Origin of the sequence: Halalkalibacterium halodurans, from assembly GCF_005671335.1 — a bacterium.
Classification (GTDB): domain Bacteria; phylum Bacillota; class Bacilli; order Bacillales; family Bacillaceae_D; genus Halalkalibacterium; species Halalkalibacterium halodurans.
Genome location: NZ_CP040441.1, coordinates 3,573,662 through 3,631,332 on the forward strand (window position 1 = coordinate 3,573,662; position 57,671 = coordinate 3,631,332).

The following is a 57,671-nucleotide window of genomic DNA, read 5'->3' on the forward strand; positions in this document are numbered from 1 at the left end:
AAAAGTCTTTGATAAGCTGAAGCATATAGGCGCCTTTTTCACTAATGACCTCGCCCATCTCTTGAAGCTCTTCTTCTGACCATTGATACTGTCCACTTTCAAGCAACTGTCCGTATCCCTGTATAGAGGATAGCGGCGTCCGTAAATCATGCGACATTGCTGCAAGCCATTCTTCTCGAACTTTTTCTAGCCGTTTTTTTTCATTCTCTGAATGCTTTAGTTTTTGTGCAACAGAGTAAAACGCTGTAATAACTGCTTCGTAGAGACGATACCTCATACGCACCTTTCCGCGATGATTGAGAATCTTCTGCTTTTCTTGTTCCATGAGCAGGTCGTCATAGTTTCCTGCTTCTAACTTTTCTAGCCAACCGACAAACAAAAGTAATGGCTGCCCGTAACGAAAAGCGTGCCATGACGTAAAAGCAACTCCTAATAAGAGGACAAAGGCGCCAACAACGCTTAGCGTAATGATCACTACTTGAATATATGAACTTGACGCACTTGGGTTCGTATCCCGCGCAGTTGTTAAAACCCACGTATAATCGGTCACTTCATCACGGTCGATTGACAATGTCTCGCTACCAGGCTCGATCTTTCTCGCTAAAATTGACACGGGATCGACTCGCTCATGAATTGCTTGACCGAGCGTTTGCATAACATCTCCTACTTCATTGAATATAATCAAGGAACCGCGTAGCTTAGAAAGCTGGCTTTCAACCTCTTGAACATACGCCTCTCCAACAAGTCCTTGATCGTTATACAACGTCCTCCAATCATGGAGTAGCTCTTGGTGGTCATTTTTAAATCCTAACAGGAAGAGGTACGGTGTATCATAGGAAGAGTCTAGCTGACGTGTAATAAAATAATCCTTATATTGTTGCCTTTCTTCGATTTGTAATAATTCAGTGAAGGTATACTTAGATGGCAAATCATCTTCACCGTTCACTGTGTAGATGACCGTTCCCTTTTCATCAAGTATTTGTAGCCACATATGATGGTTCTCTAGCTCTTGCTCCCAAAGCGAATTAAAGCTGATTTCCCCATCCAAAATGACGGTCTCTGTCACAATCAGATCAAGAGCACCAACGGTAAAGTTTCGCTTTAACTCTTCTTTCGTTAATATATCTAAAATTAGAAAAATAACGATGCAAAAGGTAATCATGCCGATTAAACAAAAAACAATAAATTGAAATGAGAACTGCAAGGCGATGCGCCGCTTGATCGAACTCATGCCTCAGGCTCCTTCACTAGCTTGTAGCCTAGGCCTCGAACCGTTACAAGATAACGTGGGTGGCTCGGATCGATTTCGATTCTTTCTCGAATTCGTCTAATATGAACCATAACTGTGTTGTCATCGACAAAGCTGTCCATTCCCCAAACAGCTTCTAACAATTGCTCCTTCGATAAAATACGATTTGGATGCTTACAAAAGTAGCATAGCAATAAAAAAACTTGAGCCGGACAAGGGACCTTCCGTCCATCAACTAAAAGTTCACCGGCTAATTCGTTCACCGTAAATCGATCAAACGTAAAGATTCCCTTAGTCATCGAGGTTGTAGCCACCTGTTCTTTTGCAACACTATTGACCTCTCGCCTTAATCGTGCGTTAATCCGCGCCACAATTTCCAATGGGTTAAATGGCTTCGTTACATAGTCATCAGCGCCAATCGCAAAGCCAGTCAGCTTGTCTAAATCTGAAACTTTTGCGGTTAAAAATAAAATGTATGCTTGCGTTAACCCTCGAATTTGTGGACAAAGGTCAAATCCGCTCCGATCTGGCAACATAACATCAAGCAAAATCACGTCCAATGTATAGTTTTTTACGTAATGAAAAGCTTCTTCTGCGTTATATGCAGTATAGATCGTCGAAAACCCTTCCTTGCGCAAAACGGTTTCGAGCATTTTCACAATCGCCTTTTCATCATCTACAATGAGAATGCTTCGCTCTTCCATTCTTTCCCCACCTCTATTCCTCATGTTAGCATAGCTAGCTTAAGAGAACCTTACCAATCTTTCTACGGATGTTAACTCTTTGTAAGGAAGTGTTTCTCTACAATTAAATATCGGACCTTATTCTTAGAGTTGTAGAAAATTGAATGAGGAAAAGAGGCTATTCAAATGAACGAACGAATTCAAACGATTGATGTACTACGAGGATTATGCTTATTCGGAATCTTACAAGCAAATTTGCTCATTTTTCAATACGGGATCTGGGGGAAAGATGAAATTTCGCTCTTCTCCTTGTCACCTTTTGACACAATGAGCTATTATGCCGTGAAACTTTTTATAGAAGCGAGCTTCATGCCGATTTTTGCCTTTTTATTCGGTTACGGAATGGTGATTATGAGAGAACGGAGCATGGAGCGTGACGGAAAACCGAAGCGAAAGCTTGCTCGCCGCTTTCTTTTTATCCTTTTTCTAGGCTACCTTCATAGCACCTTCTTATGGGAAGGCGACATATTACTTACTTATGGGATGATCGGCTTTATTCTGTTACTGTTTGTCGCTCGAAAAAAGAAGACGATCCTAATCTGGGCGACGATACTCCTTGTTCTCTCCAGCTTGTTCGGCTTAGGAGCTGAGATCGCAGCGGATAGTGATGAAGAGGTGACTTCTTATATTAAGACGACAAATCACGTCTATCAGACCGGAACATACCTAGACATTAAGACACATCGAAACACTTCTGATCCAGGTGATCTCCTTGATATGCCTAAGGAAGCCTTCCTCTTCATTTCTGTCTTTGCTATCGTGTTAATTACACCTATGTTCTTGTATGGGATGTATGCGGCAAAACGAAAATGGTTTGTTCATCCGACACAAGAACAGGGTCGCTACAGGAAAGGCCTGCTGTTTATTCCAGTGGGAGTTACATTAAAGGCATTGCCCCTATTATTTTCAGGAATACCGGTGCTAGGTGTACTCTCCCTCCCTGGATCATATGTATTGGCATTCGGTTATATTTTTCTAATTGCTTATTGTTTTGCGAAATGGCGCAGCCATCCGTTGTTTAGAGCAGCTGCCAACGTCGGGAAACTATCGTTGACAAATTATTTGCTCCAAACCGTTGTTTGTACATTTATCTTTTACGGATACGGCCTTGGCTTGTTCAGTCGACTCGGAGTATTCTTTGGAATTTTGCTAGGGATCGTCCTATTCTCCCTTCAATTAATCGGAAGCACCTATTATTTGAAGACTAGAAAAAGCGGACCTTTTGAATGGTTGCTACGAGCCTTTACGCATTGGACGCTACCTTGGAAGCTGACAAAGAGAAAAGAATCCCAGAACTTGACGCCAAAGCAAAGCGCGTAAGATCGTTTGTGTGCTACCCAGAAGAAAAAAGCGAGGGAGTTTCTTCCTCGCTTTTTTCTTACTCTTCAATGGATCTCTGCCAGTCTGCCAAAGACTCGCACGTATAGGTCGGCTGCGCTTCTTTTTGTTTAAGCGCCTCTTTTGTTGTCACACCTGTATGGACCAGAAGTGTATCTATTCCTGCATGGATCCCAGCTAAAATATCTGTATCGTAGTTATCACCAATGAGAAGCGTCTCTTCTTTCGTTGTCCCAAGTCGCTTTAACGCTTCTTCTATTATAATCGGGGACGGTTTTCCTACAACAAACGGCTTCACTCCCGTTGTCGTAGCCACGACAGCAGCTAACGAACCGTTCCCTGGCATTAGCCCTTTTTCAGTCGGCAATGCCGCATCTCCATTCGTAATAAAAAATTTGGCGCCTTGGCGGACATATGTAGCTGCCTTTGCCAGTTTTTCATAGGAAATCGCTCGGTCTAGTCCCATAACAACATAATCAGGCTGCTCGTCTTCTGAGACCATCATTCCGCTTTCCTTTAAACTTTCTAACAAGCCTTCTTCACCAATAACAAACGCGCGAACGAACTCCTTTGTCCGCGTTAAATAGCTTGCCATTGCCATACTGGACGTAAAGACATGCTCTTTTGTCGCAGGGACATCCATCGACTTAAGCAAAGTCGCTACAGTTTTAGGAGACTTTGTTGAATTATTTGTAACAAACAAATAAGAAGCTGATTGCTTCTCCAACTGCTTTACGAAGGCCACTGCTTCTGTGATCACTTCTGACCCTCTGTACATCGTACCATCCAAATCAATCAGAAAGCCGCTGTAACGTTTCATCTCACATCATCCCTTTCTTTCTGCTCCCACATTCTTAATGCTTCCTGTTAGGTCGTTTTATCCTTTATCTTAGGAAGTTACAAGGCCTATCAAATCCGAATGACGGTAGAGGGATGAACCAAGGTTAAGTGTTTTGGTTCACCAATTAAATGCACATAAAAAAGAGGATAGATGAAGCTTTTTCCCCTTGTCCATCTATCCTTTCTTCACTTTTATAACCCCGAAAGTACCTTACTTCATTTATCCATCAACAGATGGTTTTTTTAACGTATAGCTACAATAGCCCGCTTCATCCTTAGCGGCACAACAGTTATCAACGACCGCTTCCGTTTGCAATAACTCCTTAAAAAGCTTTTTCTCGCAAGCACAAGCAACTGGATAAGCTTTAGCGACTTGTGAGATTGGACAGTTGTATTCAATAAATTGATATGTGTCATCATCAATTTTTTTCCATTCAACCATATAGCCGTTATCGTTTTGAATCTGTGCTAACACCTCTACACGCTCAGAAAATGAACATCCCTTCATTTGATTGGCATATTCAGCGAGCAGACGCTCTTTCCGTTTCTCAAATAGAACGTGAATCATATCGATTCCAGATAACTCCTCAATATCCTTTAAAAAACCAAGGGTGAGAGGTAAATAATTACGTGGAAATCGTTCCTCGCCCTTTTCCGTTAACAAATACTTTGTCGTTGGACGACCCATGGCTTGCCTGACGAGCTTTGTTTGCACAAATCCGTCTTTTTCAAGGGCTTGAATGTGCCGACGAACAGCCATTTCCGTTATTTCAAGCTCCTTGGCCATTTCGCCAACACTCCGCTCCCCGTGCCGTTTTAGCCCGAGCAAGATTAAATCACGAGTGGAGGTGGTTTCATTACAAAGCATTTCATCACCATCCTTCCCCTTCTATTGTAAGCCAACTTTGTCCTGTTGTAAATTTTCAAGCATGTCTATCAGTTTCTGGTAAAAAGGCAGAGACCGGTCCAAGCTCTTTCTCCAAATACGTTCGGACTCGCTCCGGAAATCGTTTCACCGCTTCTACATGTTGATCAAACGTTTGTTTAAGTTGCTGATGATCGATAGCAGTATAGGCTTGTACGACTAACTTGCGGCAAGCGATAAGTGCTTTTAGCGATTGGCCGTCTGCTTCATCCACGACGTTTTCGTCTATCAAAATGTCCACAATATCTTCATAACTCCCAGGGTCCCTCATAATAAACCCATCGATCATGCTGTTCCCTACATCAATGACCGATTCAATCACGAGATGGGCGATGCGCTCCAAAGCTAACCGCTCCGTTTCAGACGTCCACTCTGATTGAGAACAAAAGTGATCGACAAGTTTTTCCATATGCCTTAACGTTTTTTCAATGGTTTTTCGATCAACAAAGTACATGCATAACACCTTCTTCGTATGAATTAGTATAACACAATGATAAAAACAACAGGAAAAAGAAGAACATAACGAAAAAATATTTCATCTTAAACGTGATTTTTGTTATGATTAAACATGTATATTTTTGTAGTATCGTAACGCCTGCAACGGGATTGTATCTCGTGTTTGGCAAAAAAGCAAGCATACTGGAGGAGAATCATTTGGATCGGGAATTAGCATTAGAAATTGTTCGTGTAACCGAAGCAGCCGCCCTTTCGTCTGCTCAATGGTTAGGACGCGGGAAGAAGAATGAAGCAGATGATGCAGCCACCACAGCGATGCGAACGATGTTTGATTCAGTTAACTGTAAAGGAACGGTCGTCATTGGTGAAGGGGAGCTAGACGAAGCTCCCATGCTTTATATCGGTGAAGAAGTAGGGAGCGGCCACGGTCCTGAAGTCGATATTGCCGTTGATCCGTTGGAAGGAACGAATATCGTCGCGAAAGGACATCCAAATGCAATGGCCGTGATCGCCGTCGCCGATAAAGGTACATTGCTTCATGCCCCAGATATGTACATGGAAAAAATTGCTGTCGGTCCTAAAGCCGCCGGATTGATTCGCTTGGATGACCCGATTGAAAAAACGATCGACATTGTGGCAAAAATGACCAATAAACGTGTTCGCGATGTCACCGTCATTATCCAAGAGCGAGAGCGCCATGACGAATTGATCGAACGGATTCGAAACAAAGGCGCACGGGTTAAACTTTTTGGTGACGGAGATGTGGGCGCAGCTATTGCAACTGCCCTACCACAAACGGGGATCGATTTGTTTATCGGCACAGGTGGTGCTCCAGAAGGTGTCATTTCCGCGGCAGCCATTAAAGCACTTGGTGGCGACATGCAAGCACGACTCGTTCCAATGAACGACGAAGAATTTGAACGCTGTAAACGAATGGGGCTTGAAGATCCACGTCAAGTACTGAGCTTGGATGATTTAGTCCGCGGAGATGATGCGATTTTTGCTGCCACAGGGGTATCCTCTGGTGAGCTTTTAGAAGGGGTGCGCTTTCTCGGTGGGGATTTAGTGGAAACAGACTCCATTGTCATGCGAGCAAAAACTCGTACCGTTCGATACATCAAAGCCCACCATCGCCTTGATCACAAACCCCATTTAATAATTAACGACTGAGGCTTGGACAAAACTAGCCAAACGCAATAAAAAAGGTTCGAATCATTTTGTTTTGATGATCCGAACCTTTTTTCTGTTAGCATACCTAATCTTTCTTAGGAAACAGGCAATGACTTTCTATAAATATGATAAGCTAAAGGCAGAATGTTCTGAGGAGGAAACAACGAATGAGTGAACGCTTTTTTTTATACGATGATACGGAGAAAACAGACACTCGGTTTGTGAGCTTCATGGGGGAGAACCAACGCTTTGATTTAGCGATTACTTACACGGAGCGACATTACGGCAAAAAGCTCGTCCTTGATATGCAATCTAATCGATTTGCTATCATTGGCGAAGACGATCTAGCGGAGCCTGGCTATTTAGAGCATGTGTACAAGCTTGATGAAGAAACTGCCGCTGAGCTTCGCAGCTTTTTATATGAAGTCATCTGATTAAAAATTTTTCTTCATACTAATAACAGCCGAACGATTTGTTCGGCTGTTAAGTATATCAAGATTCCGTTTTTACTCGTTTGACGACAAAATAAGCACATCCGAAATTACAGTACTCGTACAAGTAATCTTGAAGAGTACTAATTTTTTTATCGTATGTTGATTTCTTATTTTGATCATCGAAGAAGCCACGAAGCCGCAATTGATTGTATCCCCAATCACCGACAATGTAATCATACTTATTGAGCACATCGCTGTATCGCTCAACAAATGCCTCTTCATTCCACCCGTCTTTTACGTTTTCAATCACTTCAAATTGCATGTTTGAAATGCGAACCATCCTGGCCCACCTCTCTTACGAAACAGAGACCTTTGCTCTTATTTCTCTTGATTCTAAACACCTATATTGTATCACATTGTTCGGAAACGTCCATCCTCTCTTCTTAGAAAATATCCATCTTTTTCAATCAGTAAATCGGTACATGTTGGGTCATTCTTTAAAAAGAGGAGGGAAAGATGATGAAAAAGCTTATGATTTACGTGATGATTTTTGGGCTGTGCTTCACCGTTGGCTGTCGAGCACCTGAGGTAGGTCAGCCTGAAGTAAACAGCCGCAATTCTTATTACAATCAGCAAGTCGATGGAGAAGGTTATAATGTTTTAAACCAAGGCGACCGAACCGATGCAGGACCTTTAGCGCTCGGTTATAGACGGTATGAACGGGTTCAAGTACATCAAGAAAATGGCCAGCAAACAGTCACTCCTGTCATTGACCGCGATCGTCTGGCCGATGGAATCACTCGTCTCGTATTAACAAACGAGACGGTTGACGAAGCCGCAACTCTAGTGACTGATGAGCACATCCTTGTGACTTATACGACCAATGCAGACAATCGTGACTATGTGGCCGATCAGGTGAAGCGTACGGCTTTATCTGTCGCGCCAAGATATTATGATGTCTACATTTCCGATGACCATGAGCACTTCCAAGACATTGAACGTTTCCAAGGATTACAAAGCAATTCTCCAAACATCGAAAACACGATTGAGCAAACGATCGAGAAGATGAAACAATCGCCTCAAGGCTGGTATGAAGGCGATAAGGATGACAATATGGACTATATGAAGAAAAAGCACCAGCGTCTCTTGAAACAAGGTAATTCTCGTAAGAATGATTAACGTAAGCAAAAGGCAGAAAAGAGACGGCCAGTAGAGCCGTCTCTTATTTTCGTGCACCAAATCTAGGCTGTGTATGCCTTCCTGTTATGATTTCGCCGCTGCCTTGCGCGCTTCCTCACGCACTTGTGCTTCATTCACTTGCTCATCGGCATGGTAAGAAGAGCGTACGAGCGGACCCGCTTCACAATGACTAAATCCTTTGCTTAACGCAATTTCCTTCAACTCAGCGAATTCGTCTGGATGGTAATATTTCTGTACCTTCAAATGCTTTTTCGTCGGCTGTAAATATTGACCGATTGTCATAATATCCACATTGTTCGCACGAAGGTCATCCATCGTCTCAATAATCTCGTCCTTCGTTTCCCCAAGGCCAATCATGAGACTTGACTTTGTCGGAATATCAGGTTGCATTTCCTTTGCGCGACGTAAAAATTCTAAGGAGCGCTCATAGGTTGCTCTTGCACGAACCCTTGGAGTCAAACGGCGAACCGTTTCAATGTTATGGTTTAAAATGTTCGGTCTTGCGTCCATTAATGTTTTTAAGTTATCGTCATTCCCCATCATATCTGATGGAAGCACTTCAATCGTACAAAATGGATTACGACGGCGAACCGCGCGAACGGTTTCCGCGAATACACCTGCTCCACCATCCTTCAAATCATCACGAGCCACAGCAGTAATGACGGCGTGCTTTAAGCCCATAATTTCAACCGATTCTGCTACGCGCTCTGGTTCCTGTAGATCAAGTTCGTTCGGAAGCCCTGTTTTAACAGCGCAGAATCGACATGCGCGCGTGCATACATCCCCAAGAATCATAAAAGTGGCCGTTTTCCGCACAGCCCAGCACTCATGAATGTTTGGACATTTCGCTTCTTCACAAACCGTATGTAAATTTTTCTCGCGCATCATTTTTTTCAGGCCTGTATACGTCTCATTCGTATTGAGCTTTATCTTTAGCCAATCCGGCTTGCGTACATACTCTTCTTTCTTCGCCATTATTTCTTCACTCCATCTCCAAGTTTTCGGGCGTGATTGGAAAAACACGGCTTTTACCCCAAGTCTTCATGGCGGAAGCTCTTGTTTTTCTTTATCCTTTCGTCCATTACAAAAGCTCAACTTTCTTAAAGTGAAAAAAGACCGCACTTCGGAAATCAGCCCATGGGATCTCTATATACTGTATCACGAATAGTACAAGAACACCAAATACCCGCACAAATTGCCAGCAATTTACGCCCATCATTCCAGCAAAATCGTTCCAAACTAGAAAGGACCATGAATTTGACCAATAGAACGGGAATGGTGGAATCTAGAAAGGAGCTTACCGTAGGATGAAAAGAATCGCAATTATTTTGCTCACGTTAACGTCAATCCTCTTCGTTCAGCACGTTCCCGAAGGATTGGCAAAGGCATCGAACGAATTGTCCCTCGAGCAAAAATATGAACAACGGCTTACGCTTTATGAAAAAATGGAGGCTATTACAAATGTGCCCTGGTATTATCTTGCCGCCGTTGACACATATGAACGGGGGTTACGCCGCGCCCAAAAAGACCGACCTGCTGAAGAAGGTCTTATCGCTATTTATTTCTCACCACAGCAATGGGTTGGCCCGCTAAATCCAGATTTAGAAGATACGAATCCACTCTCAATCAGCATGTTTAATGGGGTGGGCTTAGACGGAAATGGTGATGGAGTCGCAGATCGTAACAATGATGAAGACGTGCTATATACCTTTGCTCGCTATTTAGAATCATACGGCTTCAAAGAGGAAGACTTTCGCATCGCTCTATGGGAATATTATCAGCGAGAGCAATCGGTAAATATTATTTACGGTCACGCAAATGTGTACAAAACGTTTAAAACATTGGATTTAGATGACCATACATTCCCCCTTCCCCTTCATCATAATTACAGCTATCGAAGCACTTGGGGTGATCGGCGGGGCTGGGGTGGCCGACGTATCCATGAAGGTACCGATATTTTTGCCAACTACAACGTTCCCGTCATGGCAACCGCATATGGAATTGTCGAGATTAAGGGATGGAACAAATACGGTGGATGGCGAATTGGAGTTCGTGACTTGGATAACGTCTACCATTATTACGCCCACCTCAGTGGATTCGAAAAAGGGGTGGAAAAAGGAACAGTGGTTGCTCCTGGGGATGTTATAGGATATGTCGGAAGCTCTGGCTATGGAAAACCAGGTACTCAAGGCAAGTTCCCGCCACATTTGCACTACGGCATGTACCGAGACAACGGATATACTGAATGGTCCTTTGACCCTTATCCTTCCTTAAAGAGTTGGGAACGGAAGGCGTATCAGGAACGAAAAAAGAAGAAATAAGCGCCGGTTTAAAAACATAGGGAGATTGGACTGAAGCAACGAAGAGAAAGGAATACGATGAGCTCGCGAAAACCGACGTTGCTTTTCTTTATTATATTGACAAAGGACTGCCTCAAAAGATAGACTTTTGAAGCAGCTCCTTTGCTTATTTGTTCGAAATGGCGACTTGGCGGACGCTTTCACCACAGGCACAAGTGCAACATCGACTCACGCACACTTTGTTTGCATTCGTCGTGTTTTCTTTGCCGCGGGCAACGCTCCAGCTTCCTCGAGAACCCCACTCTCGGCGATCTTCCGCTGTTGCTTTTCCCGCAGGAGTCGCCGCCTGTCGCTCGTTCGACTCCCATTAACGCGCGAAAGAACATATAAAATAAGTCGCCCGATCGTTTAAAATGAAGGTACCTCTACCAAAATTCAAACGAAAGAAGGCGATTTTTTTGCGTAACCAAACGGCTACTTATCAGCAACATACCATGATCAACTCGTGCTTCCTGTGGATTTTTCCGATCACATTCAAGAGAACCATATGGCACGTGTGGTAAATGACATGGTCGAACCGTTGGATGATCAGCTATTGGACGAGGTGTACAAAGGGGGCGGTCGTCCTGCGTATCACCCGAAAATGATGACGAAAATCCAATTGTATGAGTACAGCAAAGTAGTTTTCGTGTCGTGCGATCGCCAAGGCTTTGACTGAACACCTTTCGATGATGTGGCTCGCCGCCAGACAGACACCCGACTTCCGGACGATTAATCATTTCGCTCGGAGCGATTGAAACCGTTGATTAACACATTGTTTTCGGGATTGACGCATCTTTTGATCACGGAAGGCTACGTCGATGGATCATCGTACTTTCTGGATGGGACGAAAATCGAAGCGAACGCCAATAAGGATACATTTGTTTGGAAAAAGAGTTCCAAAAGTATGAAGAGAAAAAAAAGCGTATCTCCAGTGAAACGTTTCAAGCCGGCGTCAGATCCGTGGAACAGGAACTCACCAAAAGAGACGAACAGATCGACAGACCAGAAGGAACCAACTAAAACACATCAACACAAAAATTAGGAGAACCGCATCAAACGGTTCTCCCGATTTTATGTTTTAAGGTGCTTTTGGAACAGCCCTTTGTTGCTAAAAACGTCTGTTATTTTGCCCGTGATGCTTTTCTTGCATGTAAAATGCTAAGGGCCAATCCTCCCCAAATGATGACCATACCGGTAATCATCATAATAATGGCGCTCACACTCATGAAAAATCAGCTCCTTTTTCTTGATCTTCAGATGGAACCTCCAGATCACCAGCTTTCCATTTCGTTAATGAAAGGATGAAGCCGACAATGATCGCGCCTACCGCTACACCCCAACCACTATAAAGGAGGAAGCTCGTCGGATAACCTTCATAATTTTCGCTAATGGAATTAATGATGTTTTGCACCGCCATATAGCCAAGCACGATCGGTGTGATGACCCCTAAGCAAACCTTCCACCATGTACCTGTGCGAAGATCAGACACTTCGTTTCCGTGCTTTTGTAGCGGATTAAGCTGCTTGAAGAACCACGAAACAGCAACAACCGATACAAGACCTGCTAACGCCACACCAAAGCTGTTAATGAAGTGATCTGCAGCATCAAGTAGGAAAAGTCCACCTTGTGTCGCAAAGAGAAGGGAGATTAGCGCGGACAACCCTCCACCAAAAAGAACCGCCTTTGTCCGTGAAATCTTAAATTTATCTTGCAGCGCCGATACAAACGTTTCAACAATCGAAATTAGCGATGATAACCCGGCAAAGACTAGTGATGCAAAGAACAAAAATCCGAAAAGTCCATTTAGTCCAGGCAAGGAGTTAATGATTTGCGGGAAGACCACAAAGGCTAGCCCGATCCCTCCTGCGGCTACTTCTCCAACAGTCGTTCCTGCTTGAGTGGCCATAAATCCTAACACGGCAAAAACCCCAATACCTGCTAACAATTCAAACCCAGAGTTACTAAAACCAGCAATGAACGCGTTGTTGTTGACGTCAGCCTTTCGTGGTAAATAGCTGGAGTACGTAATCATAATCGCAAAGGCGATCGACAAGCTAAAGAAAATTTGCCCGTATGCTGCGACCCACACCCCAGGTGAGAGAATTTCTGACCAATCTGGTTTGAAGAAAGCGTCTAATCCGATAGCGGCTCCTTCAAGGGTAACTGCACGAATGACGATAATTAAAAACATAATGACCAATGTTGGAATAAAAATCCGGTTAGCCAGCTCGATCCCTTTCTTAACCCCGGCAAATAATACACCTAATGCAACAATCCAGACTAATACTAACGGGATGAAGACGCCCGGTACTAACGATCCGATCTGTCCTGGATCAACGTCGAGCTTCAAATACTCACCAAACAAAAATCCACCTGTATCCTCGCCCCAGCTTAAGTTGATGGCAAAGACAGAATAGGACATTGCCCAAGCGATAATGACGGCATAATATGTGGCAATGACAAAGGAAATCGCGACTTGCCACCACCCGATCCATTCTGCTTTTTTGTTCATGCGCGCATATGATAATGGCGCTGAACCGCGGTATTTTTGTCCAATCGTAAACTCCATGATTAGTAATGGAATCCCTGCTGTTAACAATGCAAATAAATAAGGTATGAAAAATGCCCCACCGCCGTTTTCATAGGCAACATAAGGAAAGCGCCAAATGTTTCCTAATCCGACAGCGGATCCAACAGCAGCCAAGATAAACCCGGCTCTTGTTCCCCATTGTTCTCTCATTTTCTTTACTCCTTTCGTAACAGAAATATTATTCTTTCAAAAATAAGTATATTCAGAAAATTCAACCGTTAGTATATGCTAGGATAATTTTCTTCTGCCCTTACAAGTTAGATCCCTTTGTAGCAGAGCCTTTAAATTATCCAGAGCTTGTCCTTTCTCACCCCTTCTTTGTTCTTGATTGACGGGCTATCTTATTATAATGTCTAAAAAGATCAGTTGTAAAGGTATTTTTCGAAAATTTATATATATCCAAATAGTTTGTTTGTCCTAATCATCCGGTATTAATCATCCAATTTTGATGGCATTATGGGGTAAAAGTTGATAACAGAGGGCCTCGACACAGTCACTACTCTTCCTTGAAACAATAAAAGTTAAAGAAGCTCTTATCGCACATAACGACAAGAGCTTTGTTTACGTCATTTTGCTTTGTTTCGATTATAAATGTCAAAACCGACCGCAGCTAGCAGAACGAGTCCTTTAATGGCTTGTTGCCAGTCTATACTAACCCCAAGTAATGACATTCCGTTGTTCATAACCCCCATTACGAGCCCCCCAACAACAGCACCGACAATCGTCCCGACTCCTCCGGCCATTGAAGCTCCACCGATAAAAGCAGCAGCAATCGCATCAAGCTCAAACATCGTACCGGCTCTCGGGGTTGCTGAGTTTAGGCGGGCGGCGTAAATTAATCCTGCCATGGCCGATAAAAAACCCATGTTAACAAAAACCCAAAACGTCACTCGCTTCGTCTTGACACCGGATAACTCTGCGGCTTTTTGATTTCCTCCTGTTGCATAAATGTGGCGTCCGATCACCGTTTTATTCATGACAAACGAAAAGAGAACAATAAGCACAAAAAGAATCACAAGAATATTTGGAATCCCTCTATAAGAAGCTAAGACAAACGTAAAAATGTTAATAATCGCTACCATTCCGATCAATTTTGCGATAAAAAACCCTTTGGGAAGTACCATAAATTGATTGTTTATCTGGACTCGTCGTTCTTTAAGCTCGCTAAAGATAACAAACAGAGAAAGCACCACACCGATCAACATCGTTAATGTATGATAAGAGGCCAATCCTAAAAAAGGGATATCAGGTAGGAATCCTGAACTAATCAAGATAAATTCAGGTGGATAGGGGGACTTTGATTGACCGCCTAACACGACCATCGTCAGCCCTCTAAATAGAAGCATGCCGGCCAATGTGACGATAAAAGACGGCATTTTTAAGTAAGCAATAAAAAATCCGTGCCATGCACCGATAAGAGCACCCAGCAATAAGCAGATTAGTACAGCAAGAGCTGTAGGAAGCTGCATATCAATCATTAAAATGGCCGCAATTGCCCCAACAAAAGCACAGACGGAACCAACGGACAAATCGATATGCCCCGCAATAATCACCATCACCATACCGATCGCAAGAACTAAAATATAACTGTTTTGCAAAATTAAATTTGTTACATTTAGTGGGCGTAACAAAATTCCGTCGGACAACACGCTGAATAACAAAATGATAAACATAAGCGCGACGATCATCCCATAGGAACGCATATTATTTTTTAAAAGTTCAGCTAACTTCATGCCCATTTCCTCCTGTCCTCGTCATGTACTTCATTAAGATCTCTTGATTGGCCTCTTCTCGAGTAACCTCCCCAGTTATTCGACCTTCACATAGTGCGTAAATCCGATCGCTTAAACCGAGTAGCTCCGGAAGCTCTGAAGAAATAACCAGAACGGCTTTGCCTTGGGCAGCCAACTCATGAATGACACTATAAATCTCGTATTTCGCCCCTACATCGATTCCCCGAGTGGGCTCATCCAATATCAAAATGTCAGGCCCTGATAAGATCCATTTACTTAAAACGACCTTTTGTTGGTTGCCACCACTTAAATTTCCCGTTTTCTGGTCAATGCTAGGGGTACGGATGTTCATTTTTTTTCGGAAGTCCTCAGCTTCTTTTACTTCTCGTGTTTTATCAACGACACCGTTTTTTGATAGCTTCTCTAAGCTCGTTAAGGAAATATTGTGTTTAATATCATCGATTAAAATCAATCCATAGGTTTTACGATCCTCGGTTACATAGGCGAGACCGTGATCAATGGCATCCTTTACTGAATGGACCGTTATTTCTTTTCCATCCTTTATCAGCTGACCGCGAATGTTCTTTCCATAAGATTTACCAAAGATGCTCATCGCTAGCTCGGTCCTTCCAGCCCCCATTAAACCTGCAACCCCAACAATTTCCCCTCGTTTCAAGTAAAGGTTAACATCTTTGATTAGCGACCGATCTGGATGGAGCGGGTCGTCCACGTGCCAATGGTTCACTTCGAAAATCACGTCGCCAATCTTTGGCTCCCGCGGCGGAAACCGGTTCTCGAGGTCTCGTCCGACCATTCCTTTAATGATCCGATCCTCTGTTACTTCTCCGCTCTGTAGCGACAGTGTTTCAATCGATTGACCGTCTCTCAAAATCGTTAAATGATCTGCCACATACAATATTTCATTTAACTTATGAGAAATGATGATCGACGTCATTCCTTGCTTCTTAAACTCCAGCAGCAAATGTAATAAATTTTGACTATCTTCTTCATTCAAGGCGGCGGTCGGTTCATCAAGAATGAGTAGCTTCACTTTCTTAGACAATGCTTTAGCAATTTCCACAAGCTGTTGCTTACCGACCCCGATGTTCATTGCTAACGTTCTCGGCGAATCAGATAATCCGACTTTTTTTAGCAGTTTCGCTGCCTCAGTAATCGTTTGATTCCAGTCAATCACTCCATTCTTCGCTAGTTCATTCCCTAAAAAAATATTTTCTGCGATCGATAATTCGGGAACTAAGGCTAGCTCCTGGTGAATAATAACGATTCCGAGCTGTTCGCTTTCTTTAATATCCTTAAATTGACAAACTCTACCTTCAAATAAAATATCGCCCTCGTACGTCCCATGGGGATAAACACCGCTAAGTACTTTCATTAACGTAGACTTTCCCGCTCCGTTTTCACCTACTAATGCATGAATCTCCCCTTGTTCGACTTTCAGATTAACGTTATTTAGTGCCTTCACACCAGGAAAGGCTTTCGTTATGTTCCGCATTTCCAACAAACAATTAGGCATGTTCATCACCTACTTCCTTGGCTGTTTTCATATCACAGATCGTGAAACAACGATTTAGTGATAGACTTAACTACCACTAAATCGCTCCGATCTTCACTCTTCACTCTTCAAAATCACTCTCATCATAGTACCCGCTGCCGACTAACACTTCTTTGTAGTTGTTAATGTCAACTGAAATAGGTTCTAGCAGATACGATGGTACAACTTTTATCCCGTTTTCGTAGGTTTCCGTATCATTCACCTCAGGCTCTTCCCCTTTTAATACAGCATCCACCATCTCTACCGCTTTTCCTGCCAGCTCACGTGTATCTTTAAAAATCGTCTGTGTTTGCTCCCCTGCAATAATGGAAGCAATCGATGGACGTTCCGCATCCTGACCTGTAACGACTGGCATTGGCAAATCTCCTGAGCCATAACCGACTCCTTTTAACGAGGAAATAATGCCTATGCTAATACCGTCGTATGGAGATAAAACAGCATCTAATGTTTTGTCTGTATAGAAGCCGCTTAGTAAATTATCCATACGCTCTTGGGCGAGAGATCCGTCCCATCTTAAAGTGGCCACTTGTTGAAAATCGGTCTGCCCACTTTGGACAACGAGCTGTCCGTTGTCAATGTACGGCTGGAGTACAGACATGGCACCATCAAAGAAGAAATACGCGTTGTTATCATCAGGTGAACCGGCAAACAACTCAATGTTAAACGGACCTTCTCCTTCATCAAGACCTAGATACCCTTCAATGTACTCCCCTTTTAAAACGCCTACTTGGTAATTATCAAACGTAGCATAGTAACTTACATGCTCACTATTACGAATCAAGCGGTCGTACGAGATGACGGGAATTTCCATAGAATGAGCTAACTCAAGCACCTCGGTTAATGATTCTCCATCGATTGCAGCAATGACGAGAGCATCTACACCCCTTGTGATCATATTTTCAATTTGATCGATCTGATTTTCGATCACATCTTCCCCGTACTGCAAGTTGGTTTCGTACCCTAACGCTTCAAATTGCTCTACCATGTTGTTTCCATCAGCAATCCATCGTTCTGAAGACTGTGTAGGCATAGATATCCCAACGGTTCCACTACCGTCTCCACTAGCTCCTTCACCGCCACACGCCGTGAGTACTAATACAGTAAGGTAAAGAATGGAGCCCCATAGCCATTTCTTCTTCATGTACGTTTCCCCCTTAGAAATTGGAATCTTTCGTATATGGTCATTCTAATGAAAGCGCTGTCATAAATCTTTGCAATATTTTTTAAATTTTTATAACTTCTTTAACTTATCGTTCCTGTGAATGGGACAAAATACAGTTCATAATGGGGGTGATTGTTCAAAATACACTCGCTTGTCGCAGGCGTCTCGTTATGCGTATACAACAAAAAAAGGTTCGGATCCTTTTGTTTTGAAAGTCCGAACCTTTTTTTATAGTTGTCCCAGCCGCTCTTGAAACAGTTATATTACTGCTAAAGCCTACTTCTGCCGGGAGACAACCTTTCCTTTTCGATACCTGTTAGGGGAAACGCCCATCACCTTCTTGAACGCTGTACTGAAGTAATGCTGCGTTTCGTAGCCTACCTTTTCCGATATTTCATTGATTGTTAAATTGGTGGAATGCAATAATTGAATTGCACGCTTTATCCTTAGTTTCGTTAAAGCATGTGTAAAGGTAATCCCTAATTGTTCTTTAAACAACCGACTTAAATAGGCGGACGATACTTGCAAAGAGTCAGCCACTGTTTCAAGACTTAAACTGGATTGATAAAAATGGGCATTCATATATTGTTCGGCTCTTTTCACAATTTGTGAAACCTCAACTAAGTTGTATACTTTTTCTTTGCAGCGTTGAAATGATTGGGGAAGGTCACAAAGCTCTCCCGTTAAGCGCTCATAAGATTGGACGACCATCAGCTGTAAGGTTTCTTGAACCTTTTGTTCCAATTGTGTAAACAGCTCCTCCTCTACCTCTCCCCATAAAATAAAATAGATGAAACCCTCCACTTGATTTGACGCTTTCACATAAGAAGAACCGTTGAAAAAACGTACAACCTCTTGCTCGAAGGCACGGAATAGCTCTTGTCCCTCAAGGTCAGACATAAAGGATTGAGCCGGCTGTAACTCTGGACAGCGGATAACGCCAATAAAAGAAGGCAATGTATCGGGTAGCTGTAAAAACGACAACTGTTCAGCCACCTCTTCGTTCGTTAAGGCCCCCATCACCCAATTAGAACAAAATTGCTCCCTAAGCAGCGTGATGTTTTTCTCTAACTGTTTTGCTGTAAAGGTCTCTTCCCTTTTTCGATTTTGCCCCTCTGTTAACTCAATGCATACCTTTTTTAACACTTCATAAAGCTGATCCGCGTCTACAGGTTTAATGATATAGTCAACAACACTTAAGCGAATCGCCTCTTGGGCATACACAAACTCATCATGTCCTGTAATAATGATCACTTTGCAATGAGGCAAAGCGGTCCGAAGCTGTTTTATTAATGTAAGACCATTCATAATTGGCATATTCAAGTCTGCAAGTAAGATGTCGACTTGGTGTTCAAGTGCGAGCTCTAGTGCTTCTTCTCCGTCCTCCGCTTCAGCGACAACGGTTAACTGAAGCTCGCTCCAATTAATCGCATCTCTTATTCCTTCCCGTATAATGATTTCATCGTCCGCAATCAATACGTTCCATGAATCCATCATGCTCCCCCTTTTTATGCCCTCTTTGTCTCTACTCCACCCTCAAGGATCGGGTGGAAAATTGTAACAACTGTCCCTTCATTAAACACACTGTCAATTTTTACGCCGTACGGTTCACCGAACGTCAACCTTAAGCGCGCATGAACATTAATTAACCCATACCCCTTCGTTAACCGCTGTCCACCCTCCTTATCCCCTTTCTCCAAAAAGAGGTTTACATTTGTCCTTAATTGCTGCAACGTTTCTGGCTTGATTCCTTTTCCGTTATCTCGAATACGAATGATGAGCATATCGTTTTCCCGTTCAGCTTCAATCGTGATCAAGCCAGGGCCACGTCTTTCTTTAATCCCATGGTAAATAGCATTTTCTACGATCGGCTGTAAAACGATTTTTAAAATGGACAAATGCTCCATATTACTTGGCATAACTAACGAATAGTTCAGTTTATTTTTGTAGCGGACCGACTGAATTTGCAGGTAATTTTTAATATGCTCGATTTCATCAACTAACGGGATAATCGTCCCCCCCTTACTTAAGCCAATTCGAAATAATTTCGAGAGTGCTCCGACTAGATCGGCTACATCTGAAGCATTTTTTTTGCGTGCCATCCATTGAATCGTATCCAGTGTGTTGTACAGAAAATGCGGTATAATGTTCGCTTGGAGACTGTGCAGCTCCGCCTCACGCTTTTTCCGTTCTTGGCGTTCTGTTAAGGAAATTAGCTTACCAATTTGCTCAATCATCGTGTTAAAACTACGGCCCAGACGGCCAACCTCATCTTGCTCCTCCCCTTCATATCGACTCGTTAAGTCCCCCGATTCTGCCTTTTGCATCGCAAGCATCAATTGATTAATCGGGCGAGAGATCGTATAAGATAAAAAGTAGGAAGCAGTAATTCCGACAAAGCAGACAAAAAAAACGAACGTAACGACATAGAATAAAATTTGCTGTACTTCTTCTACCGATTGATCTGTTGAAAAAACACCAATCAACGTCCATCCCGTAAACGCTGATTGCTGATACATTAATTGATAACGTTCTCCTTCTACTTCCTCAGTGAAAATTCCATAGTTTTGTGAAAAACGGTGATCAAAAGATTGTTCATACATGATTGATGGCGCAGGAGAATAAATAGGATCACCCTTTTGATCCACCACCATTAAATAGCCTGATTTCCCTAACCGCACATCACGAACAGCTTCCTCGATCACTCGAAGCTTCAAATCAATTAAAATGACGCCTTTTTCTTCACCAGTAGTTGAATCGATAATGGCACGTACGACTGTCACTACTTCATCTTCACGATAATGAACATGTGATGTAATTCGTCTCCCTTGTGGCTTGCCAATTAATTTAGCAATCCCTTTATTTTCAACGGCTTGGCGATACCAGCTTTCTTGATTCAAATTAAAGGATGACCTTGTATATAGCTCATTGCTTAAATAGTCTCCTTGTTGATTGACTACTAAAATACCTGCGATTTCAGGATATAAGGTCGTAAAGTTTTGCAAAAATTTAGATATCTCATATTCTTCGTCTGGTCCTAAGTGTTCTAGCGTTCCATCGAGAAACTGTTGAATATTGGAGTGAAGCGAAATAAAATACGTCATATTTTGGACGTTTTCAATGTGTGCTTCAATCGTGCTGTTTACTTTATCAATAAGCTGTAATGTATTTTCGTTTACCTGCTGTTCAATAATCCGATCAACTGCCCAGCCAACGAGCACCGCTAATAATAGAGAAGGTAATATACTAATAAGTAAAAAGTGAATCACAAGCTTAAAACGTATCGGTAAGCTATTTAGTTTTGCTAGTTTATGCATCATACTGCTTCACCTAATCCGCATAATAGTAATCAACATTTTCATCTGTCACGATCGTAATACCAGTATCCACATATAACGGTAATGGGGCTTCCTCTCGTGTCTGGAGAATTTGCGGTTCTGTAAGCCCATGATGGAGGTGAAATAAATAGGTTAACGACCAATATCCCATGTTCCACGTGCCTTGTGCCAGAGTGGCAGAGATAATGCCTTCGTCAACTAAATCAAGCGTTCCCTTATCCGTATCAAAACTAATAATTTGAATTTCTCCGGCTCTACTTTCTAGACGAACCGCATCACCAACTCCAACGCCCCCGTTAGCCTCAGTGGCAAAGATACCTACCAGATTCGGATAATCCTCTAGCAATTGATGGGCCACCCTTCGAGAGTGAAGACTATCTCCCCTACCATCTTCAACTGCAACCACTTCTATTGCAGGGAATTCCGCTTCCAACGTCTCCTTAAACCCAGTCGTACGTTCTTGATGATTCAATTGATTCGGAAGAGTAATGACCGCTACTTCACCTTCTCCATCTAACAGTTCAGCCATTTTATAGGCCGCATTCATTCCTGCATTATAATTATTCGTCCCTAAAAAGGAATGAGCGTGACTGTCAGGGGCACCTGAATCAAACAACACGATCGGAATACCTGCATCGACAGCTTTATTGATCGTATCCGTAAGCTCCACTGGGTCAATTGCTGAAATGGCAATACCCGCAGGATTTTTGGCAATCGCTTGCTCTAATACAGTAATTTGCTCTTGAATATCATATTGGGCAGCTCCCCGATACTCAACCGTCACATTTAATGCTTGGGCCGCATCTTCAAAGCCCTTTAAACACCTTTTCCAATAATCCATCCCGGATTGAAAGGTGATCATCATATACGTTTCATTCAGATCCCCTTGTAACCCGCGAGTATCCCAAGGGTTGGCAACTGGTTCCTTAAAGTGAGCATGATATACATACAGCATAAACAGCCCAATAAGTGCTACATAGACAAGCAACAGCTTTTTCATCCCATGAAACCCCTTTCAAAAAATCAGTTACCGATCATTTGCCATTAGACGATCTACTAAGATTATATCATTCAACTAGATCATCATTCGTATCTATCTAGATCAAATGTCCTTCTTTATTTTTGGTCAATTGCTATGGGATTGATTGTTTCAAAATACACTCGATAGCATCAGGAGAAAGCGCCCCGATGGATCTTCAGCTCTTGCTTTTCCCGCAGGCGTCTCATGATTTAGACCATCAACCTAGAAACGTCCGTCTCGTTATACGTATACACAAAAAGGTTCGGATCATTTTATTTTGATGATCCGAACCTTTTTGATTACGTTTGGCTAGTTCGTTTTTTTCTTTAAGATGAAACTGGTTGCTTATCCGCTGCAATTCTTTTCAAAATGATCACGGAGAGAACGAGCAATCCAATCGCTACAGCGAGACCTATTAGCACACTGTTTGTCATGCCGAGGGCGAGGAACGCGATAAAGCTAATAACTGCACTAAGGATCGCGTATGGCAACTGGGTAATCACGTGATCAATATGGTGACTTCCCGCCCCTGTGGACGACAAGATTGTCGTATCAGAGATCGGTGAGCAATGGTCACCAAAGATGGCCCCAGCCAACACAGCCGCTAACATTGGCAAAATCATCGTCACATCGATTACGGCCGCCATTTCACCAGCAATCGGCAATAAAATACCGAATGTCCCCCACGATGTACCTGTGGAAAAGGCAGTCACACCAGCAATCAAAAATAGGATCGCAGGAAGCAGCATCGGTGGAATTCTCCCATCAACGAGGGACGCTAAATAGCCTCCAGTCCCGAGACCATCGATAATCCCAATTAATGTCCAAGCAAAAATCAAAATATAAATTGCCGGAAGCATCGATTTTATTCCAGCCCAGAGAGAGCCGCCTAACCCATTTGCACCTTTAACTAAATTGAGCACCAACGCCACGATAAACCCGATGAGCCCACCATACACGAGAGCTCTCGCCACATCCGTGTTTTCAAAAATCGAAAGAATAGTGACCGTTCCCTCTGTTCCTTGAATTCCGGTCGTAATCATAAATGTAACGGTCCCGATCACAAGGGCAACAATCGGCAAAATCAAGTCGGACACCCGTCCTTGCTTAACCACTTTCACTTGATCCTGTTCACCAGGAGCTGGGCCTTTCGCTGCATCTAAAAGCTCTCCCGTCTCCACAGCTTTGGTTTCATGAATCTTCATCGCGCCAACATCTAAGTTGTACCATGCAACTGCAAATACAAGACCGATGGCAACGATAGCGTAAAGGTTCATTGGCACCATCATGACAAACGCCTGCAATCCACCGTATTGCGTCACTCCATGTGTCGCCAATATCCCAGCGATGATCGTAATAATGTACGCTCCCCAGCTAGAAATCGGCGAGATGACACAGATTGGCGCTGACGTTGAGTCAACAATGTAAGCCAGCTTCGCACGTGAAACCCGATGACGGTCCGTAAGCGGGCGACTCACATTACCTACGGTTAAACTATTGAAATAATCGTCAATGAATACAATAATCCCTAACCAAAACGCTAGCAGTTGTGCGCCCACGCGAGTTTTCACCTTACGAACAGCCCATTCACCAAACGCCCGCGTTCCACCTGAGCGTGTCATAAGGGCAGCCATCATACCTAACAAAAGCAAGAAAAAGATAATGAACAATTCCCAGTCATTGATGGCTCCTTCAGTTACAAAAATGGCGCCGACGAGTTCTGCTACATGCTTAATGCTCTCAAGTATCGCAAAATCATTAAGCATGATCGCACCGACAATGATCCCAATCCCGAGCGACAGCAGCACACGCCTTGTCAAAATCACCATCACCAACGCAAGGAGCGGTGGGATCAATGACCAAATGCTCCCTTCCATATTCGTTCCTCCATTCTTCGTCGTAATGGAATCACGCTTTTCAGCGAATCCCTTCTTCTATATCTATTACCAAGGGCACAAAAAAAGAGCAATGATGAGATTGATCTCTCCCATTGCCCTTTTATCCGCACAAGGAAACCCCATCACAACGTTAGTAGTTCTCCACAGCAAAACAAGCTGTGACAGTGTTACATTTATTCAATGCAACCCCAGCAAGAAGGCGCTTGACTCACCTTCCGCTTCGGCGAGTTTTCCTTTCGGCGCTTATCCTCGTTGTCATCCTCCAAGCGCTTACTCTTAAAACCCGCTCCTCTACCCCATCTTGTGGATGAGGCACACCATCTATTCAATTAATCGTGAGTTATTCTACCATAATATATTTCATGTCGCAATGTAAATATTCGCTAGTTTTTCGCTTGACGCTCATATACTCTGAACTCATGAGGATAGACATTCTTTTCATCGACAGTGCCCGCCTCAATGGACACAAGCTCCCACTCCTGTCCATCAATCTCTGGAAAATACGTATCACCGTCAAAAACCTCATCAATGTAGGTCACATACATCCGATCCGCGTGGGGCCAAAAAGCTTTAAACAGTTCACTACCGCCAATGACAAACGTTTCGTTTTCATGTTCTGTGAGCCTTATAGCTTCATCGATAGAATGGACGATGTCAACCCCTTCGGCTGTGTATGCTTGCGATCTTGTGACGACGACGTTTCGGCGATTTGGTAACGGTTTGCCGATCGACTCATACGTTTTCCGTCCCATGATCACCGTATGTCCCGAAGTTACCCGTTTAAAATGGGCTAAATCGGCAGGGAGTCGCCACGGAAGGTCATTCTCTTTTCCAATGAGCCGATGCTTGTCCATCGCAACAATAAACGAAATCATACAGACACTTCTCCTTTTATATGAGGGTGCGGGTCATAACCGACAAGCTCAAAATCATCGAACGTGAAGTCGAACAATGAACGAACCTCTGGGTTCAAACGCATCTCCGGTAATGGTCTTGGCTCTCGCGTTAACTGTAATTTTACTTGTTCGATATGATTTAAGTAAATGTGAGCGTCACCGAACGTGTGAACAAACTCTCCTTCTTCTAAATCGCATACTTGGGCGATCATTTTTGTTAACAAGGCGTATGAAGCGATGTTGAAAGGAACGCCTAGGAAAATATCTGCACTTCGCTGATAGAGCTGACACGATAGCTTTCCGTCTTGCACATAAAATTGGAATAGGCAATGACATGGAGCTAAAGCCATATCTTCAATCTCCGCTGCATTCCAAGCACTTACGATCAATCGTCTTGAATCCGGTTGATGTTTAATCGCTTCTACGACTTGAAAAATTTGGTCGATCGTTTTCCCATTCGCGCCTTCCCATGAGCGCCACTGTTTACCATATACAGGACCGAGTTCCCCATTTTCATCAGCCCACTCGTTCCAAATTCGCACACCATTCTCTTGCAAGTAGGCGATGTTAGTCTCTCCTTTTAAAAACCAAAGCAGTTCATGGATGATCGACCGCAGGTGCAGTTTTTTCGTCGTAACAACGGGAAATCCTTCTTGGAGATCAAATCTCATTTGATAGCCAAAAACGCTGATCGTCCCTGTTCCTGTCCGATCTGATCGCTCGGTTCCATGCTCGAGAACGTGGCGGCAAAGCTCTAAATATTGTTCCATACACGATCACTCCTATGTATTCGTCTAACCTAACACGTATTATACATGATTTACTGTTAGGAGGTACGTATAAAAAGCAAAAGCGGCCCACTTGCTTCAGCGTGACCGCTTTTCCTAGTTTTATACCATTTTCAAGAGAGCGTCTCGCCCTTTCATTCCTTCCGTAATCCCACAAGCTTCTGCCTCCAATGTGACCGATTCAAGGGGAGCGTCGAGCAATTGATCGATGGTGCGAACACCGACTGCACGCCCAGCGATAATTTTTCGTTCTGCTAACTTTTCATTTAATAATGCTACATCGAGCGCCCCACACATAATGTACCCTTTCTCTGACGTGACCGCCATAAAGTTCGTTTTTGGAAGCTTCAAGGTGACAGCAAGAAACGTGTGACCTTCAATGTCAATCGGATTCATTTCTAACACCTTCGTCACTCCTTCTTCATCTCATTCCTTTATAGAATATGGGAGTTCGATGAAAGAAGTGCACATACTACCGGTGTTCGATTTTTTTCAGCTGCCACGCCAACACATCACGAAGCATTTCCGGCATGAAATACCGCTTCTCCTGAGATTCTGCAATTTTCGGAAACAAATAACCGAACGTATACATGTCTAGGGTGGCAAGCTCGTAAAGCTGCTCTTTGACAACAGGTTCGCCTGCAATTTTCACTTCCGTCACTTCCAACGTTCCGTCTCGTTCTTCACTGAGGCTGATGTCGATGCCTGTAAAAAGCATCGTTCCGAGTACTTTGCCACGAAAGCCAAATCCTTTTAGTTCAAGCTCAATGATTTCCCTAGTGTGGGCACGCCTGATCGTCTCTAAAAGGGCATCACCTGTCATTTTGACGAGGCACGGATTAATTGGGTGTGGACAAATGCGGTGAATGTCACCTACGGTTACGATGTTAGGGCCAATCGATTCAAGCAGTACACCTGCATTCATCATCCCAATATCCGCCCCGCACCATTCTGTAATCCCATCACATAATAGCTGGGCCCCTTCTGTAGGGATAAACCAGTCGACGGTCAGTTGCTGCGAAAGGTAGGCAACCTCTTGTGATAAATGCTGCTTTGCCTCCCTATTTAAATGTTCTAGCTGAAGATGAGTCGTTTGATCTGGGGCTTCTTTTTCCATATCGATCAGTTGCGCGTTGCTTTCCGCAATACAGCGGGCTTCCGTATCATACGTAAGCTCTACCTTACCAAGCCATTTGCCACCCCTGCCTGCCTGGGTAATAAGCGTGCCATACAATCGCTTTCCTTCTGGGAGAACGTGATGGGTATGAGCCCCACAAATAAGGTCAATTCCTTCATACTGCTCGGCTATTTCTTCATCTCGAAACAGCCCAAGATGGGACAGCAAAACCACAACATCGGCTTGCCCCTTAACCTCTTCAAGTAGCTGCGGCAACACCTCTTCATGACGGCGAACATCCCAGCCTAACTCGCGGTAGAATGGGGTAAAGGGAGCCGTTACACCAATCATTCCAATCGTGAGCTGCTCCGATACCGTATGAAGGACATAAGGAGTCGCCCATGCTGGCCGCATTCCATCCTCGTCAAATAAGTTGGCGACGACCACAGGGAAGGAGGCATGAGCATATAATTCATTTAAAGCTTCTTTCGAGAAAGTGATTCCTTCGTTATTTCCAATCGTCGCATAATCAATCCCTAACTCATTTAAAAGAGCAACATTTGCTTTCCCCATCGTCGCTTCTGTTATAACATGACTTCGGTCCGCATGGTCTCCTAAATCGAGCAACAGGTAAGATTCTGTTTTTTCCCGTTCTTTTTTCATGTAGGAGACAATCTGTGGCCAATACGTAAAATGGCTATGAAGATCATTCATATGATAAATCGTTAATGGTATCGTTGCCAAGAAGATGCCCTCCCATATGTAACAATTTAACCGAGCCAGCCTTCATAAATAAGACGGAGGCCAACAAACAATAAAAACAAGCGAAACACAAACACAATCGTATCACTTTTCAGGCGCGTGTTTAAAACTGCACCTAGCTTCGCACCAATCCAAGCCCCTGGGACGAGCGCTGCAGCAAACAGCCAATTCACATTCCCTAGTGCAAAATGGGAAAGGGAACTTAGCAACGCCGTAAAAATGATCATAAACATCGATGTGGCAACTGCCACATGGGGCGGGAACGCAAAAAGTAAAATCATCGCCGGCACGAGCAAGGTGCCCCCACCAATTCCGAATAACCCTGAGAGAAGGCCGACAAAAAAAGCAATGAGTATGCCAAGCCATGCTTGAAATCCATAATCATAGCGCTGTCCCTCAGGATCAACGTACACCCGACGAATCCCCTTTTTCTTTATTTCCATCGGCTTTAAGCGATGACGAATCATCAACAAAAACGACATAAGAATGACAAATAGCCCGAAATAAATTTGAAACTGTTGGACTTGTAACCCTTGATTAAGCCACACCCCGACTAGCGCTCCTGGACCGCTACCGATGAAAAAAATCAAGCCACTCTTATAGTCCACCGTCCCTTTTTTCATATAGGCAAACGTGGATGACAGTCCCGTAAAAATCATAATCAAGAGCGACGTCCCAACCGCTACTTGCGGGGTCACCGCCTCCGATAAAAGTGCAGTACCCCCTAACCAAAGAAGGGCCGGGACAACGATAATGCCGCCACCAAGCCCCATTAAACTACCGATTGTCCCGGCTAAGAGACCGACACAAACTAAAATGAACCACTCCAACGAAAATTCCTCCTACAGAACTGCTATTCAAACAAATTCAACTGCTTCGGTGTGAGCCCATGGTATTCGATTTCTAAGAGCTCTAGCATTTGCTTCGCATTCGCTGCTGCGTCGCCCCCAGAGTTGTTGTTAAACAGGACATAGACATCCTTTACTTGGGCTGCAAGCTGCTTCAAATGCTCTGCCCACTCAGCTAATTCTTCTTTCGAATAACGGTACAAGTAACGAACCTCACGCCAGTTCCCTTCCTGAGGCCTGCGCCACCCTTCCACATTGCGCCCATGAAAGCGAACGAGGACGTTTTCTTCGTTCGATGGCACTAAAACGGTTGGAACAGAGCCCTCCCCCCCTTGCGGCTCGTCACAAATGCTATGAATCCACCCTTCCTCGCGCATAAACGAGAGGGTTCGCTCTCGGACACTGGGCCGGAACCACGATTGATGGCGAAATTCCAACGCCACCGGGAGCTTGCCCATCTGCTGCTTACAATAGCGTAAATAACGAACATGCTCTTTCGTACAATCAAACCATGGCGGGAATTGAAATAAGACCATGGCCAGTTTGTTCGACTCAAGAAGCGGCTGAAGGGACTCTACGAAGGCGGCAAACATGTCCTCCTTGGAAGAGAACGGTATCTCCCCCCGTTGATGGCCTGTTAATCCTTGATAGGCTTTCACGACAAAACGAAAGCAATCAGGGGTGTCACTTGCCCATTTTTCCATATTCCTTTTTGGCTGTATCGCATAAAACGACGAGTCGACTTCCACCGTCGGAAAGTGGCTCCCATATGTATAAAGTTTTTCACTCGGTTTGGTTCCCATCGTATACAACTCATCATGGTCCCCCCACCCGGTTAATCCGATGTAAATCATTCCATTCACCTTTTATCTATCATCCTTCACTTCCATCATATCATGTGTTCATATCATAACGCACGCTTCCTCTCTCTTGGACGTGGTAAACTTTGGATGATAACCTACGAACGATATCAGAATCATGAAGAAAAAATTTTTGATTACATACTTGCCTTCGTATCTTTCCCTATTTATTCAATTGAAGCTCTCGATCGAATCAATCGAGGAGGATTTCAATTTCCCTTTTTTCATATGAGGATTTGCAGCACAACACCCTCAACCGATCCATTCCAAAAAATAAAAGAGATCTCGTGGACATTCCTCGTTATTCGCCTTTTTCACAACGGAGTCCAGACCTCCAGTAACAATTTGAATAATATGTAAGCATCATCCTCACTGAAAGAAAGGAGAGATTTTAGCATGTTTCCTTGTCATCGTAGACCACCTGTCCACCAATTACCTACAAAAACGTTGCCAGCACAATTTGCACCAACTCGGAAGTTTTCTCAATTTTTCAATCAAAATGTAGTAGTTCCAGTCGTTCATCCAAGCCATACAACCCGATTCCTAAATACGAACTTCCAATTTGTTCATTCATTCCCTCATACAACATCCGACGTCCGCACTGCCACCAGACAAGATTTTGTTGCTCCAGCACCTAGACCAAGAAGACCATTTAGCTGGTGGTAAGCTAACCATTGCATGGAGCAAAACGCCCCTCACGCTTCTTGAGCATGAGGGGCTTTGCTGTGAGAACCGTTCTTCATCTTTTTATTTATTATCATATCATGTGGAGTATAACGATTTGGGCGTGATTACTCATAAAACGATCAATATCATTCCCATCTATGCACTTAAATGATATAACTAGAGAAGGAAGAGAGGGATTGATATGAAGTCTATCCATAAGTACTTCTTCTACACCTTTTTATTCGTCTCAATTTTTCTAACTCAAGTGCTTTGGGGCATTAAAGATGGGGAATTGATGTGGCATCAATACTATTTGATCTCATTTAGCATAACTGGACTTTATTTTATGACAGATAAGAAATTCGGAAACAAAACATGACTAGGATTGTTCTATTTTATGAAAAAACTAGAGGAGAAACACATCATGAAGCATTTAGGGTTTATGTTCTATTTCTTGGTTGCATCTACGGTGTATTACTACACAAGGAAATTTTTAAACGAGGACATTGGCCTATTTGGATAGATCATTGGTATAACTGTACGTGGTCTTATTATTCTATTGATGATGTACTTAGCCTTTAGCAAAGTTCAAAAAATGTTCAATCATATTAATTAATAGGTTAGAAAAAGAGCCAAGAAGGCCCTTGTTTTTTGTTCTTTTGGATCAACAAACAGTATTAACGAAAAAGTTAAAACGATTATAAGATTACGGATATGGAGGTAAGAAGTTCAATAAAAAGAAGTTAAAGTTTGTCATCGATGCTTTAAGATTGGACCGTTTTTACTTTTTCAATGTCAGACTCATCATATTCACGATAGCCATTTTTCAAACGAGTAGGATGAAGCAACCGTTTCTGTTCGTAATAACGTAAGGAACGAATGCTGACACCTGTTTTTTTCGATAGTTCACTAATTTTCAACCTCAGCCCCTCCTCAAAAACTGTAATTTTATAGTAAAGTATGACATCATGTCAGGGTCAATACATCTGTTTTGCTTTTTATCAATTTGATAACTTGTTGTGTAAAAAGTAACATTCCATTCGAGTAGGAGGAGGCGGTTAGCCTCCGACCTCTCACACCACCGTACGTACGGGTCCGTATACGGCGAGTGTGTTTAGAATGTATTGAGGAATTTAATTTAAAAAAATACCATTTACTGAGTTTTTTTTATCAACGGTTTTTTTTGGTATAATTTTAATTGACTAGATAAGAATGGAGTGTTGTACAAGTGATGGAAACATTTGATTTTTTAAGACCTGTCTATTATTTAATAACATTATTTTTGGTGTGTAATTATTTGTATTTGACTTTATTAAGAGAAAAAGTTAAATCAAGTATTTACGTTTTTATAAATTCAATATTCTTTACTGTTATCGGATTGGTTTTGTTATTTCAGTCAGGTGTAATCGTAGATGAGCTAAATATGTCTGGAGATTCGATAATATTCTATTTATCTATATTGTTTGTAGTTATTACTATATTTAGTGGCCTAATTTTCTTTAAAAATAAAGCTAATTCATAAAATTCTTTATCTATCAATAGACAGTACCTACCTTAAAGCAAGATGTATACAATTCCGCTATTGTATATTGCGAAATAAAAGTCAAGAGTTACCGCAAACAAAGTCATAGACGTATACAATTCTCATAGGATTGCTTCTGCTGTCTATTACGATCAGAAAGATCAAAAATGACTAGAAAGTTGTTTTTTAGAGAATGAGTTAATTGTCATGGATACATTAGAAAGTGACTTATCGGATGTTCATACCATTGAGTTTGTCGATCAAGATGGAGAGGTTGTAGCTATTGCAGAAAAGCCGTTTTGAAGAATATAGTGAAGGCAAGTACTAAAACTAAAGCTTACTAATTGAATCATTCATCAAACGTGTGCCCAAAATTTTAATCCTAGCCCAGCATTTGGGGTACTTTTCTATTTATAGATTTCATCGAGGCTTAGAAGCACTTTACTTCACAATTCTTTACCAAGGACGAAGAAACTTAGCATAAGGCCTTTAAAGAAATATGTAAACGTGCTAACCTCCCCGTATTATTCCTCAAGCTCTTCGTCATTCTCATGCACTTCATTTACTCTAAGCTGAAGCAAATATAAAATACGTGTCTGATACAGATTAAGAACCAAGCGATTCCTTAAATATTCTGTATATACGAAATATTGGTAAGGGGAGCACCACATCTATCTACCTACCAATAATATTGTTAAGAGTTGTTAGATAGACATTCCGCTATATCCATTTTTTCCTTTATTATTATTACCGTTTATGGTATTTTAGTCATGTAACTAAAAGAAGGGGGTATTTATTGCCATGAAAAAACTTAAACTATTAGGGATCTCTATTTTATTAGTCGGGGTCCTTACTGCCTGTGGGGAAGCAGCTACCACAGAAGAGGAGTCTGCTGAGGGACAAGCTGAAGAAACAACCGACGAGGCTGCCGAAGAGGAAGCAGAAGAGTCTGACGCTGAGGAAGGCGTTATCGAGCTTAACCAAGAGATTGCGGATAACGATAGTTTCAAAGCCACTCTCGTAAGCATTGAACGCATCTACGACGAGACATGGGATGAAGAAAAAATCGAGGTCGTGTTTGACGTAGAAAACAAACGTGATGATACAATCGAATTTCAGGCACGCGAAGTTTCCATTGACGGGCGTATGGTTGATGAAATGTTGCTTACAATGAGCACCGAAGTAGCAAGCGGCAAATCTGCGAAAGCTGTCCTAACGATCCAAGATTACGAAGGGGGAGACTTGCCAGAACTTGAAGAAGACTTTGAAATGCTTTTACACGTGTTCTCATGGGATGATTACGACTTTCAAGAACAAGCAGAAGTTAACGTGACTTTTGAATAAACAACTCCTATCACTCTTACTTTTTTTGTGAGAGTGATTTTTTTATCATAAAAAGTGCTAATTTTGTCCCCTCCACAAAATGGGACAAATAGGGATTATGACAAAAAATAGTGAAATACTGCCGAGATTCTTGTATAATAAACAGGAAAAACTTTTCATTAATTACAGGAGGGACACATTATATGAAAACTTGGGTAGCTGTTCTATCTATATTAGGAGGAATAGCCGGTGTAGTTAGTGGTTTTCTTGTAACATTAGGGGGCAGCATCTTCGGGGAAGAAAGTATGGCAAATGACGGAGCGACAGTATTTTGGTTATCTTTTTTAGCAATCATATTGGGGTTTTTATCTTGGAAATTTAAAAAAATTGGGGGGATTAGTTTAATTGCAATAAGTATATATGGCTTATTTGTTAACGGGTTATTCTTTATTTTTGCTTTTGTGTTTTTAATGATAGCAGGAATATTATCATTTAAAATTAAGCCTACATCACCTAAAGACGTAAAGATCGCAAATTAGTCATGTCACTAAAAGAAAAGGGAAAATAAAAAAGCAGGAATACCGCCCCTACTCATCATAAGGGCGGTATTTTTTGCGCAGCTGCTCAAGCTCTTTTTTCTTTTCTAAAACAACCTCTTTCAAAAACATTTTAGGCTGTTCTTTAACGGTATCAAGTTTTCCATCCCTGACCATATGACCAACCCTATTCGTAGACACCTCAAGGATCTCCGCTGTTTCTGAAGCTGATAACAGTTGGTCTTTTAAGAAATCCGATAGCTCTTGTGTAGAGTGGAATTGATACTTCAACTTTTCCCCATTCCTTTCACGATCATAAATAGCCTTAATACATGGATCATGAGCGTCAATCCAAACCGCTAAGCAATTCTTTCACATCCACTTCATCACCTCCTTGACTTCATTATAGTATACCTATTTGTAAAACGGAATAGATTAAATAAAAAATATCCTTATTTCCCCAAGTTTTTAAAAGCACCGCTGATTTAGGTACTTGCTAATTCTTGGGACATTAACCGGCAATAATTTGTCTAGTATTGTCGAAATGGTTGATATTTCTTTTTATTTAATTAATATGCGAATTAGCATCCTAACGGATAGCGTGTAGACGTCAAGTTGAATTTTACACTTTTTGCTCGTTTCCTTTTTACACTTCTGCTGAAAAAATGCTTTTCCGGTTTTTCATGCGATGACTTTCCTCATTCTCTCCACCATGGATGACTTCCACACGGTGAAATCGAGCAAAAGACAAAACTGAGATTCAAGATGATGTAAAATATTATTCCTTAGAGGAACTAAACCAACTACTCGACTTTATGAAAAATTATAAACTTCAACGTTTTGAAGGATACCAACTTTATTACATGCTTATGTATTTTTTGAGCCAAACAGGATTACGAATTAGCGAAGCTTTAGCATAAAGATGGACGGATATTGAAGGGAATAAAGTGACGGTTGAACGACAAACAAGCAGGGATAATAACAACAGATTGAAACTAACCACTTTAAAAAACACTTCATCTTACAGAATCATAAGACTAAACGATGATCTGTTACGCGAATTGAAGAAGTTTAAATTAAAGCAAAACGAGCTAATTTTAAGTGACAAGCGGTTTCAAAAAAATGAAGAAGGAATCATGTTTCAAAACTACTTAGGTAATCTACTGTACGTGAATCGATAATCAAATACTGCAAAAAAGCAGGTGTAGAATATAAAGGTACTCACGGCTTCCGACATACACATGCCGTTTTGCTTCTTGAGTCAGGAGCAAGCATTAAATTCGTATCTAAGCGGTTGGGACACAAAACAATTAAAACTACTGCTGACACTTACCTAGATATTACGGAGAAAATAGAAGAAGACGAACTCAAAAAGTTCGCCTCCTACACTAGCAGAAAATCTGAATCGGCACAAAATCGGCACGTGCCAGATTCTTTATAATTCAAACCCCGGCATAACCCCCATTATACCAAGGTTTTTTGTTTATTATCCAATCGATCCTTCCATTTCGAACTTGATTAGACGGTTCATTTCAACCGCGTATTCCATTGGAAGTTCTTTTGTGAATGGCTCAATGAAGCCCATGACGATCATTTCCGTTGCTTCTTCTTCAGAGATTCCGCGACTCATCAAGTAGAAGAGCTGATCTTCCGATACTTTAGAAACAGTCGCTTCATGCTCCAACGTAATGTCGTTGTTTAAAATTTCGTTGTACGGGATCGTATCTGAAGTGGATTCGTTATCCATGATCAGCGTATCGCACTCAATTTTTGATTTCGATCCTTGTGATTTACGGCCGAAGTGGGCAATTCCGCGGTAAGATACTTTTCCGCCCTGCTTGGAAATGGACTTCGACACGATCGTTGAGGAACAGTTTGGTGCCAAGTGAAGCACTTTCGCTCCTGCGTCTTGGTGCTGCCCTTTTCCTGCGATCGCGATGGAAAGAATCGTCCCTTTCGCCCCTTCCCCTTTCATGATGACCGCTGGGTACTTCATCGTTAGCTTGGAGCCGATGTTTCCATCGATCCATTCCATTGTCGCGTTTTCGTATGCGACCGCACGCTTGGTTACGAGGTTATACACGTTCGGCGCCCAGTTTTGGATCGTCGTATAACGGCAGTACGCGTCCTTTTTGACAATGATTTCAACAACCGCACTATGCAAGGAGTTTGTTGTGTACACAGGAGCTGTACAGCCTTCTACATAGTGAACAGAGCTGTCTTCATCGGCAATGATAAGCGTACGCTCGAATTGTCCCATGTTTTCTGAGTTAATACGGAAGTACGCTTGCAATGGCGTCTCCGTTTTTACGCCTTTTGGTACGTAAATGAACGATCCCCCAGACCATACAGCCGAGTTTAACGCGGCAAATTTGTTGTCGGTTGGTGGAATGATCGTACCGAAGTATTCTTTAAAAATATCTTCGTTTTCTTTCAGAGCAGAGTCTGTATCTTTGAAGATAATTCCTAGCTCTTCAAGATCCTCTTTCATGTTGTGGTAAACCACTTCAGATTCGTACTGAGCGGAAACCCCTGCAAGATATTTTTGCTCTGCTTCTGGAATTCCAAGCTTATCGAATGTGTTTTTGATTTCTTCAGGTACTTCATCCCAAGAACGCTCAGATTTTTCAGATGGCTTAACGTAATACGTGATGTCGTCAAAATCAAGCTCTGTTAAGTCTCCGCCCCATTGTGGCATTGGCATTTTGTAAAATTGCTCAAGCGACTTTAAGCGGAAATCGAGCATCCATTGTGGCTCCTGTTTCATGCGGGAGATTTCCTCTACGATTTCCCGAGTTAATCCGCGCTTCGAACGGAAAATCGACACGTCCCGATCAGAAAACCCATATTTGTATTCGCCGATTTCAGGCATTTTCTTTGCCATGGGAAAAACCCTCCTTTTATTCATTACACAAGGACCACTATTCCTGTCCTTCGTTTAGACCTTTCTCGAGCGCCTTCCAAGCAAGCGTGGCGCATTTAATCCGCGCTGGAAACTTAGTTACGCCTTGAAGGGCCTCAATGTCTCCTAAATCAAACCGTTTATCATCATAATCGTTCCCTAACATCATATCCGAAAAAATATCCGATAATGCTAAAGCTTCGTCAACCTTTAAACCTTTGACCGCCTGCGTCATCATCGACGCGGAGGCTAAGCTAATGGAGCACCCTTCACCAATGAACTTAGCTTCGACCACTTTGCCATCTTGAAGCTTCATCTGCAACTGAATGCGGTCACCACATGTGGGATTATTCATGTTTACACTTAACGTGTCATCTTCAATCGTTCCACGGTTCCGCGGGTTTTTATAATGATCCATGATCACTTGTCGATAAAGTGTATCAAGGTTACTAAAAGACATGACCGAAGTACTCCTTTGTTTTTTCTAGCCCTTTTGCTAATGCATCGATGTCTTCCTTCGTATTGTATAAATAGAAGCTAGCCCGCGCCGTTGCTGTTACATCCAACCATTTCATTAACGGTTGGGCGCAATGGTGACCTGCGCGTACCGCGATTCCATCTGCATCTAACACCGTAGCCACATCATGCGGATGGACGTCTTCAATGTTGAACGTGACGAGTCCTGCTCGTTTTTGTGGGCCATATACCGTCATACCTTCAAGCTCTGAAAGACGGTCAAGCGCATATTGAGCGAGCTCGTGCTCATGCTTTTCGATTTCATCCAAGCCGATGTCTTCAAGGAAGTCAATCGCCGCTCCAAGACCGATGGCACCAGCAATAATCGGAGTTCCTCCTTCAAACTTCCACGGAAGCTCCTTCCATGTGGAATCATAAAGGCCAACGAAATCAATCATTTCACCACCAAATTCCACCGGCTCCATCTTCTCCAATAGAGCTTTCTTTCCGTAGAGAACACCGATCCCTGTCGGACCTGCCATCTTATGGCCTGAGAATGCGAAGAAATCACACCCCAACTCCTGGACATCTATTTTCATGTGAGGGGCACTTTGCGCACCATCGACGAGCATGATTGCACCGTGACGATGGGCGATTTCCGCAATTTCCTTCACCGGATTGATGGTTCCTAATACGTTGGAAACATGCATAATCGCGACTATTTTTGTTTTTTCAGAGATCGTTTTTTCAACGTCCTCTATCTTAATGGTACCATCTTTTTGGAGTGGAAGATAGGTTAAAGTCGCCCCCGTTGCCTTTGCTACTTGCTGCCAAGGGATAATGTTGCTATGGTGTTCCATCGGGGTAATGACGATTTCGTCGCCCTCTCCTAAGTTCGCACGGCCATAGCTTGCAGCTACAAGGTTAATCGCCGTCGTCGTTCCCCGCGTAAAAATGATCTCCTCTGTAGACGAGGCGTGAATGAAACGACGGATCTTTTCTCTTGCACCTTCATACCCGTCCGTCGCCAGCGTCCCTAACGTATGGACGCCGCGATGAACATTGGAGTTGTAACGCCGATAATAATCATCTAATGCTTCGATGACAGCGATCGGCTTTTGAGACGTAGCTGCACTGTCCAAATAAACAAGGGGACTTCCATTCACTTCTTGATCGAGAACGGGAAACAGCTTTTTAATCTCATGAGCATTCATTATTTAACTTTCCTTTCGATCGCTTCCACTAGTCGTTCTTTTACCGATTCAATCGGAAGCTGACCAACGACCGGTGCTAGGAAGCCATGAATGACAAGGCGTTCGGCTTCAGCACGTGAAATGCCTCGACTCATTAAATAGAACATTTGAATAGGATCGATTTTTCCGACTGAAGCTGCGTGACCGGCCGTAACGTCATCTTCATCGATGAGCAAAATCGGGTTGGCATCGCCACGAGCTTTTTCGCTGAGCATGAGCACACGCTCTGTTTGCTCTCCGTGAGACTTTGTTGCCCCATGCTCGATTTTAGAAATCCCGTTAAAAATGGACGTCGCTGCTTCACGCATAACACCATGCTTTAAGATATAGCCTTCTGAATGCTTACCATGGTGGAAAATTTGCGTAGTGAAGTTTTGCTTTTGTTCGCCGCGGCCGACAGAGACCGTTTTCGTATCAGCCCAAGAGTTGTCGCCAAGCAAGTGAGTTGTGTTTTCAGACACGGTGTTTCCATCGTTCATTTGCCCTAACGCCCATTCCACACGGCTATCGCGACCGACATGAGCACGACGTACCACGTACGTTGTTACTCCCGCTGCTAAATTGTCAACAGCGCCAAATGAGACTTTGGCGTTCGCACCGGCGAATACTTCAACCACAATGTTAGCTACTGCTTCTTCCGATCCGAATGATGCGTAGTTTTCCACATAAGTGATGGAGCTATTGTCTTCCGCCACGATGATCACATGGTTGAACAGTCCTGCTTTCTCCGTATCAAACCAGAATACAGATTGCAACGGCACTTCAATTTCCACATTGCGAGGAACATAGATGAACGTTCCACCGTTGACAAGGGCTGCATGAAGAGCGGTTAGGCGATTTTCATCAACTTTTACCGCATCTTTCATGTAATATTTCTCCACCAGGTCTCCGTGCTCTTTAACTGCTGTAAGAAGATCAGTAAAGATGACACCCTTTGCCTTCAATGCTTCATCTAGTTTGCTATAAACAACGGTCGCATCGCGTTGAACGAGAAGATTTTGCGTATCGGACGCTTCTCCGATTAGTCCCTTAACTTCATCGCGAAGCTCATCAATGGAAGCAACTGGGCTCACTTCTGGAAGTTTGTGATCAAAATTCGTGAAGTTCCACGAAGTAATTTTCGTTTTATCTGGTTTTGGCAGCTCGAGTGTTTCTACAAGCTCAAACCCTTTTAGGCGAATGTCCTTGAACCATTGTGGTTCATTACGTGCATCTGAAAACGATTGGACATACTCTTTATCGATCGTTAATTTCGTCTCGACTGACATACTAACCCACCCTTTTTCGTTGATTCTGTTTACTAAAAACGGATTGCTTACGCTTCTTGACCTTCACTTACACGCTCATCTTCAATTCCAAGCTCTTCCTTAATCCAGTCATAACCTTCTGCTTCAAGACGTTGCGCAAGTTCAGGGCCACCTGATTTTACGATTCGTCCTTGCATCATGACGTGAACTTTGTCTGGAGTGATGTAGTTCAAGAGACGCTGATAGTGGGTAATGATGAGACAGCCAAATTCAGATCCACGCATGGCGTTAACACCTTGAGAAACGACTTTCAATGCATCGATATCAAGACCAGAGTCGATTTCGTCAAGAATCGCAATTTTCGGCTCAAGCATCATGAGTTGAAGAATTTCATTACGTTTCTTTTCACCGCCAGAGAATCCTTCGTTTAAGTAACGATGAGCAAATGATTCGTCCATATCAAGTAGATCCATCTTTTCATCAAGCTGACGAATAAACTTCATTAATGAAATTTCATCGCCTTCTTCACGCTGTGCATTAATGGCAGAACGTAAAAAGTCTGAGTTTGTCACCCCGCTAATTTCACTTGGGTACTGCATGGCTAAGAACATACCTGCTTTCGCACGCTCGTCCACTTCCATTTCAAGCACGTCTTCGCCGTTTAGCGTGACGCTTCCGCTTGTGATTTCATATTTAGGGTGTCCCATAATCGCCGAAGCGAGGGTTGATTTACCTGTTCCGTTTGGCCCCATGATGGCATGAATTTCGCCACCATTTACTTCAAGGCTAAAATCCTTTAAAATTTCTTTTCCTTCAATCGTAACATGAAGATTTTCGATTTTTAAACTAGGTGCTGACATGAACATAACCTCCAATAAATATTTGTTAACGGCGAAGCTGAGCACACAGATAGGGGCTCTCGCCTAAAAAATCATTCTCAATTTATTCTCATTACAATCTTATAATATATCCAATTAAACTTCAAGACAACTCGTTTAATCTTTCACAAAGAAAAGAGGCTGTCTAGAAAGCGAGCTCCAACAAATTTCTTCACTTCATGACCCCCATCCCCTATATGTAATTTTCATCTAGTCTGACTAAAGTGACAATGAATCGATCGTAAACTTCCCTGAAAATAAACCTCCCCTCGTTTGCTATATCCTATTCTAACTTAGTTGAATTACGATTCCAAGGTGAATGAACGATGAAACGATAAATATTAAATAAAATTGTTGGAAAACTTTTCGACTTTCGGGAAAATGACCCGTATTAATTATCTATAGAAGAAAAAAACAGAGAAGCTAAAATACTGCCTCTCTGCTCGTTATGATTTTTATGCTGACCGTCTCACAACCCCAGTCAACCGAAATGCTTGTTTATATTCCCTCTCTCTTTCTTTTTCCACATCGATCCGCTTCTCTAAATCCTGACTGTATTCAGCATAGCTCATGCCATGAGATTGGTGCATCGCCTTCTCCATCTCAGTTGTTACATTGAGCTTAGATAAATGGATAGAAATCATCCTTCCTTCGTTTTCGTTTCACGAATAGCGTAACATACAAAACGAAGGGAACCAATGCTAGTCACCGAGAGTCTCACGCGATTCCTTCTAATCATAAGGGGCTACGCAATGTCAGATGATTTACGCTTACAATTACGCGATCCGACCCATTAATGCTTCATATTTTGGTTTTGACCTTGCTTTTGGTTTTGACCGTTTTGACTGTCTTGTTGATCTTGTTGACCTTGTTCTCCATTATTTTGTCCGAACTCATTCATGGCTTCTTGAACGAGCGTGACGGCCTGGCTCATGGCGGCCCCTCCACCAAAAGCAGCAGTCACTCCAATCGCTTCCAGAATCTCTTCTTCTGAGCAATCTTGGTCCATGCATCCTTTTGTATGATAAATGATGCAATATTCATCTTGGGCAAAAACGCTAACACCTAGGGCGATCAACTGTTTCTGTTTTTGCGAAAGCTCCCCTTTTGCGAAGCAAGCTTCAGTAAACGCATTGTACTTTTCTGCAATCTCCGGCATCTTCTGTTGAAAGGTGCCAAGCCCTTCTTTATAATCCATTAGTGCCATTTCCATCGGGTTCATTTGTTGTTGATCCATCGTACAACCTCCTTTGCTTTTCAACGTCTTTAGTATGAGATCGAACTACATAATTCATTCGAATAATGATTCAAAAGCATCCTTGCAAAACAAGAAAAAAACCTTTATCGTGAAAAAAGGTGAAAGAAATGATGGGAACAGCATAGGAAAAGACGACCGAAATGGGCGTTCGATCGTCTTTTCTTTACATTATTTTTGTTTCTTTAAGCTATTAGGAATCTTTGGCGCATATATGAGCGGGCTAGACGCATTGACAAACGCTTTTGAGATTCCAAGAGTCGCTTTTGAAATGACTTTAGCTGTTCTCTTCATTCGTTTCACCTCCTTTCAAGATGAACCGATTGAGCTGCCTCGTGACCTTTAGGCCAATAGGCGTAAGGAGCACCCCTTGTAATAGAACCCCGAGAACGAGGCCTTGAGCCGACATAAACATTGCAAGAATGATAAAAAGAACGATGAGGATGTAAGCTATCCGTTTCTTCTGCCGCTCCCAATGCTCTGTATGTACTACTTGATGAGCCTCATAGTATGGAGCGTATTTCCAAATCAACAGTCCCCCGCTAATTCCATAAAGAATCCAAGCATGATTTGCAAACGGAACCCAGGAAATTGCCGTGATGAACAGAACGGACAGCAAAGTACAGCCAATAGAATGATCAAGGTGAGCACCTCCCGTCAACACCCTCATGAACGTGAAGGACAGTGCGATTTGGAGAAACAGCCAAATCTCTCCGTGGAGAAGGCCAACCGCTAAGACGAGCAATAAAGTAAAGAGATAGTGGAGAATGATCGTGAATCCGAACGTTAGAACTTCAACCGATTCTGTTTCTTCTACATTCAATGCCTTCACTTGATGTGCCAACGTTAAAGCAAGACGTTCAAGCATCAAACCCCCCCTATTTTCTTATAAAGCGGATGCTACATTCTAGCGGGCGAATTTGTGAATCAACTTTCGCGTTATTTTGCTGAAAGTACATAAGATCATCGACAATCTTAAGTGTTGTCACATCTTGCTCTGAAAGCTCTAGGTTGCTCGATATGCGATACTCTAACGTACTATCTGTCATGTTAATCTGCAGCCTAACAAACAACTCGGACATACCTGTTCGGTACAATGCAACGAACACCTCGTCCAATATCCGACTTAAATAACGAATTTGCCACAAAGACGTTGGGCGAACGTGCTCAAGAGTCGCTGACACTTTAAACTCGACACCTAATAACCGTGATAGCTTTTTCTTATTGATGAGAAAGGCATACATCACTTCATCTTCAGATTTGAACAAATGATAGCTCTCATCTTTCACACTAAAACTAGGTAGTTTTTTTATCGCGACTTTCTTTTCTACATACTCACGAATTAGTGGCGCCGACTCTTTTTCACAAAGCTTTAAAATCGCATTGGAATGGATGCTGTATTCATTTTGAATCGTTTCGACAATACTTGATAGTTGCTGCTCTTGATCTAGATAAAATTTCTTTGCCTCCATCATCCGCTTTGCTTGAAAGGTGGAGTGAAGAACGTAGTACGTAGATAATACAAGGAAAAGCAATACGATAATGAAGAGAACAAATAAATGTTTGTTTAACACTGCACTTGTCGTCATCACATAAGATGCGAAGCAAATGAACAGAAACATCATAAACGCACTTACAAATATAACGCGTTTTTCCTTCGTCGAAAGCAAATCTCCTTCAATATGTCCGCGAAATTCGTTTAGCTGATAGCTCCCTCGGTAAATGCCGTAAGAGGCTGTTGTTACAAGGAGGAACGTACCGCTTTGAATCAGCAACGTTACATCGGTATAAGACAGCAAGACGTCCCAATAACTGTAAGAGGACATGGCGGTAATCGCTTCGACAATGATTAATTGGGTAAAGATATAAAACCCATATCCACTGCTCGTCACGACTAACGACTCTAATGAATTAAATCGAAATAACCATCTGACAAGGATATACAAAACGGTCATTTGAATGAAAATCACAATCGGCAAGTGCAAATGGGGGACCATTCGTAACACAAAAATCGATAAAAGACTTAATAACGTACCAATCGCTACAATTGATAAACGATAGCGGCGGAACGTATAACCAAATAATAGAACGGGAAACGATAAGAGGGCGCTCCATTCCAAAATGGATATTAGGAAGGTTAAAATGTGATACATACGTGATTCTCCCCTATCATTCTGAAAGATTTAAATCATCATGTTTTTCCCTTTTGGAATGGTTAATGTGACAACCACACCTCTTTTTGGATGGTTCTTGATCTCAAGCGTTCCCTCCATGGCTTCTATAATGGTTTTGCATATGGGCAATCCTAAGCCTGTTCCCTCATCCTTCGTCGTAAAAAAAGGATAAAAAATGTTCTCTAATTGATCCTCAGCAATTCCTGGTCCATCGTCATGAATGACAAGAATCACTGCGTCCTGATCATTGGAAAGCTTGATGGAAATGGTTCCTTCTTCCTCTATTGCTTCAACAGCGTTTTTAATAAGATTAATAAGTACTTGCTCAAAGCGGGTTACATTACCTGAAATATATAAGCCTTCTGCCAAATCTGTGCGAAACCGGATCTCTTTCTTGTCTTGCTTCATTTTCTGAATGAGAATAACCTTTTCAATGCTACGCTTAACATCAATCAATGACAAGTTTTCCTCGTCAAGATGGGCTTTGGCGAACGTTAATAACTCTTGAATGAGCGCCTCCATACGAATAGCTTCATCTTTAATGATAGACGTATATTGGGCAATCGTGGGATCAGAGCGAATCGTTTCATTTTGCTCAAGGTATTGAGTAAAACCGATAATCGAGGTTAGAGGATTTCTTATTTCATGAGCAAAAAATGCCGCCATTTTTCCGATAGCTGCATGATAATTCTCATTTCCATCCTTATAATCATTTCCGATCTCACTCAGACGCTCTTGATATGATTTCTTTTTTTCTTTTGGCTTTGTCTTTCTTTGCAGCCAGCTTTTAAAAAATGGACGGTTCATGATGATAACACTCCCACTAATCGCACGAAAAAATTCTGCCCTTTCGATATTGTTACAATTTCGACGCTTTATTGTAAGTTCCTTCAAATATTTTCATTCTTTTCTGACATAATTTTTCCCAGTTTTCGAATATTCCTGAATCGAACTGAGCGCCTCCCATAACGTAAGAAAAACCCCTGCTTGAGAAGTAACAGAGATAAATAAATCACGGTGTACTACAAAAAAAGGTGATGACTTATTACTGCCTTTCGGAAAGTTGCCTCGCTTTTGAGGCCATGCACCAGACAGCTACGCCTCCCTTTCTTCATTTACAAAGAAAAGACCAGCGATTATCATCACTGGTCCTTATCGATTACCCCATCGGAATGACCGCGCCATTGTACTGCTCTTCGATAAACTGACGAACTTCTTCAGATTGAAGAACTTCAACAAGTACTTGGAACTCAGGGCGATCTTGATCCTCTGCACGAACAACAATTAAGTTTGGCTGTAAGACATCTTCTGACTCAAAAGCAATTCCATATTGCTCGATGTCGACGCCACCCTCTAATGCATAGTTCGTATTGATCGCCACAGCATCTCCTTCACCATTTTCAAAAGATGGCGCAAGGAAACGTGCCTCTACTTGCTGTGAGCCAAATACGAGATTTTTCGGGTTGGAAGAGATATCATCAATTGTCGCAAGCTCCCCTTCTTCTACGTCAAGCTCAATCAGTCCAGCTCGTTCAAAGATCGGAAGGATTCTTCCATGGTCGCTAATCGAGTCACTGAAAATAATCTCTGCTCCTTCTGGAAGCTCTTCAAGGCTGCTATACTCTTTTGAATAAATTCCAATCGGTTCGGCATGAACTTCACCTAGGCTTACGAAATCATAGTCATATTCTTCAATTTGCTGAGCCAAATACCCTGGCGTTTGGAAATAGTTCACATCAATATCTCCATCTCTTAACGCTGTATTAGGTAAAATGTAATCAGTAAATGTTTCAATTTCGAGCGTAATCCCCCGTTCTTCAAGTAGAGGTGCCGCAAATTCAAGCACTTCAGTATGCGGAACAGCAGAAGCCCCGATTTTAATCGTTACAGGCTCATCCACTGATGCTTCTCCTTCTGCTTCTTCAGTCCCTTGCGTGTCCTCTTCACTAGTTCCACCGCAAGCAACAAGTGATAACGAAAGCGTCGCCGCGCCAATAATGCTTAAAAACTTTTTCATTTGAAAAAATCCCCCTTATCGTTTGTCTGTTATATTTGTGAAAAAATCGCCGATCCATTGGATGATAAAAACGAGAAAAAGGATCGTGATTGTTGCCACCAATGTAATCTCAGGGTTGTTTCGTTGAAACCCTTCAAGAAAGGCAAAGTGTCCTAATCCACCGGCACCAATGACACCGGCCATCGCTGTATAGCTCACAAGAGCGATCGCCGTTACGGTTATTCCTGAAATAAGCGCTGGGAATGATTCAGGAATAAGGACACGGCAAATAATTCGAAAATGGCCGGCCCCCATCGCCTGTGCCGCTTCAATCACCCCTTTATCGATCTCACGCAAGGCAATTTCGACCATCCGGGCGTAAAAGGGAGCAGCACCGATAATTAACGCAGGTAACGCCGCATTGGCTCCTAACATGGAACCGAACAGCGCTCGGGTAAATGGAATTAAAAGAACAATTAAAATAATGAACGGGATGGAGCGAAAAATGTTAACTATCGCACTGAACACCGTATGAATGGCAACATTTTGCCACATGTTTCCTTTGCTCGTTAAAAACAGAATTAAACCGAGAATGATTCCGATGACAAAGGTCGCCACAACAGATACGGACGTCATGTAAATCGTTTCCTTCGTCGCTTCCCATAAAGCGTCCCACTTAAAATTCTCAAGCACCGGCAATCACCTCCAATTCTAGTTGCTGCTCATGCATATAGGTAATCGCCTTTTCAATTTCGTCCTTCGGTCCATCGAGGTGGATAAACAACGTTCCATACGAACCTTCTTGTGTTTTTGAAATTTTCCCTTGCAAAATGTTGACGTCGACTGCAAAGGTGCGAATGAGATTTGTAATGAGGGGCTTTTCAGCCGACTCCCCGACAAAGGTTAGTTGGACGATGCGTCCTGATTTCACCTCATTGAGCAAATGCTGAACCGTCTCTTCCGGCTCTGTTACTTGTTTTACAAACTCTTTTGTTATATGCTCCTTCGGTTTACGGAAAACATCGAGGACTGGACCTTCCTCAACCACTTTTCCCGCTTCCATGACGGCGACCCGATGGCAAATCTTTCGAATGACATGCATTTCATGTGTAATTAACACAATCGTAAGACCGAGCTTTTCGTTAATGTCCACCAGGAGATCGAGGATCGAATCCGTCGTTTTTGGATCAAGGGCAGAAGTTGCTTCGTCACACAACAGCACCTTCGGGTTATTGGCAAGCGCTCGCGCAATTCCGACACGTTGCTTTTGTCCGCCACTTAATTGTGACGGATACGCCTCTTCTCGACCTTCCAAACCGACAAGATTGATCAGCTCATCGACTCGCTTTTCTCGCTCCTTTTTCGGAACCCCTGCAATCTCAAGTGGAAATGCAATGTTTTTTCTGACCGTTCGTGACCATAGCAGGTTAAAATGCTGAAAAATCATCCCGATTTTTTGCCGTTCGATCCGAAGGTCCCGATCGGAAAGCTTCGAAAGATCCTTCCCCGCCACAATGACGCTTCCTTCTGTTGGACGCTCTAACATGTTGAGCATTCGAATCAAGGTACTCTTACCGGCACCACTATAGCCAATGACACCGAAGATTTCCCCTTCATTTATTTTTAAATTTACGCCATCGACAGCGGTAACCGATCCCGTTTTCGCTTTAAAGACTTTTCTTATGCCGTCTAGCGATATCATGTTAAGCCCTCTTTTCTAAAAATATATCAGTTCGTCTACGCGTTACCAATTTAACGAAAGTCAGTACGAGAGCAAAAACTCTCACTCTCGCAAATTTCGTCTCAAGGAGCACGCAAATCATTATCGTAAGAAAGTACAATTCCGTGAATCAAACTGCATAATAGAACAAAAAAACCTTTCCGCCATGAGCAGAAAGGAATGTTTTACGTCTTCCCTTCTCTCATCTCTCAAAGCATCGCTTTGCAGGAATTAGCACCTTTTCCAAGCGATTTGCTGCTTGGCGGTTGCTGGGCTTCATCGGGCCAGTCCCTCCACCTCTCATGATAAGAGTTTTCTTACTATTCGTAAGAGATTTTCTTACACTATTCGCATGTTCATTGTCAGAATAATATCACGGTAAAAAGTCCTTGTCAACAATAGTAAAATAGTTTAAATTTTCGTTTAATTCACTCTTTGAAACACAAGAAAGAAGTAGGCAGATCCGATCAAATATAAGATAGCCGTCATTGAAAAGGCGATCGCATACCCTGTATAGGGCCCATAAACGACAACGATTCCAGCAGAAACAGGACCCATGACAGCCCACCCGAGCTGGAACACCATTTGTCCAACTGAATTCGCCAATCCTTTCATCGCCGGATGCACGCTTCTCATCATCAGCGCCATTTGAATCGGATTACCAGCATTCATTAATGCTTGCCTGAAAAGAAAGGCTAGGACGGCCAGCCAAGGGTTCATCGTAAAAGCGGCCACGAGCAAAAAGGGTAAAGAGGCGAGCTGCAAGTAAACAACAGCTCGTACTTCGCCATACTTATGGGCAACCATCGGCCCGACCATGAGAGCAATAGCAGTCATCGCCTGACCCATGGAGAGGACAATGCCAACTAGGGACGTGCTCATGTCGAATCGATCGGTAAAATATAAATTTAAATAGGGGATAACGAGGCCTGAACCAAAGCCAATTAACACATTGGCAATCGCAAATAAGCCGATCAGTTTAAGGCTTGAGCGGTGTTGTTTCATTTGTTGAATAAGCGAAGTGTCCTCATGATGAGCATTTGCTTGTTTAGAGCGCTCTTCTATTTGCAGCACTGGCCATAAAGCGGCAAAAAAACATGCGGTACCAATCAGCAATGTCAGACGAACACTACTAAGCATCGAAACTCCCCATAATACATTCCAGGCATCTGTCAGTATCCCACCTAGTAAATTACCAATGACGTTAGCGATCATAATTAAAGCAAAGTTGAAGCTAAACAAATGGACTCGCTCTTTCTCCGATGAGTTTTCCGCTAAAAGGGGAATGGCTGACACTTGAATAAACGCGAGAAAAAAACCTGTCATAAAAGCGGTCATCAGCAAGAGGGATTCACCGGCAAAAATTGAACGCAGCAGTAAGCTAATCGCAGTCAACAAGGCACCAATAAAGATCATCTTTTTTCGCCCTTTTTGATCGCTAATGAAACCAGCAGGTAGTAGCGCAATCGCGGTGGCCATTGCTTGCATTGCAATCACGCGTCCATTGACTTGTTCATCGTATCCTAATTCCCGAATATAATAATTGTAAATGACCATGAAGATCCCTAAACCGATGTTAGACAAAAGGGAGGAGACAAAAAAGTGGCGTACATTGCGATTAAACCCTTTACATTGTTGGTGCCACTCACGAATAAAACGACTCATCTCACTTCTCCTCATCAAAAGAATTTCGTACCCCTAAATAGTTTAGTAGAAATTTCATGAAATAGGAAGCGAATAGGGCTATGAATTTTTTGCCCCACTAAAGAAACCCAAACGAGCTTGTTCTCGCTTGGGTTACAGCTTTTTAGCACCAGCCCTGGTCACATCCCTCAACATAAGACTTCACTTGATTTGGTGCTGGGTTTTCATATTGAAACACTTTATCATCGCGAAAATCAAAGCCTTCTGCCATTTCATATTGCAATCCAGCATTCGTCTCAATAATACGACCAATTTTCGCACGATCGATATATAGGTTGAGATGACCGTTCTCCAACTTCCCATGAACCTTGCTTGTCACATCGACTTTCATCTGATCCATCCGGGCCCTCTCCTCCTTTTGTCTAAGAGGTATTCATAGTGTAGACAGAAGGCCGAAAGCCAATGCTATGCAAATAATGGCCAAAAGGGGCTGTCTCAAAAGCCCTTAAAAAGAAAAGCCTGAAGTGACATTTATAAGTCGCTTCAGGCTTTTTGTCTCCGATGATCGGTTTATCTCTTCCTGAAACAGGCGGATGGTCTTCGCCTGTTTCAGGAAGTTGTGGGCGATTGCGATCAGCCCAAACTCAATGTTCACCTTGTCAAGGCCACGAAGGTGAAAACGACGGAACGACCGATTGCCCTTGATATGACCGAACACGCTTTCGACCTCTGTTTTCCGTTTTCGATAGGTCTTTGCGCCTTCTTCCGTATCAAGGGCTCGTTTCATTTTTGATTTTCCTTCTTCATATACCGGATTATAGTGAATCTGGCGATTGCCTTTCGCTTTTGTACAATCCGTCTTGAATGGACACCCGGTACAGTCTTCACATTCATATATTTTGAAGTCTCGTTCGTATCCGTAGGCATCCGTTCGTTTGCGGTAGTATCGAAAAGTCACTCTCCGGTTATTTGGGCATATATAGGTATCATCATGTTCCAAATACGTCCAGTTCTGTACCTTCCATGGGTCGTTCCGATAGACCCGGCTTTCTTCTTTTCTCATCGTATGATAAGGGATGAGGGCATCCCATTCGTTTTCAGCGATATATAAATAGTTGGGCTCACTTCCATAACCAGCGTCTGCGATTAGCTTCTTTGGAAAGGGGAGTTGGCGTTCTTCAAGCATACGAAGGTGTGGAATCAAACAACGAGTATCTGTTGGGCGTTGATGAATGGAATAACCGACAATGAATTGATTTTCGGTCCCTGCCTGTACATTATATCCGGGTTTCAGTTGACCGTTTTTCATATGATCTTCCTTCATACGCATAAATGTGGCATCTCGATCGGTTTTGGAGAAACTATTTCGATCACCGAATGTCGCTAATTGATCTTCGTATCTTTCTAAGCGTGGCAGATAGTCTGTGTTTAACTTCTTATGTAATTGGCGCCAGTGACGAGCTTCCGCTTTTTTCTCTTTTTTCAGAACCGGATCTTGTTCGTCATGAAGGGCTTGTTCCGCTTGATTCGCCTGTTTTTCCACTTGAGTGACAGCTTCACGTAACTGTTCAGAAGTCACACGCTTGTTTTCCCCTTGATCATTCTCTACCTGCTGGTTATCGGAATCAATCGTCTCTTCAATGTGGGCGAATAATTCTTCGAGCTTGTCCTGTAGCCGCTCCTTATACTTCTGGACGGACTTTTTCCAAACAAACGTATATCGATTGGCATTCGCCTCGATTTTGGTTCCATCGAGAAAGTAGTTGTCCATGGTGATGTAGTTTTGGTCGAGCAGTAACTGAATGAGGGACGTAAACAATGGCTCAATGATGTCTTTCATTCGTTCCGAGCGAAAACGATTAATGGTGCGGAAATCTGGTGTTTGACGAGCGGCCAACCACATCATCGGAAGATGTTCACGCAGGGACTTGGCAATGTCGCGACACGAATATAATTTTTGCGTGTAGGCATACAAAATGATTTTCGTCATCATCTTTGGGTGGTAGGCACTCCGGCCGCCACCTTTATATGGGGCGTAGAAGAGATCTTCATCCACCATTTCCACCATGTCATTCACCACACGCGCCACATGGTCTTCGGGGATGAGATCGCTAAAATCCATTGGAAGGACTAATTGGTCCATGTTATAATGAATGAAAGTAGCTATAGAGTTACTCAAAAGAATCGCCTCCGTTTTCTTATTTTGTTTGTGTGGGTACTTACATTATAACGAACGGGGCGATTTTTTTGTATTCAAAAGGGCTGCCCATAAGTCAATCATTTTGACTTATGGGACAGCCCCTTCTTATTTTCGTCCTCTTATTCTTCGCTGATCATTTCCTTGTATTCGTCAGCGCTCATGAGCTCTTCCACTTGAGAGGCGTCTGATGGTTCAACGACAATCATCCATGCTTTTTCGTATGGAGATTCGTTAACGTACTCAGGGTTATCGTCAAGCTCTTCGTTGACTTCTACTACTTTTCCGGAAACAGGAGCGTACAGTTCAGAGACTGTCTTTACTGATTCTACGCTGCCAAAAGGCTCGTCCGCTTCCACTTCATCACCAACTTCTGGAAGCTCTACAAAGACAATATCACCTAGCTCTGATTGAGCAAAATCCGTAATTCCGATACGAACTTTGTCTCCCTCAACTTTTACCCACTCATGCTCTTCTGAATACTTTAACTCGTTTGGTAAATTTGACACCTTGAGTGACCTCCTTAGTAAATCTTTCATCCCTTACAATAGTATACCTTCTTTTTCCCGAAGGCAAAACTTACTTTTTCCACGTTTCTTCGTACTCCGCTTCCTTAAATCCTACCGTCACTTTATCACCGTCGGTTAAAATCGGGCGTTTAATCAACATCCCGTCCGATGCAAGGGTTTCGAGCAACTCATCCTCAGACGCTTCCTTCACTTTATCCTTTAATCCAAGCTCACGGTATTTCTTTCCACTCGTATTAAAAAATTTTTTTAGCTCAAGGTCGCTCTGATCATATAATCGCTTCAATTCCTCTTTTGACGGTGGGTGTTCTACAATATGTACGCTATCTACTTCAATTCCGTGCTGATCTAACCATTTTTTCGCTTTTTGGCATGTACCACACTTCGGATATTGGTAAAACGTTAATGCCACAAATCTTCCCTCCTTTCATTCCATACGTCCTTTTATTATTGACGATTTGCACCACTTTCACAACTTTTCTGCTTACGTTTTGAAATGGCGAAACAGCCCTACCGCAGTAGGACTGTTTCACACGAGAGAGGAGAATGCTTCATAAGAAAGGAGGTATTTATTTTATTGGGAGGAGAAGTTCTCCTCCCAAATTGAAAAACAAGTTTACACAACGTAACGCTCAGCTTCTAAAATACGCCCTGCAATTTCCCGCTTTTTCGCAATCACATTGATTGGTGTATGGCGCGTAAGCTTACGTAAAATAGACGTCATCGTACGCAACGTATCACCTGATTGCATGGCAACCAATGATTCTTTTGCATGGGCTTCGATACGGTTGAATGCTTCTTGGCAAAAGACTTGCGTAAGTGCGAGTTTTTGCTCTGCCTTTTCTAGGCCGTTTCTGCGAATCGCTTTTTCTGTACGCAAAATGACTGATTCCATCGAGAAAATGTCGCTGACAATATCTGCAACGTTTGCAAGAAGTTCTTGTTCCTGCTGAAGCTTTTCACCGTACGTTTGCGCTCCTGTTCCGGCGATCATTAAGAAAACTTTCTTCGCCATCGACAGTAGATATTTTTCTTGTTCAAGGGGTTCATCTCCAACTTCTTGCGGCATGAGCATCATCAATTCCTCTTGCAAGGCTGTTGCCTTTTCAAGGAAAGGAAGCTCGCCTTTCATTGCTTTTCGTAAAATGGTTCCTGGAACGAGAAGGCGGTTAATTTCATTCGTTCCTTCAAAAATACGGTTGATCCGAGAGTCACGATACATCCGCTCCACTTCGTATTCAGCCATGAATCCATAGCCGCCGTGAATTTGCACCGCTTCATCTGCAACAAAATCAAGCGCTTCTGACCCGACAACTTTATTTAAGGAGCACTCAATCGCATACTCTGCAATCGCTTTGGCGACTTCACGACCATCTTTTTGCTGTTCTTCAGACAGTCCGCCAAGGCGATCCTCAAACAGTCCACCTGTGCGGTAAATGGAGCTTTCTGCCGCATAAGTAGTGACAGCCATATTGGCTAATTTTTCCTGAATAAGAGTGAACTTTGCAATTGGCTGTTTAAACTGCTTTCGTTCGTTCGCATATTTAGCTGCTAATTCAATTCCACGCTTAGAGCCGCCAATACAACCGACCCCAAGCTTGTAACGCCCTACATTTAAAATGTTAAACGCGATCACATGTCCTTTCCCAACTTCACCGAGGAGATTTTCTTTCGGTACAAGGGCATCTTCTAAAATTAACGTGCGCGTAGAGGATCCTTTAATCCCCATTTTCTTTTCTTCTGGTCCTGTAGAGACTCCTTCAAAGTCTTTTTCTACAATAAAGGCGCTAAAATGCTCTCCGTCGATTTTCGCATAAACGATGAAAACGTCAGCGAAGGCAGAGTTCGTAATCCATTGTTTTTCACCGTTCAGCACATAATGAGTCCCAGCTTCATTTAGAACCGCCGTCGTTTTTGCACCAAGAGCATCTGAACCTGAGCTTGGTTCTGTGAGAGCGTAGGCGGCAATTCGCGCCCCTGTTGCAAGGTCTGGAAGATATTTTTTCTTCTGATCCTCGTTCCCGAAAAATACGATCGGTAATGACCCAATGCCTACATGGGCTCCATAGCTTAAGGAGAAACCACCCGCTCGTGAAAACTTTTCTGTAATAATCGAGGAGCTAATTTTATCTAGCCCGAGACCACCGTATTCCTCTGGTACATCTGCACCAAGAAGGCCGAGCTCCCCTGCTTGTGTCAGCAAACGCCGAGAGATATCGAATTGGTGGTTTTCAATTTCATCAAGAACTGGAACAACTTCATTTACAACAAACTCTTCTGTCGTTTTTCCGATCATCTCATGCTCTTCTGTAAAATCTTCTGGTGTAAACACTTTATCTGCGTCAATTTCGTCGAGTAGAAAGCTTCCGCCTTTTACTGTTTGTTCTGCAGTGTTTCCCATAAATTTGTCCCTCCTCTTAAATTAATTCAAATACGCCAGCAGCGCCCATACCGCCGCCGATACACATCGTCACAACGCCAAACTGTTCGCCGCGACGTTTCATTTCATGAATAAGTGAAAGCGTTAGTTTCGTTCCTGTACATCCTAGTGGGTGTCCAAGAGCAATGGCTCCACCATTGACATTCACTTTGTCATGATCAAGATTTAACCCACGGATCACTTGAATGGCTTGCGACGCAAACGCTTCATTTAATTCAAATAAACCAATATCCGATAAATCGAGCCCTGCCATTTTAACAGCCTTCGGAATCGCTTCTACTGGTCCAACACCCATAATTTCTGGCGCGACACCTGCCACAGCAAATGAACGAAACTTTACGAGTGGTGTTAAGCCTTCACGTTCAGCAACCTCTCGATCCATAAGCAAGACAGCGGCCGCTCCGTCACTCATTTGTGAAGCATTTCCAGCCGTTACCGTACCTTTTGCATGGAATGCTGGGCGCAAGGCAGAAAGGGTCTCCATGTTCGTTTCAGGCCTAACTCCTTCATCGACGGAGAACGTGACATGTTTTTCTACAAGTTTATGGTTGTCATCAACGTGACGAAGCGTCACATCAACTGGAACGATTTCGTCTGCAAATTTCCCTTCCTCAATCGCTTTTGCCGCTCGCTTATGGCTCTCAACGGCAAAGGCATCCTGATCTTCTCGTGAGACTCCAAAACGACTGGCCACTTCCTCGGCTGTATGTCCCATTCCCATGTAATATTCAGGCTGGTTCTCCACAAGCGTCGGGTTCGGGGCGATCACATGCCCCCCCATCGGAATGAGGCTCATCGATTCGGCTCCACCGGCGACAATCGCTTCCCCTTGGCCGAGCATAATTCGTTCTGCCCCGTAGGCGATACTTTGCAGCCCTGATGAACAGTAACGATTGATCGTAATTGCCGGAACAGTATGAGGCATTCCAGCGAGGGCTGCAATGTTTCGTGCCATATTCATGCCTTGCTCTGCTTCTGGCATAGCGCAGCCAATAATGACATCATCGATTCGTGCGGGATCAAAGTCACCAGCTCGTTTTAACGTTTCTTTTACGGTTAACGCTCCTAAATCATCTGGCCGAACATTGGCGAGCGTTCCTTTTTTCGCCTTTCCCACTGGTGTTCGCGCACCAGCGACGATAACGGCTTCTCTCAACGTCTTCCCCTCCTCTGAAATTAATTGCGCAGCGGCTTCCCTTTCATTAACATATGCTGCATGCGTTGTTGAGATTTCGGTTCTCCTACAAGACTTAAAAACGCCTCCCGTTCAAGGTCAAGCAAATATTGTTCATCGACGAGCGTCCCTTTCGCTACCCGTCCGCCCGCGATCACAAACGCTAATTTCTCAGCAATTTTTAAATCGTGCTCGGAAATCATTCCACCGAATTTCATGGACTTTGCACCAAGGAGCATCGTCGCATACCCAGTTTCACCAACGACTGGGATCTTTTTGCGCGCTGGTGGACGATAGCCAGCATCATGAAGATGGATCACCTGCTGTTTCGCTTGATAAAGTAAATGATCTCCGTTCATGACAACACCGTCACGTTCGCTCAAGAAGCCGTTTTCCATCGCTTCATGGGCGGAAGTCGAAACCTTCGCCATCGCAATCGTTTCAAAGGTCTTATTGGCGATACTTTGCAAGTCAATGTTCGCCCCTTCAGGCAACCGTTCAAGATGACGTAAATAAAGCTCTTTGTTACCGCCACCTCCAGGAATAACCCCGACTCCAACTTCTACAAGCCCCATGTACGTCTCTAATGACGCTTGAATGCTTGCTGTCGGAAGGCAGATTTCCGTACCACCACCAAGAGTCATGGCAAACGGTGCTGAAACGACAGGCTTTTGTGAATAACGGATTTTAGCCATGGCTTGCTGGAATTGACGCACGACCATATCGATTTCAAAAAAGTTATCATCCTGCGCTTCCATAAGGATCATCATCAAGTTCGCACCAACACAAAAGTTCTTCCCTTGGTTGCCAATGACGAGCCCTTTGTAGTTCGCTTCAACTTCATCGACTGCTTTATTAATCATTTGGACGACATCAAACCCGATCGAGTTGTTCGGCGAATGGAATTCTAACAAGGCCACATCATCACCGAGGTCAATTAAGCTAGCACCAGAGTTTTTCGTAATGACACGCTCTGGTTTCAGAGCCTTCAAGTGAATGATTTTCCCATTTATCGGAATCACTTTCGCCTCACCATGGTGATAGAACGTACCGTCTTGATAAAAACGCTCTCGGCCGCTCGTTAACATCTCTTTCACCCAAGAAGGAACGGTTGCTCCTTCTTCTTCCATCCGCTGGACAGAGGAGGCTACGCCGATCGCATCCCACATTTCAAATGGTCCTTGCTCCCAGCCGAAGCCCCATTTCATCGCGTCATCTACGGCCTTAATGTCACCGGCAATTTCGTATACTTTTTCTGCTGAGTAAATAAACACCGGCTTCATTAAATTCCAAAGTAATTGTCCTGCTCGATCGTTCGCTTGAATCAAAATCGAGAGCTTTTCATTTAACGATTTTGCCTGTTTCGCTTGTTCAATCGAAGGCGCTTTCATTTTTTTGCGTTTCTCATATTCGAGGGTGTTTGGGTTGATCTCTAAAATTTCTGAGCCGTTTTCCCCTTTTTGCTTTAGGAAAAACCCTTGCCCCGATTTGCTACCGATCCAGCCGTTTTCCGCCATTTTTTTCATAAAGACTGGTGGATCAAACACATCTTTTTCTTCACCGTCCACCACATCGTGAACATTTTTCGCCACGTGTAAAAAGGTATCAAGGCCAACAACATCTAGCGTTCGAAACGTTGCACTTTTCGGTCTACCGATGAGCGGACCTGTCACTGAGTCTACTTCACCTACAGAATACCCACCTTCCAGCATTTTCTGCACGGTTACAAGCAAGCCGTAAGTACCAATTCGGTTGGCAATGAAGTTAGGTGTGTCCTTCCCTTCGACGACCCCTTTACCTAACACGTCCTCGGCAAACGCTTTCATAAATGCTGTAACTTCTGGCTTTGTTTTTTTCGTTGGAATAATCTCTAATAACTTTAAGTATCTCGGCGGGTTGAAAAAGTGTGTCCCTAAAAAGTGCGCTTGGAAGTCCTCAGACCGCCCTTTCGCCATTGCTTCGATTGAAATTCCTGATGTATTTGAGCTTACGAGCGTTCCTTGCTTCCGGTATTGATCTACCTTTTCAAATAGCTGTTTTTTAACGTCTAAATTTTCGACGACTACTTCAATGATCCAATCGACCTCGGCAAGCTTTTCCACATCATCTTCCAAGTTACCTGGCTGAATGTAATGGACATGACTTTTCCGTGAAAGTGGTGCTGGCTTTTGCTTCTGCAATTTTTTCAGAGCTAATGTGGCCAAACGGTTGCGAACCGCTCGATCTTCAAGCGTTAGCCCTTTTCTTTGTTCTTCCTCCGTCAACTGGTTTGGCACGATATCAAGCAAAAGTGATGGGATGCCAACATTGGCTAGATGAGCAGCAATTCCAGAGCCCATAACTCCTGATCCAATGACGGCAACTTTGCGAATTTGACGAGCCATTGTTTTCCCCCTTCAAACGAATGAATACTCATTCATTTTTTGTTCAAAAAAAAGTGCTTCTTGCAATGATTTCAAATTTTCTATATTCACTATA

The 57,671-nt window shown here is 43.0% G+C and carries 55 protein-coding genes, 2 pseudogenes and 2 riboswitches (1 of these 59 cut by a window edge); of the genes and pseudogenes, 10 read left to right on the forward strand and 47 right to left on the reverse strand.

Annotated features, from left to right (window positions below):
* Both FED51_RS17465 and FED51_RS17470 read right to left on the reverse strand, forming a co-directional pair.
* Positions 1-1,231, reverse strand: the 5' portion of a protein-coding gene (locus FED51_RS17465; RefSeq protein WP_053430355.1) for a sensor histidine kinase. 533 nt of this gene lie to the left of the window's left edge; the window shows 1,231 of its 1,764 coding nt (coding positions 1-1,231); it begins with the start codon at positions 1,229-1,231; the stop codon falls past the left edge of the window.
* Positions 1,228-1,953: a response regulator transcription factor gene (locus tag FED51_RS17470; RefSeq protein WP_053430354.1), complete on the reverse strand. Its 726-nt coding sequence runs from the start codon at positions 1,951-1,953 to the stop codon at positions 1,228-1,230. Before FED51_RS17470 ends, FED51_RS17465 begins: the two co-directional genes overlap by 4 nt.
* Before the next feature lie 165 nt (positions 1,954-2,118).
* Between FED51_RS17470 and FED51_RS17475 the strand changes: the two genes are divergently transcribed.
* Positions 2,119-3,312, forward strand: coding sequence for a DUF418 domain-containing protein (locus tag FED51_RS17475; protein ID WP_053430353.1), 1,194 nt, complete (start codon positions 2,119-2,121; stop codon positions 3,310-3,312).
* Positions 3,313-3,370: 58 nt separating this feature from the next.
* Here the strand turns inward: FED51_RS17475 and FED51_RS17480 are convergent, their stop codons facing one another.
* The 3 genes from FED51_RS17480 to FED51_RS17490 all read right to left on the reverse strand — a co-directional run bounded on the left by FED51_RS17480 (position 3,371) and on the right by FED51_RS17490 (position 5,549).
* Positions 3,371-4,150, reverse strand: a complete 780-nt coding sequence (locus FED51_RS17480) for a TIGR01457 family HAD-type hydrolase (protein ID WP_053430352.1) — start codon at positions 4,148-4,150, stop codon at positions 3,371-3,373.
* Between the two features lie 240 nt (positions 4,151-4,390).
* Positions 4,391-5,038 carry a helix-turn-helix transcriptional regulator gene (locus FED51_RS17485; RefSeq protein WP_010899567.1) on the reverse strand — a complete coding sequence of 216 codons (648 nt, stop codon included), beginning with the start codon at positions 5,036-5,038 and terminating at the stop codon, positions 4,391-4,393.
* 55 nt (positions 5,039-5,093) lie between these two features.
* Positions 5,094-5,549, reverse strand: a complete 456-nt coding sequence (locus tag FED51_RS17490) for a DUF86 domain-containing protein (RefSeq protein ID WP_053430351.1) — start codon at positions 5,547-5,549, stop codon at positions 5,094-5,096.
* 200 nt (positions 5,550-5,749) lie between these two features.
* On the opposite strand from FED51_RS17490, the gene glpX reads away from it, so the two are divergent.
* Entirely contained in the window at positions 5,750-6,721 is a 972-nt protein-coding gene (gene glpX / locus FED51_RS17495; protein WP_053430350.1) for a class II fructose-bisphosphatase, read from the forward strand.
* Between the two features lie 167 nt (positions 6,722-6,888).
* A complete protein-coding gene (locus FED51_RS17500) occupies positions 6,889-7,155 on the forward strand; it encodes a DUF3055 domain-containing protein (protein WP_010899570.1) in 267 nt (88 codons plus the stop codon).
* A gap of 58 nt (positions 7,156-7,213) precedes the next feature.
* Here FED51_RS17500 and FED51_RS17505 read toward each other — a convergent pair whose 3' ends face one another.
* A complete protein-coding gene (locus tag FED51_RS17505; RefSeq protein ID WP_010899571.1) occupies positions 7,214-7,495 on the reverse strand; it encodes a YutD family protein in 282 nt (93 codons plus the stop codon).
* Positions 7,496-7,671: 176 nt separating this feature from the next.
* On the opposite strand from FED51_RS17505, the gene FED51_RS17510 reads away from it, so the two are divergent.
* The gene (locus FED51_RS17510) at positions 7,672-8,334 is read left to right on the forward strand and encodes a YhcN/YlaJ family sporulation lipoprotein (RefSeq protein WP_233443848.1); all 663 of its coding nucleotides are present in this window, start codon (positions 7,672-7,674) and stop codon (positions 8,332-8,334) included.
* A gap of 84 nt (positions 8,335-8,418) precedes the next feature.
* Here FED51_RS17510 and lipA read toward each other — a convergent pair whose 3' ends face one another.
* Positions 8,419-9,378, reverse strand: coding sequence for a lipoyl synthase (gene lipA / locus FED51_RS17515; RefSeq protein ID WP_083445452.1), 960 nt, complete (start codon positions 9,376-9,378; stop codon positions 8,419-8,421).
* A 284-nt stretch (positions 9,379-9,662) separates the two neighbouring features.
* Between lipA and FED51_RS17520 the strand changes: the two genes are divergently transcribed.
* Together FED51_RS17520 and FED51_RS17525 are read left to right on the forward strand one after the other, a co-directional pair.
* Positions 9,663-10,676, forward strand: coding sequence for a M23 family metallopeptidase (locus FED51_RS17520; RefSeq protein ID WP_053430348.1), 1,014 nt, complete (start codon positions 9,663-9,665; stop codon positions 10,674-10,676).
* A 437-nt stretch (positions 10,677-11,113) separates the two neighbouring features.
* Positions 11,114-11,693, forward strand: a pseudogene (locus tag FED51_RS17525) (transposase); the annotation flags it as partial.
* Positions 11,694-11,818: 125 nt separating this feature from the next.
* Here FED51_RS17525 and FED51_RS17530 read toward each other — a convergent pair.
* The 15 genes from FED51_RS17530 to FED51_RS17600 form a co-directional block, all read right to left on the reverse strand.
* Entirely contained in the window at positions 11,819-11,923 is a 105-nt protein-coding gene (locus FED51_RS17530; protein WP_010899576.1) for a methionine/alanine import family NSS transporter small subunit, read from the reverse strand.
* Positions 11,920-13,437, reverse strand: a complete 1,518-nt coding sequence (locus FED51_RS17535) for a sodium-dependent transporter (protein WP_053430347.1) — start codon at positions 13,435-13,437, stop codon at positions 11,920-11,922. The genes FED51_RS17530 and FED51_RS17535 overlap by 4 nt, the downstream gene beginning before the upstream one ends.
* A 416-nt stretch (positions 13,438-13,853) precedes the next feature.
* Positions 13,854-15,020 (reverse strand): multiple monosaccharide ABC transporter permease, encoded by a 1,167-nt coding sequence (gene mmsB / locus FED51_RS17540; protein ID WP_053430346.1) that lies wholly within the window; start codon positions 15,018-15,020, stop codon positions 13,854-13,856.
* Positions 15,007-16,554, reverse strand: coding sequence for a multiple monosaccharide ABC transporter ATP-binding protein (mmsA, locus tag FED51_RS17545; protein WP_053431922.1), 1,548 nt, complete (start codon positions 16,552-16,554; stop codon positions 15,007-15,009). The genes mmsB and mmsA overlap by 14 nt, the downstream gene beginning before the upstream one ends.
* A gap of 100 nt (positions 16,555-16,654) precedes the next feature.
* A complete protein-coding gene (chvE, locus tag FED51_RS17550) occupies positions 16,655-17,734 on the reverse strand; it encodes a multiple monosaccharide ABC transporter substrate-binding protein (protein WP_053430345.1) in 1,080 nt (359 codons plus the stop codon).
* Between the two features lie 297 nt (positions 17,735-18,031).
* Positions 18,032-19,249: a response regulator transcription factor gene (locus FED51_RS17555; RefSeq protein WP_053430344.1), complete on the reverse strand. Its 1,218-nt coding sequence runs from the start codon at positions 19,247-19,249 to the stop codon at positions 18,032-18,034.
* A 14-nt stretch (positions 19,250-19,263) separates the two neighbouring features.
* Complete coding sequence (locus FED51_RS17560; RefSeq protein WP_053431921.1) at positions 19,264-21,072, reverse strand: sensor histidine kinase; 1,809 nt, start codon at positions 21,070-21,072, stop codon at positions 19,264-19,266.
* 13 nt (positions 21,073-21,085) lie between these two features.
* Positions 21,086-22,093, reverse strand: coding sequence for a substrate-binding domain-containing protein (locus FED51_RS17565; protein ID WP_053430343.1), 1,008 nt, complete (start codon positions 22,091-22,093; stop codon positions 21,086-21,088).
* 347 nt (positions 22,094-22,440) lie between these two features.
* Positions 22,441-23,991, reverse strand: a complete 1,551-nt coding sequence (locus FED51_RS17570) for a Na+/H+ antiporter NhaC family protein (RefSeq protein WP_053430342.1) — start codon at positions 23,989-23,991, stop codon at positions 22,441-22,443.
* A 147-nt stretch (positions 23,992-24,138) separates the two neighbouring features.
* Positions 24,139-24,314, reverse strand: a riboswitch (Lysine riboswitch).
* Positions 24,315-24,395: 81 nt separating this feature from the next.
* Positions 24,396-24,887: a dihydrofolate reductase gene (locus FED51_RS17575; protein ID WP_138090770.1), complete on the reverse strand. Its 492-nt coding sequence runs from the start codon at positions 24,885-24,887 to the stop codon at positions 24,396-24,398.
* Complete coding sequence (locus FED51_RS17580; protein ID WP_138090773.1) at positions 24,884-25,678, reverse strand: thymidylate synthase; 795 nt, start codon at positions 25,676-25,678, stop codon at positions 24,884-24,886. Before FED51_RS17580 ends, FED51_RS17575 begins: the two co-directional genes overlap by 4 nt.
* 120 nt (positions 25,679-25,798) lie before the next feature.
* A complete protein-coding gene (locus FED51_RS17585; protein WP_407901439.1) occupies positions 25,799-26,092 on the reverse strand; it encodes a YunC family protein in 294 nt (97 codons plus the stop codon).
* Between the two features lie 76 nt (positions 26,093-26,168).
* Positions 26,169-27,557 (reverse strand): bifunctional metallophosphatase/5'-nucleotidase, encoded by a 1,389-nt coding sequence (locus FED51_RS17590; protein ID WP_053430339.1) that lies wholly within the window; start codon positions 27,555-27,557, stop codon positions 26,169-26,171.
* 26 nt (positions 27,558-27,583) lie between these two features.
* Positions 27,584-28,405, reverse strand: a complete 822-nt coding sequence (locus tag FED51_RS17595; protein ID WP_138090776.1) for a sulfite exporter TauE/SafE family protein — start codon at positions 28,403-28,405, stop codon at positions 27,584-27,586.
* A gap of 23 nt (positions 28,406-28,428) precedes the next feature.
* On the reverse strand, positions 28,429-29,277 hold the full coding sequence (locus FED51_RS17600; protein WP_138090779.1) for a DUF72 domain-containing protein: 849 nt from the start codon (positions 29,275-29,277) through the stop codon (positions 28,429-28,431).
* A 402-nt stretch (positions 29,278-29,679) separates the two neighbouring features.
* Between FED51_RS17600 and FED51_RS21775 the strand changes: the two genes are divergently transcribed.
* Positions 29,680-29,949, forward strand: coding sequence for a CotD family spore coat protein (locus FED51_RS21775; protein WP_083445451.1), 270 nt, complete (start codon positions 29,680-29,682; stop codon positions 29,947-29,949).
* 764 nt (positions 29,950-30,713) lie between these two features.
* Here FED51_RS21775 and FED51_RS17610 read toward each other — a convergent pair.
* Positions 30,714-30,869 (reverse strand): MerR family transcriptional regulator, encoded by a 156-nt coding sequence (locus tag FED51_RS17610; protein WP_010899593.1) that lies wholly within the window; start codon positions 30,867-30,869, stop codon positions 30,714-30,716.
* 1,403 nt (positions 30,870-32,272) lie between these two features.
* On the opposite strand from FED51_RS17610, the gene FED51_RS17620 reads away from it, so the two are divergent.
* Positions 32,273-32,815 (forward strand): hypothetical protein, encoded by a 543-nt coding sequence (locus FED51_RS17620; RefSeq protein WP_053430336.1) that lies wholly within the window; start codon positions 32,273-32,275, stop codon positions 32,813-32,815.
* Between the two features lie 182 nt (positions 32,816-32,997).
* Positions 32,998-33,333: a hypothetical protein gene (locus FED51_RS17625; RefSeq protein ID WP_053430335.1), complete on the forward strand. Its 336-nt coding sequence runs from the start codon at positions 32,998-33,000 to the stop codon at positions 33,331-33,333.
* Positions 33,334-33,381: 48 nt separating this feature from the next.
* Here the strand turns inward: FED51_RS17625 and FED51_RS17630 are convergent, their stop codons facing one another.
* Together FED51_RS17630 and FED51_RS21275 are read right to left on the reverse strand one after the other, a co-directional pair.
* Positions 33,382-33,621, reverse strand: a complete 240-nt coding sequence (locus FED51_RS17630; RefSeq protein ID WP_053430334.1) for a hypothetical protein — start codon at positions 33,619-33,621, stop codon at positions 33,382-33,384.
* A 355-nt stretch (positions 33,622-33,976) separates the two neighbouring features.
* Positions 33,977-34,063 (reverse strand): annotated as a pseudogene (locus tag FED51_RS21275) (ATP-binding protein); the annotation flags it as partial.
* A 447-nt stretch (positions 34,064-34,510) separates the two neighbouring features.
* On the opposite strand from FED51_RS21275, the gene FED51_RS17645 reads away from it, so the two are divergent.
* Positions 34,511-34,771 carry a tyrosine-type recombinase/integrase gene (locus FED51_RS17645; RefSeq protein WP_233443925.1) on the forward strand — a complete coding sequence of 87 codons (261 nt, stop codon included), beginning with the start codon at positions 34,511-34,513 and terminating at the stop codon, positions 34,769-34,771.
* A gap of 45 nt (positions 34,772-34,816) precedes the next feature.
* Here FED51_RS17645 and sufB read toward each other — a convergent pair whose 3' ends face one another.
* The 22 genes from sufB to FED51_RS17755 form a co-directional block, all read right to left on the reverse strand.
* A complete protein-coding gene (gene sufB, locus FED51_RS17650) occupies positions 34,817-36,214 on the reverse strand; it encodes a Fe-S cluster assembly protein SufB (protein WP_010899600.1) in 1,398 nt (465 codons plus the stop codon).
* A gap of 37 nt (positions 36,215-36,251) precedes the next feature.
* Positions 36,252-36,692: a Fe-S cluster assembly sulfur transfer protein SufU gene (gene sufU / locus FED51_RS17655; RefSeq protein ID WP_010899601.1), complete on the reverse strand. Its 441-nt coding sequence runs from the start codon at positions 36,690-36,692 to the stop codon at positions 36,252-36,254.
* The gene (locus FED51_RS17660) at positions 36,682-37,902 is read right to left on the reverse strand and encodes a cysteine desulfurase (protein ID WP_053430333.1); all 1,221 of its coding nucleotides are present in this window, start codon (positions 37,900-37,902) and stop codon (positions 36,682-36,684) included. The genes sufU and FED51_RS17660 overlap by 11 nt, the downstream gene beginning before the upstream one ends.
* Positions 37,902-39,209, reverse strand: a complete 1,308-nt coding sequence (sufD, locus tag FED51_RS17665) for a Fe-S cluster assembly protein SufD (RefSeq protein WP_010899603.1) — start codon at positions 39,207-39,209, stop codon at positions 37,902-37,904. Before sufD ends, FED51_RS17660 begins: the two co-directional genes overlap by 1 nt.
* 47 nt (positions 39,210-39,256) lie before the next feature.
* Positions 39,257-40,048 carry a Fe-S cluster assembly ATPase SufC gene (gene sufC / locus FED51_RS17670; RefSeq protein ID WP_010899604.1) on the reverse strand — a complete coding sequence of 264 codons (792 nt, stop codon included), beginning with the start codon at positions 40,046-40,048 and terminating at the stop codon, positions 39,257-39,259.
* A 473-nt stretch (positions 40,049-40,521) separates the two neighbouring features.
* Positions 40,522-40,656: a YuzK family famiily protein gene (locus tag FED51_RS17675; RefSeq protein ID WP_321542944.1), complete on the reverse strand. Its 135-nt coding sequence runs from the start codon at positions 40,654-40,656 to the stop codon at positions 40,522-40,524.
* A 203-nt stretch (positions 40,657-40,859) separates the two neighbouring features.
* Positions 40,860-41,303 (reverse strand): carboxymuconolactone decarboxylase family protein, encoded by a 444-nt coding sequence (locus FED51_RS17680; protein ID WP_053430331.1) that lies wholly within the window; start codon positions 41,301-41,303, stop codon positions 40,860-40,862.
* Between the two features lie 189 nt (positions 41,304-41,492).
* Positions 41,493-41,615, reverse strand: coding sequence for an AgrD family cyclic lactone autoinducer peptide (locus tag FED51_RS17685; RefSeq protein ID WP_134229885.1), 123 nt, complete (start codon positions 41,613-41,615; stop codon positions 41,493-41,495).
* Complete coding sequence (locus FED51_RS17690; RefSeq protein WP_138090782.1) at positions 41,599-42,189, reverse strand: accessory gene regulator AgrB; 591 nt, start codon at positions 42,187-42,189, stop codon at positions 41,599-41,601. Before FED51_RS17690 ends, FED51_RS17685 begins: the two co-directional genes overlap by 17 nt.
* A gap of 10 nt (positions 42,190-42,199) precedes the next feature.
* On the reverse strand, positions 42,200-43,474 hold the full coding sequence (locus FED51_RS17695; protein ID WP_138090784.1) for a hypothetical protein: 1,275 nt from the start codon (positions 43,472-43,474) through the stop codon (positions 42,200-42,202).
* A gap of 30 nt (positions 43,475-43,504) precedes the next feature.
* Entirely contained in the window at positions 43,505-44,302 is a 798-nt protein-coding gene (locus tag FED51_RS17700; RefSeq protein ID WP_053430330.1) for a sensor histidine kinase, read from the reverse strand.
* Between the two features lie 352 nt (positions 44,303-44,654).
* Positions 44,655-45,512: a MetQ/NlpA family ABC transporter substrate-binding protein gene (locus tag FED51_RS17705; protein WP_053430329.1), complete on the reverse strand. Its 858-nt coding sequence runs from the start codon at positions 45,510-45,512 to the stop codon at positions 44,655-44,657.
* A gap of 15 nt (positions 45,513-45,527) precedes the next feature.
* Positions 45,528-46,127, reverse strand: a complete 600-nt coding sequence (locus FED51_RS17710) for a methionine ABC transporter permease (RefSeq protein ID WP_083445608.1) — start codon at positions 46,125-46,127, stop codon at positions 45,528-45,530.
* A 49-nt stretch (positions 46,128-46,176) separates the two neighbouring features.
* Positions 46,177-47,193, reverse strand: a complete 1,017-nt coding sequence (locus tag FED51_RS17715; protein ID WP_053430328.1) for a methionine ABC transporter ATP-binding protein — start codon at positions 47,191-47,193, stop codon at positions 46,177-46,179.
* Between the two features lie 217 nt (positions 47,194-47,410).
* A riboswitch (SAM riboswitch) is annotated at positions 47,411-47,523 on the reverse strand.
* 111 nt (positions 47,524-47,634) lie between these two features.
* A complete protein-coding gene (locus FED51_RS17720; protein ID WP_053430327.1) occupies positions 47,635-48,876 on the reverse strand; it encodes an MFS transporter in 1,242 nt (413 codons plus the stop codon).
* Between the two features lie 142 nt (positions 48,877-49,018).
* Positions 49,019-49,255: a YusG family protein gene (locus tag FED51_RS17725; protein WP_053430326.1), complete on the reverse strand. Its 237-nt coding sequence runs from the start codon at positions 49,253-49,255 to the stop codon at positions 49,019-49,021.
* Positions 49,256-49,360: 105 nt separating this feature from the next.
* Positions 49,361-50,998 carry an IS1182 family transposase gene (locus FED51_RS17730; protein ID WP_138091084.1) on the reverse strand — a complete coding sequence of 546 codons (1,638 nt, stop codon included), beginning with the start codon at positions 50,996-50,998 and terminating at the stop codon, positions 49,361-49,363.
* 176 nt (positions 50,999-51,174) lie between these two features.
* Positions 51,175-51,561, reverse strand: a complete 387-nt coding sequence (gene gcvH, locus FED51_RS17735) for a glycine cleavage system protein GcvH (RefSeq protein ID WP_010899616.1) — start codon at positions 51,559-51,561, stop codon at positions 51,175-51,177.
* A gap of 70 nt (positions 51,562-51,631) precedes the next feature.
* Positions 51,632-51,991 (reverse strand): arsenate reductase family protein, encoded by a 360-nt coding sequence (locus FED51_RS17740; RefSeq protein WP_053430325.1) that lies wholly within the window; start codon positions 51,989-51,991, stop codon positions 51,632-51,634.
* Positions 51,992-52,195: 204 nt separating this feature from the next.
* On the reverse strand, positions 52,196-53,980 hold the full coding sequence (locus FED51_RS17745) for an acyl-CoA dehydrogenase FadE (RefSeq protein ID WP_010899618.1): 1,785 nt from the start codon (positions 53,978-53,980) through the stop codon (positions 52,196-52,198).
* Positions 53,981-53,996: 16 nt separating this feature from the next.
* Positions 53,997-55,175, reverse strand: coding sequence for an acetyl-CoA C-acetyltransferase (locus FED51_RS17750; protein WP_053430324.1), 1,179 nt, complete (start codon positions 55,173-55,175; stop codon positions 53,997-53,999).
* Positions 55,176-55,195: 20 nt separating this feature from the next.
* Positions 55,196-57,577, reverse strand: a complete 2,382-nt coding sequence (locus tag FED51_RS17755) for a 3-hydroxyacyl-CoA dehydrogenase/enoyl-CoA hydratase family protein (protein ID WP_053430323.1) — start codon at positions 57,575-57,577, stop codon at positions 55,196-55,198.
* Between the last annotated feature and the right edge of the window lie 94 nt (positions 57,578-57,671).

What these genes read in the sequence shown, in the direction of transcription:
- FED51_RS17500 (WP_010899570.1), top strand. Translation starts at nt 6,889, where the DNA reads ATGAGTGAACGCTTTTTTTTATACGATGATACGGAGAAAACAGACACT.
- mmsA (WP_053431922.1), bottom strand. Translation starts at nt 16,554, where the DNA reads ATGCCTAATTGTTTGTTGGAAATGCGGAACATAACGAAAGCCTTTCCT.
- FED51_RS17570 (WP_053430342.1), bottom strand. Translation starts at nt 23,991, where the DNA reads ATGGAAGGGAGCATTTGGTCATTGATCCCACCGCTCCTTGCGTTGGTG.
- FED51_RS17705 (WP_053430329.1), bottom strand. Translation starts at nt 45,512, where the DNA reads ATGAAAAAGTTTTTAAGCATTATTGGCGCGGCGACGCTTTCGTTATCA.
- FED51_RS17625 (WP_053430335.1), top strand. Translation starts at nt 32,998, where the DNA reads ATGAAAACTTGGGTAGCTGTTCTATCTATATTAGGAGGAATAGCCGGT.
- FED51_RS17505 (WP_010899571.1), bottom strand. Translation starts at nt 7,495, where the DNA reads ATGGTTCGCATTTCAAACATGCAATTTGAAGTGATTGAAAACGTAAAA.
- FED51_RS17585 (WP_407901439.1), bottom strand. Translation starts at nt 26,092, where the DNA reads ATGAATCCGATTGACATTGAAGGTCACACGTTTCTTGCTGTCACCTTG.
- FED51_RS17555 (WP_053430344.1), bottom strand. Translation starts at nt 19,249, where the DNA reads ATGGATTCATGGAACGTATTGATTGCGGACGATGAAATCATTATACGG.
- FED51_RS17680 (WP_053430331.1), bottom strand. Translation starts at nt 41,303, where the DNA reads ATGGATCAACAACAAATGAACCCGATGGAAATGGCACTAATGGATTAT.
- mmsB (WP_053430346.1), bottom strand. Translation starts at nt 15,020, where the DNA reads ATGAAGTTAGCTGAACTTTTAAAAAATAATATGCGTTCCTATGGGATG.
- FED51_RS17695 (WP_138090784.1), bottom strand. Translation starts at nt 43,474, where the DNA reads ATGTATCACATTTTAACCTTCCTAATATCCATTTTGGAATGGAGCGCC.
- FED51_RS17565 (WP_053430343.1), bottom strand. Translation starts at nt 22,093, where the DNA reads ATGAAAAAGCTGTTGCTTGTCTATGTAGCACTTATTGGGCTGTTTATG.
- FED51_RS17755 (WP_053430323.1), bottom strand. Translation starts at nt 57,577, where the DNA reads ATGGCTCGTCAAATTCGCAAAGTTGCCGTCATTGGATCAGGAGTTATG.
- FED51_RS17470 (WP_053430354.1), bottom strand. Translation starts at nt 1,953, where the DNA reads ATGGAAGAGCGAAGCATTCTCATTGTAGATGATGAAAAGGCGATTGTG.
- FED51_RS17480 (WP_053430352.1), bottom strand. Translation starts at nt 4,150, where the DNA reads ATGAAACGTTACAGCGGCTTTCTGATTGATTTGGATGGTACGATGTAC.
- FED51_RS21775 (WP_083445451.1), top strand. Translation starts at nt 29,680, where the DNA reads ATGTTTCCTTGTCATCGTAGACCACCTGTCCACCAATTACCTACAAAA.
- sufD (WP_010899603.1), bottom strand. Translation starts at nt 39,209, where the DNA reads ATGTCAGTCGAGACGAAATTAACGATCGATAAAGAGTATGTCCAATCG.
- FED51_RS17700 (WP_053430330.1), bottom strand. Translation starts at nt 44,302, where the DNA reads ATGAACCGTCCATTTTTTAAAAGCTGGCTGCAAAGAAAGACAAAGCCA.
- FED51_RS17535 (WP_053430347.1), bottom strand. Translation starts at nt 13,437, where the DNA reads ATGAGAGAACAATGGGGAACAAGAGCCGGGTTTATCTTGGCTGCTGTT.
- FED51_RS17575 (WP_138090770.1), bottom strand. Translation starts at nt 24,887, where the DNA reads ATGATTTCGTTTATTGTTGCGATGGACAAGCATCGGCTCATTGGAAAA.
- FED51_RS17725 (WP_053430326.1), bottom strand. Translation starts at nt 49,255, where the DNA reads ATGGATCAGATGAAAGTCGATGTGACAAGCAAGGTTCATGGGAAGTTG.
- sufC (WP_010899604.1), bottom strand. Translation starts at nt 40,048, where the DNA reads ATGTCAGCACCTAGTTTAAAAATCGAAAATCTTCATGTTACGATTGAA.
- FED51_RS17720 (WP_053430327.1), bottom strand. Translation starts at nt 48,876, where the DNA reads ATGAGTCGTTTTATTCGTGAGTGGCACCAACAATGTAAAGGGTTTAAT.
- sufU (WP_010899601.1), bottom strand. Translation starts at nt 36,692, where the DNA reads ATGTCTTTTAGTAACCTTGATACACTTTATCGACAAGTGATCATGGAT.
- FED51_RS17490 (WP_053430351.1), bottom strand. Translation starts at nt 5,549, where the DNA reads ATGTACTTTGTTGATCGAAAAACCATTGAAAAAACGTTAAGGCATATG.
- FED51_RS17530 (WP_010899576.1), bottom strand. Translation starts at nt 11,923, where the DNA reads ATGAGTGTGAGCGCCATTATTATGATGATTACCGGTATGGTCATCATT.
- FED51_RS17690 (WP_138090782.1), bottom strand. Translation starts at nt 42,189, where the DNA reads ATGCTTGAACGTCTTGCTTTAACGTTGGCACATCAAGTGAAGGCATTG.
- chvE (WP_053430345.1), bottom strand. Translation starts at nt 17,734, where the DNA reads ATGAAGAAGAAATGGCTATGGGGCTCCATTCTTTACCTTACTGTATTA.
- FED51_RS17675 (WP_321542944.1), bottom strand. Translation starts at nt 40,656, where the DNA reads ATGCACCAATCTCATGGCATGAGCTATGCTGAATACAGTCAGGATTTA.
- FED51_RS17620 (WP_053430336.1), top strand. Translation starts at nt 32,273, where the DNA reads ATGAAAAAACTTAAACTATTAGGGATCTCTATTTTATTAGTCGGGGTC.
- FED51_RS17710 (WP_083445608.1), bottom strand. Translation starts at nt 46,127, where the DNA reads ATGACGTCCGTATCTGTTGTGGCGACCTTTGTCATCGGAATCATTCTC.
- FED51_RS17510 (WP_233443848.1), top strand. Translation starts at nt 7,672, where the DNA reads ATGATGAAAAAGCTTATGATTTACGTGATGATTTTTGGGCTGTGCTTC.
- FED51_RS17715 (WP_053430328.1), bottom strand. Translation starts at nt 47,193, where the DNA reads ATGATATCGCTAGACGGCATAAGAAAAGTCTTTAAAGCGAAAACGGGA.
- FED51_RS17730 (WP_138091084.1), bottom strand. Translation starts at nt 50,998, where the DNA reads ATGGACCAATTAGTCCTTCCAATGGATTTTAGCGATCTCATCCCCGAA.
- FED51_RS17485 (WP_010899567.1), bottom strand. Translation starts at nt 5,038, where the DNA reads ATGCTTTGTAATGAAACCACCTCCACTCGTGATTTAATCTTGCTCGGG.
- sufB (WP_010899600.1), bottom strand. Translation starts at nt 36,214, where the DNA reads ATGGCAAAGAAAATGCCTGAAATCGGCGAATACAAATATGGGTTTTCT.
- FED51_RS17580 (WP_138090773.1), bottom strand. Translation starts at nt 25,678, where the DNA reads ATGGAACAATATTTAGAGCTTTGCCGCCACGTTCTCGAGCATGGAACC.
- FED51_RS17745 (WP_010899618.1), bottom strand. Translation starts at nt 53,980, where the DNA reads ATGGGAAACACTGCAGAACAAACAGTAAAAGGCGGAAGCTTTCTACTC.
- FED51_RS17520 (WP_053430348.1), top strand. Translation starts at nt 9,663, where the DNA reads ATGAAAAGAATCGCAATTATTTTGCTCACGTTAACGTCAATCCTCTTC.
- FED51_RS17685 (WP_134229885.1), bottom strand. Translation starts at nt 41,615, where the DNA reads ATGAAGAGAACAGCTAAAGTCATTTCAAAAGCGACTCTTGGAATCTCA.
- FED51_RS17475 (WP_053430353.1), top strand. Translation starts at nt 2,119, where the DNA reads ATGAACGAACGAATTCAAACGATTGATGTACTACGAGGATTATGCTTA.
- FED51_RS17560 (WP_053431921.1), bottom strand. Translation starts at nt 21,072, where the DNA reads ATGCATAAACTAGCAAAACTAAATAGCTTACCGATACGTTTTAAGCTT.
- FED51_RS17600 (WP_138090779.1), bottom strand. Translation starts at nt 29,277, where the DNA reads ATGATTTACATCGGATTAACCGGGTGGGGGGACCATGATGAGTTGTAT.
- FED51_RS17660 (WP_053430333.1), bottom strand. Translation starts at nt 37,902, where the DNA reads ATGAATGCTCATGAGATTAAAAAGCTGTTTCCCGTTCTCGATCAAGAA.